The following is a 57671-nucleotide window of genomic DNA, read 5'->3' on the forward strand; positions in this document are numbered from 1 at the left end:
CGCCTCAACGAGCCGCGCTATGCGTCGCTGCCGAACATCATGAAGGCGAAGAAGAAGCCGCTCGACAAGAAGTCGCCGGCCGATTTCGGCGTCGACACCGCCCCGCGCCTCAAGGTTTTGAAGACCGAAGAGCCGTCTGGCCGCAAGGCCGGCATCAAGGTCGGTAGCGTTGACGAACTCGTCGGCGCCCTGAAGACCGCTGGCATCATCTGAGTTCGAACCGGAAGATCTAGGAGTTTTACAACATGACCATTCTTCTTCTGGCAGAACATGACGGCACCACCGTTTCCGACCAGACCGCCAAGGCCTTGACTGCTGCAACCCAGATTGGTGGCGATGTCCACGTTCTGGTTGCCGGCTCCGGCGCCACGACTGTGGCCGACCAGGCTGCAAAGCTTTCGGGTGTCTCGAAAGTGCTGCTCGCCGACGACACGTCGCTGGCCAATGCACTGGCCGAGCCGCTGGGCGCCCTGATCGTATCGCTGGCGCCCTCCTATGACGTGATCATCGCGCCTGCCACGACCTCTGCCAAGAACGTGCTGCCGCGCGTTGCAGCCTTGCTCGACGTCGCCCAGATATCGGAAATCACCGAGGTCGTTTCGCTTGATACGTTCAAGCGCCCGATCTATGCTGGCAATGCCATCCAGACCGTTCAGTCGAGCGATGCCAAGAAGGTTATCACCGTGCGCACGGCATCCTTTGCCGCAGCGGGCGAAGGCGGCTCGGCCGCGGTGGAAGCGGTCTCGGCAGCGAGCAATCCTGGCGTCTCGTCCTTCGTTTCGGATGCGCTCGCCTCGTCGGAACGTCCGGAACTGACCTCCGCCAAGGTGATCATCTCGGGTGGCCGTGCTCTCGGCTCTGCGGAAAAGTTCAGCGAGGTCATCCTTCCGGTGGCCGACAAGCTGGGTGCCGCCGTCGGCGCATCCCGCGCAGCCGTCGACGCGGGTTACGCTCCGAACGACTGGCAGGTCGGCCAGACCGGCAAGGTCGTTGCGCCGCAGCTTTATATCGCGGTCGGCATTTCGGGTGCGATCCAGCATCTTGCCGGCATGAAGGACAGCAAGGTTATCGTCGCGATCAACAAGGACGAGGAAGCGCCGATCTTCCAGGTCGCCGATTACGGTCTTGTTGGCGATCTCTTCGACATCCTGCCCGAATTGCAGAGAACTCTGGCTTGACGTGTTCGGTACAACTGATCCCATGACGCCGAAATTGAATTCCGGCGTTATGGGACAGACATATCATCACGGCGTAATCGCTCACCCGTCCTGATCAACGCCAACCACCAGTTTCTTGTCATTTGGTATCGATGATGGGCCGTTGGGCGCCTGCAATAGTTCCGGCTTTGGTTCGCACAATACGGCGCTATCCCAATCTCGGCACGCCGAGTTCGGAAGGCGAGGTGACCGCCTTCATCGCCCGCGCCCAGCTCTTCAACCGTTCCGGAGTGAATTTGTCGTAGTACGCCTGGTTCTTCCGACCAATTCCGTGTTCGCCACTATAGCTGCCGCCGAAGTCATTAACGGCTTTCTCGTAGATCCAGCTGCGGAGATTGCCTTCCAGATCCGGATTCAAGGCCGCCTCGCTCCCATGGGGCGCAACGAGGCTCAGATGCACCCCTCCATCTCCCACGTGACCGAAATCGCACATGATGACACCGGGAAAGCGGATTGGCAGTTCGGTTGTTACCGTATCGCAGAATTTCATGACGTCACCCCGCTGAAATGCGAGATCGCATGAAACGAGCCTCCCGCTCTGTTTCAGGCCTTCGGGAATGGAATGCCGGAGCATCCACAGTTGCTGCGATGGGCCAAAGAGCGCATCGGCGAGAAGGTCCGGCTGCGTGTCCCAAATTTCCGCAAGAGCCGTTTCCAATACCTTGTCGAGCGATTGCTCACCGTCACGCGGTTCCCATGTTCGCGTCAGTTCGACAAGCAGCACGTAGTTCGGCACCTGACCACCCACGAACGGGTTCTTCAGTCTCGGGATGCTTTGCAGGGTCAGCCGGATCGCATTGCCCGACATGGCTTCGAACGTCGACAGATATTCCCCGACGCGCCCCTCGATCTCCCGCAGCAGCGGCAATATTGCCGAGGGAGTTGAAGGAACCAGCAGCGCAGCCGCATTCTGCCTCGGAATACGCTCGGCATTGAGGACGCATTCCGTGATGATGCCGAAGGCTCCAGACGTACCGATAAAGAGCTGTTTCCAGTCCACGCCGGTATTGTTCTTTCGCAGCGAACTCCCGAGCGTGACGATGGAGCCTTCCGGATCGGCCAGCACGACCGTAATGCCAAGAACATTACGGCGGACATCGCCGTAGCGGAGAAAGCGCGCGCCTCCGGCATTCGTCGACAACATGCCCCCAAGCCGGGGATTTGCCCCCAAATCGATCGGAAAGAATAACCCATCCGGTTCGAGTGCCGCATTCAGGTCGGACAGGAGAATTCCGGCGTCTGCGCGTACCGACCTGTTGTCGATATCCAGACGCAGGTTCCTCGACAGCCGATCGAGACTCAAGACGGCCTGCGTGCCACTGGCGTCCGGCGTGGAGCCGGAAACAACGCCAGTATTGCCGGCTTGCGGGACAATCGGAATCTCATTGCGGACGCAATAAGAAACTGCTGCCGACACTTCGGCGGTGCTGGTCGGCCTTAATACAAAGGCCGCAACCCCACGGTCAAATCTTGCGCCTTCCTCATAGGCCGCGGCGTCGGCCCCCACCTGCACACCCTCGTCTGACAGGATTGAGCGCAACGCGGCGATATGTTCGTTGAAAGGTGACAATGCCTTATCCTCGCGCGTCAACGCCATGTCTTGTTAAGAGACCGGTTTCAAAAGAGCTTCGCCGAAGGCGGAAAAGCCCGAGCGAACAACCATGATGCGTGTTGCGATCGTCGTGCGCCCAGCGCGCCGGTTCACAAGAGGGATGCTCATTCATGGTCGAGCGTTTCGTCATTCAAACCGCCTCGATAGCGATGGCAATTCCCTGACCGACACCGATGCACATCGTGGCAAGCGCATATTTGCTGCGCCGTTGGGACAGTTCGAGTGCGGCAGTGCCTGCAAGGCGTGCTCCAGACATTCCGAGCGGATGTCCGAGTGCGATCGCGCCGCCATTGGGATTCACGCGCGGATCGTCGTCGGCAATGCCGAGTTCACGCAGGGTCGCCAAACCTTGGGATGCGAATGCTTCGTTGAGCTCGATAACATCAAACTGTTCCTGCCGCATGCCAAGACGAGCCAGGAGCTTCTTGCAGGCGGGTGCTGGCCCGATGCCCATAATCCGTGGTGGCACACCTGCCGTCGCACCGCCGAGAATACGAGCGATGGGGGTTAAGCCATATTTTTCTACAGCGCATTGGGATGCAAGGAGAATAGCGGCGGCTCCATCGTTGACGCCTGACGCATTCCCCGCCGTCACAGTGCCGTCCGGCCGGACGATGGGTTTGAGTTTGGCCAGAACATCTGTCGTCGTGGCACGTGGGTGCTCGTCCGTATCGACGACAAGAGCAGGCCCCTTCTTCTGGGGAATGCTCACTGGCGTGATTTCCCGAGCGAAGCGGCCGCGCGCCTGAGCATCGGCTGCCTTATTTTGTGAGCGCATAGCGAACGCGTCCTGATCGTCGCGACTGACCTTGAAGTCGTCGGCGACATTCTCTGCCGTTTGCGGCATGGAATCGACACCATACTGCTTTTGCATGAGCTCGTTCACGAACCGCCATCCGATGGTCGTGTCATGTATTTCCATCGATCTGGAAAATGATGTCTCTGCCTTCGGCAGAACGAAAGGTGCCCTGCTCATGCTTTCGACACCACCCGTTATCACGAGGTCGGCCTCTCCGGAGATTATGGCGCGTGCGCCCGTGATGGTCGCGTCCATGCCCGAACCACATAGGCGGTTGATCGTCGTACCGGGGACGTTCACGGGAAGCCCAGCCAGTAAGGCCGACATCCGCGCAACATTGCGATTATCCTCGCCGGCCTGGTTGGCGCACCCGAATATGATCTCGTCAATGGCCTCGTAGTCGAGACCGGGATGTTGCGCCATCAGCGCCTTAAGCGGAACCGCTCCCAGATCATCGGCTCGAACCGAAGACAGGGAACCGCCGAAGCGACCAATCGGTGTGCGAATATAGGCGCAGATATAGGCCTGGGGCATCTGGATCTCCGAAAGATAACTGGGTTTCAATCGAGCAAGCCGGGATTTCCGCGCCGGCCGCCGCCGGCGACGATCGCGAGATCGCGGCTCAAGGTTTCACGCGGCTGCTGCTTGGCCCAGAAAAGCGGACCACCGAGATGTTTCGGAAAGCCGTAACCGTTGGTCAGGACCAGATCGATGTCCGAGGCCCTGCTGGCGATACCGTCCTCGAGGACCAGAAGCGCCTCGTTGACAATTGCGCAAAGTGCTCGCGTCTGAATGGCTGCAGGATCGAGTGAGTGGGCGGCGACGCCGGCCAGCGCCCGCGCTTCTGCAAGAAAATCCTCGACCGTGGGGTCCGGCAGCCGTTTGCCGTTTTCGTAACGATACCAGCCGCTTCCGGTTTTTCGACCAAGCCGATTGGCCGCGACAAGCCACTCGAGGACCGGGACATCCCGGCTCTTGTCACCGGTGGCGTCCTGCTTGCGTTTGCGGTTTGCCCACGCGATATCGAGGCCGGAAAGGTCCGAAACGCTAAACGGCCCCATGGCAAAGCCGAGAGCTTCGATTGCGTCATCCACATTGTCCGGGCTCGCGCCCTCGATCAGCATGGTTTCGCATTGTGCGCGATAGGCGTTATAGATGCGGTTGCCGATAAATCCTTCGCCAACTCCCGAGACCACCGCGACTTTTCGAAGGCGCTTTGCCAGTGCAGTACTCGTTCGCAGGACCTGCGGCGATGTCATGGTTCCGCGAACAATCTCGAGGAGTTTCATGATATGTGCGGGCGCAAAGAAATGAAGACCAACCACGGCTTCCGGCCGGGTTGTCGCCGTCGCAATTTCGTTGAGATCGAGATAGGAAGTGTTGCTTGCAAGGATTGCGCCAGATTTCGCGACCTGATCAAATTTCGCCATGAGATCTTTCTTGACAGCGAGATCCTCGAAGACGGCCTCCAGAAGCACGTCACAATCAGCGAGATCCTCGACGCTTGGGACCAGAAGAAGCTCCGCGGGATCAGCGGCTTTTTGCAGAAAGGCCTTTATGCGATCTTCGGCGCTTGCAAGAGCTTCGGTCTTCAGGTCGGTGAGCTTGACGGCATAGCCGGCGCCAAGGAAAGCCGCCGAGATCCCGCAACCCATGGTGCCCGCGCCGACTATGCCGATTGTCGTCACCGGCAGGGGATCGACATTGTCCAGACCATCGATCCGCGAAGCCTGACGTTGCGCAAAGAATAAATGCCGAAGGGCAGCGGATTCCTCGGAGTCGCGCAGGCGCAGGAAGGCATTTCTGGCGCTAGCGGCAGCCTCGTCGAACGACGAGGTCACGGCCTTGGTGACCGCCTCCACCTGATCATGAACAAAGGGTCTGCCGCGACCACGTTTCAAAACCCGCTCGACGGCAACCCCGAAGGTTTCCTCGTCGAAGGAGGCGATTTCCCGATCGCGAACCTTTTTCTTTTCGGCCCCAAAAGCATATGCGAACGCAATCGCATCTTCGGGCAGCCTTGTCACAATGGCATCGATGAGACCAAGCGACCGGGCTTCCGCGGATTTGACTTGCCGGCAGGAGGCAATCATTTCCAAGGCGGTTACTGCGTCCGTCAATCGTGGCAGGCGGGCCGTACCGCCTGCTCCTGGAACAATGCCAAACGTGCCTTCCGGCAGTCCGACTGCTGCCTTTTCCGTGGCGATGCGGGCGTCGCAGGCGAGGGCTATTTCGTATCCCCCGCCAAGGGCTGCGCCATCGATAGCGGCAATGACGGGTTTACCGCATTGTTCGATTGCATCGATGACGTCGGGCAATGTCGGGCTGGTCAGAGGCCTTCCGAACTCCCTTAGATCGGCGCCTGCGATAAATGTTCCGTGCCCTCCCATCAAGACGATGGACTGGATGCGGCTATCCGATGAAAGTTTGCTTATTCCATCGATGATTGCAGAACGGAGATCTCGCGATAGCGCGTTGACCGGAGGATTATCGAGGGTCAACAAACCCACACCGTCTACCACATCAATGGTCACAAGATGGGTTTTGGGGCCGAGAGGATCGTTCGAGATCGTTTCAGTGGACATAGCAGATACTCGTCAGGGTTCATGCCAGGGAGAATCGCCTCATACGCAACCGAGTGGATACGCAAGGCAAGACAGCGTGGTGCGAGCCTCCTTAAGAGGCCGCTTTGATCATGTTCTTCGCGATCACGATCTGCTGGATTTGCGTTGTTCCTTCGTAGATCCGGAACAGCCGGGCATCCCGGTAAAACCGCTCGATGCCGTATTCGGCCATGTAGCCCGCGCCCCCGTGGATCTGAACCGCGCGATCCGCCACCCTGCCGACCATCTCGCTTGCAAACATCTTGCAACATGCCGCATCGGTCGTGACATCCTGACCACCATCGCGGCGACGCGCCGTTTCCATCACCATGCAGCGGGCTGCATATGCTTCCGTGCGACTGTCTGCGAGCATTGCCTGTATAAGCTGGAACTCGGCGATGGGCTGACCGAACTGTTTCCGATCGATCGCATATCGCAAACTATCTTCGATCAGGCGCTCTGCCATGGCGACACAGATGGCGGAAATGTGCAGTCTGCCGCGATCAAGCGTCTTCATCGCGGTGCGGAAACCTTCGTTCTCAACACCGCCCAAGAGGGCATCGAAGGGGACAAGGCAGTTTTCCAGGATCACATCCGATGTGTGCGATCCCTTTTGACCCATCTTCTTGTCGATGGGACCGAGAGAGAGGCCCGGTGTTCCTGCATCGACGAGGAAAGCGGAAACGCCACGTCCACCCGGCTTTGACATATCGGTCCTTGCGAACACGGTAAAGACGCCGGCGTGGGGTGCATTGGTGATAAATCGCTTTGTTCCGTTTATCACATAGCCATTTTCTGTTCGTCTTGCTGTGGTGCGAAGAGAAGCAGCATCCGATCCCGCCTCGGGCTCCGTCAATGCGAATGAGCTGATAAGCTCGCCGGTTGCCAAGCGCGGCAGATATTTCTGCTTCTGCTCAAAGGTGCCGTCGAGAATGATGCCGAGCGAACCGATGCCGTTGTTCGTGCCGATCATGGAGCGAAAGGCCGGCGACGTTTTGCCGAGCTCCAGCGCTATACGCACCTCCTCTTCCATATTCAGTCCGAGGCCGCCGTATTCCTCCGGGATCGTGAGCCCGAACAGGCCGAGTTCCGCGATTTCGGAGCGGATGCTGTGTGGGATGGCGTCCTCTTCGGCGACTTGCGCCTCCAGCGGGCGAAGACGCTCGCGTACGAACCGGGCGACGGTGTTGACGAGTTCGTTCAAAGTATCAGCATCGAGTGCCATGTTCATCCTCTCCAGCAGGTCGCAACGCATCGGAGAAGGATATATACTGTTCAGTCGGTAAGTAAATACATTTCTGTTCCAAGGCGCTCGCTGCTGGGTGGCTGGTCATGCGCAGCGATTGTCACTGCGCATGACCGGCGTCGCTTGGTTATCTCCGGGTCCGGTGTGTCTTCCTTGGGAGCGATGCCCATTCACTGGTTGACAATCAGTCCGATATATATACTGTTCCGTCGGAATGTAAGTTTTGCGGATTGCGTCAGGGTCGCGATTGCGAGGAGCGAAGGCTTACAGGCATCCCACAGACAAACTCCAAAAAGAGGGCCGCGTTTAGCGATGAGCATTGCATTGAAGGGCATCAAAGTACTCGACCTGTCGCGTGTCCTAGCCGGTCCGTGGGCCACCATGACACTGGGTGACTTGGGGGCTGATGTGCTGAAGGTTGAACAGCCTGGCTCTGGCGATGATACCCGGACGTGGATGCCGCCGTCGGTCGAAGGCATCTCGACGTACTATCTCGGTGCAAATCGCAACAAGAAGAGCGTTGCCATCGATATCGCCAAGCGGGAAGGGCGCGAATTGATTATCGAGTTAGCTAAAAGATGCGACATTTTGGTCGAGAACTTCCGGCCCGCTTCATTAAAGAAATTCAAGCTCACTTACGAGGATTTGAAAGAGATCAATCCCAGGCTGATCTTTTGTTCGATTTCCGGCTATGGGCGCGGCCATGAACTCGAGGATCGTCCCGGTTACGACTTCATCATTCAGGCCGAATCTGGGTTCATGTCGATCACAGGCGCCGCGGAAGGCGAGCCTATGCGCCTGGGGGTGGCGTTTGTCGACCTCATATCCGGAATGAATGCGGTTCAAGCGATCCTCGCGGCCTTGTTCATGAGGGAGCGCACTGGCGTTGGGCAATGGATCGATATCAGCTTGACGGACAGTGCGATGTTCATGCTCGCAAATGTGGCGTCGGGCCACCTCAACACGCAGAGAGAAGCGCAGCGCTACGGAAACGCACATCCGAGCATCGTACCATACCAGCTTTTTGATTGTGCCGATGGTCGCATTGCATTAGCCGTCGGCAACGACGAGCAGTTCCGACGCTTTTGTAAGGTTATCGGCAACGACGCGCTCGCCGCCGATGCCCGGTTCGCGACCAACAGGGGCCGAACCGAGCTGCGAGATCAGCTGCTTCCCATCATCGCCGACTGTCTCCACCACCGGACGCTCCAGGAGCTCATCACCGAACTGCGTTTAGCCGGAGTTCCGGCGGGCGAGCTTCGTACCGTAAGCCAAGCCTTTAGCAGCGCGGTTTCGGCCCTTCGCGAGACCGTGGTTTCCGTGCCATCTGAGAAACTCGGAACCTTCCGCTCGGTGAGAAACCCTCTGCGCATGTCTGAAAGCCCCTTTTCTGCTCCGACCGTGCCGCCGGATGTCGGTGAAAACACGCGTGATGTCCTAATGGCCGAACTGGATCTGTCCAGCGAACGGATTGATCAGTTGCAGTCCATCGGTGCGATCGCCTGCTGGCCGATCTCTGGAGGAAAGTAGTGCCAATGCCCGGACAAACTTCGCACAGCCGAAGTCAGCCGCCAATCATAGTGATGGCAGGTTGCGGATCGGTCCTTGCCGCCGCCCGCGCCGCTGATGAGCGTCGCAAAGGCGGCTTGCAGTCGGCCCACGCGTTGCATCGTTTGCAAAATATTTTTTCCCCCGGCATCCGCGTGCAGGATAGCTCGTTGGCCGGTCTTTCAGTTTTACAAATCGTCCGAAGGTGAACGAAGTATGCCCTCAGATACGCATGCAAACGAAATGAACGGTGCGGAAAGCCTCGTGCAAACACTGCTGAATTCCGGTGTCGACACGTGTTTCGCTAATCCGGGGACGAGCGAAATGCATTTCGTCGGTGCGCTTGACCGCATTCCCGGCATGCGCTGCGTTCTCGGTCTCCAGGAAAACGTCGTTACAGGCATGGCCGACGGCTACTATCGCATCGCGCGCAAGCCCGCCTGCACACTCCTGCACTGCGGTCCAGGGTTGGCAAACGGAATGGGAAACCTGCACAATGCCCGTCGCGCGCACGCTGGCATCGTCAACATTGTCGGCGACCAGGCGACATATCACCGACCCTATGATGCACCACTCACCGCGGACACCGAGGGCATGGCGCGTACAGTGTCGCATTGGGTGCGAACGAGTACTGATGCTGCTGAGGTCGGCCGGGACGCCGCGCTGGCGGTGCAGAATGCCCGAGCTCTCAGCGGGCAGATTTCCACCCTCATCCTCCCCGCTGACGCATCGTGGAACCGCGGCGGTGTTGTTGCCAATCCATTGCCGGTTCCCGCTTCTCCCGCGATCGATCCGCACGCGGTGGAAAATGTCGCTCGGGTTCTGCGCTCCAATCGCAATGTGCTCATCCTGCTGGCCGATCAGGCAACTCTGGCAACGTCGCAACGCCTCGCATGGCGGATCGCCGACGCCACCGGCGCGCATCTTCTGGCATCCTATAGCAACGGTCACATGCAGCGGGGCCGCGGCCGGCTTGCATTGGAGCGCGTGCCTTATGGTACGGACGCCGCTATAAAGACCCTCAGTCAGTATGACCATATTGTCTTGGTCAACGCAAAAGCGCCCGTCGGCTTCTTTGCATATCCGGAACAGCCGTCGATACAGTATTCGTCAAGCGCGCAGATCCATGTCCTTTCCCGTTCCGACCAGGATTCCGATGTCGCGCTGACCATGCTTGTCGAGGAACTTGGTGCTAGAGAAATTGCGATCCCGGATGCCGGATGCAGGCCAAATCCGGCGCGCGGCGCGACCACGCAGGAAAATCTGGCCGTGACGCTCGCCGCGTTGATGCCCGAGAATTCCATCATCTCAAACGAGAGCATTTCATATGGTAGAGACTTCTACAAACTGACGCATAACGCGCCTGCCCACGATTGGCTCAATCTGAGTGGCGGCGCAATCGGGGACGGCCTGCCTGTGGCGACCGGGGCGGCCGTGGCGGGTGGAGATCGCCGAGTCATCAGTCTGCAGGCCGATGGCTCTGCCATGTACTCGCTTCAATCCCTCTGGACACAGGCGAGAGAGAGACTTCCTTGCACAACGATTTTGCTCAACAACCGAAAATACAATATTCTGATCGGTGAGTACAAGAATGTCGGTGCTGTTCCGGGGCCGACGGCGATGGGGATGCTTGATCTCTCCAACCCCGATCTTGACTGGGTCCAACTGGCAAACGGCATGGGTGTTGAGGCGGCGCGTGCTACCACAATGGAAGAATGCGCAGACTTGATGCAGCAGAGTTTCAAACAAAAGGCGCCATTCCTCATCGACCTTATCATCTGAAAACCGGGCTAACCCTTTGCTCGCCCGCGGGCGAAGAGCTTCTAATTTAACATCGGAGATCGCAATGCTGGACAAGAAGCTATTTTACATTGATGGCCAGTGGGTTGCGCCACTCGAACCGCGAGAACTGCCGGTGGTCGATCCTTCCACAGAGGAGCCGGTCGCCTCAATCAGCATTGGCAGCGCCGGCGATGCTGATCGCGCCGTCGCTGCGGCAAAAAGTGCGTTCGAAAGCTGGTCGAAGACGAGTCCGGCAGAGCGTTTGAGTTTGGTCGAGCGACTGCTGGATATATACACAAGACGGGCCGAGGAGATGGCGCAGGCGATCAGCATCGAGATGGGTGCGCCAATCGACATGGCCCTCCAGAAACAGGTTGGCGCCGGCACCTGGCACATCTCGAACTTCATTACCGCGTTTAGGGACTTTCAGTTCATTCGGCCGTTGGGATCGCATGCGCCGAACGACCGTATACTAATGGACCCCATCGGCGTTGTCGGACTGATCACGCCTTGGAACTGGCCAATGAACCAGGTGACGCTGAAAGTCATCCCAGCGCTTTTGGCTGGTTGCACTATGGTTCATAAGCCATCGGAAATAGCGCCGCTTTCGTCGATGCTCTTCGCCGACTATATCGACCAGGCAGGTTTCCCAAAGGGTGTGTTCAATCTCGTGAACGGAGATGGCTTGGGCGTCGGCACGCGCCTCTCGTCGCACCCCGATGTGGAGATGATTAGCTTTACGGGTTCGACCCGGGCAGGCATCGCCATCTCGAAAACTGCGTCTGAAACCCTCAAGCGCGTGGTGTTGGAGCTCGGTGGCAAGGGAGCGAATCTGGTATTTGCCGATGCGGATCCGGAGGCGGTCAAGCGCGGTGTCCTTCATTGTTTCAACAATACCGGACAAAGCTGCAACGCCCCCACGCGGATGCTGGTCGAACGATCGATTTATGACCACGCTGTCGCCGAGGCCGAGGCCGTTGCCAACACGGTCGTGGTCGATTCCGGTCACAAGCCGGGCACACATATCGGGCCGCTCGCCTCCGAGGCCCAGTTCCAGAAGGTTCAGGAGATGATTCAAAAGGGAATTGACGAGGGTGCCCGCCTTGTCGCCGGAGGGCTTGGCCGTCCGGATGGACAGGATCGAGGATATTTCGTACGCCCGACCATCTTTGCCGATGCGGACAATCAGATGGCCATTGCTCGCGAAGAGATTTTTGGCCCGGTCCTCACCATCATCCCCTTCGATACCGAAGAGGAGGCCATCGAGATCGCCAACGACACGCCTTACGGTCTGTCGAACTATGTTCAATCCAGTGACGGAGAAAAGCGCAACCGCGTCGCATCGCGCCTGCGGGCTGGAATGATCGAGATGAATGGTAATCCGCGCGGCGCCGGTTCTCCCTTCGGGGGTGTGAAGGCGTCCGGTCGCGCCCGCGAGGGCGGTGTCTGGGGAATCGAAGAGTTTCTGGAAGCTAAAGCCGTTTCGGGCTGGGCGGCGCCGTAAACCACACGACGGGTGATTGGCGAGGGCTCACTTTGCCAGTAACGAGATCACGCCGCGTTCGATAATTGAACGCGGCGTTCGTTTTGCATCGTCTACGAAGACGAAATACTACTCGATCTTGTCTTCCAGTCCCGCAGGGGCGAGCTTCACAAGCATCCGGTCTAATGCTAACATCGGCCGTTCCGCCTTTTCAGCGACGTCTTTTCTTGCTAGGGCCCCTCGTATAGCTGTCCCACCCAGGTATCCAAACAAACGTGGAGGGAATCGGCGGGCTTTCCCATTAACCAACCCATTCTCGGTCCACCGCTCTTTGCGATCCAATGCCAGCCCGGCAAGAATTCGTCCACCAATGCGGCTTGGGTTCACCCCGTTGCCACTCCATCCAAACCCGTAAAGGATGTTGGGAGAGGATTGCAAACGTCCAAGCAACGGCAGGCCATTGTAGCTGCGATCGATCGGGCCGGACCAGCTTTTGTCGATCACTACATCGCGCAGCATTGGATAGATCCGGTTGAAGTCAGAAATCGTGTTGGCTATGTCGCGGTCGAACCGGAGTTTTTGCGACAGCGAGTTTCCCGAATAAAGGACGCTACCGCCACCCTGTCCGAAAATAATGCGCCCGTCCCGGGTCGTCCTGTAATAATTTACCAGGCTCTGGGAGTCGGCGATACTTTCGCCGCCTGTCCAGCCAATCTTTTCCAGCAAACCTGGGATCTTCTCTGTAGCGATGACGCTGCTGGCTATGTTGAACAGGTACGGCGATAATTCGCTGACTTCAGTCGTCCATGCATTCGTTGCTAGGATGACCTTGTCACATACGATCCTCGCTTTTCTCGTCTGAAGAACAGAGGGGGATGTCCTCGCGAAATGCAAGACCGGGCTGTCCTCATAGATTGCAACCCCCAGCTGGCGCGCAACACGCGCCAGGCCGGCGACCAGTTTTCCAGGGTGAACCGTGCCCGAACGGCGTTCGAGGACGCCCGCGACATGGATGCTGGAGCCCGTTCGCCGCGCAACGTCTTCCTGTTCCAACACGTGGAATATTCTGTCCCGCCCGAGTTTCCGGCAGAGGTCAACGATGCCGTTCCACGAACCAGCATGTTTTGCCAGCGTCGCCGCCCAGATCCAGCCTGCCTCGGTGAAGTCGGCATCGATATCGTTGTCACGCAGGAACTCGCCGATCGCCGAAACGGATTCCGTTGTCTGATCCGCCAACCAAAGCGCATCATCAGTTCCACACATGGTTCTGAGACTGGCGAGTTTCGGCCACCAAGTCATAAGAAATCCGCCATTCAATCCGGACGCGCCGTGGCCGACCTGGTCTTTTTCGAACACGGCCACGCGTGCGTTTGGCTCAAGTTGCTTGATAAAAATGCTCGTCCAAAGACCAACAAAACCACCACCGATCACCGCAATGTCAAATTTTAAATCACCCGCAGCGATCGGATAGTTTTCAACATTTTCTCTTACATCATGCAGCCATTGTGAGTGCGCCATCGTATCCATCACTGATATATTGCCGTGGTGCCGGCTTCTGAAGATCCGCCACGAACATTTGCTTGAACTAACTTGTGCAGAAAAGCGGCCTCATCCGATTGCGATTGCCGTCGTAGGGCAGGCATAACAGCACGAAAGCATGTCGAGACATCGTCTTGTGACCGAGAGCATATCCGGCGAAATCTCAGTCGCTTTCAATGTTCTATGCCTTTGCTCCAGGCGTTTCCGAAGCAAAACCGCGACGCACTTTTGCTGGAAATTATCTGGAACGCGCCGTGCGATATCAGAACACGAACGATATTAATTGATGACAAAAATTACTGTTAGTGATAATTTTTTGCATGCATCATGAGATTTTTTCAGTAACCCATGACCGATCACAACAAACGTCTTCCATCAATGAGTTCGCTTTCAGCCCTGGAAGCAGTGGCTCGGCACAAAAGCATAACCCGTGCGGCGCAAGAACTTGGCAGAACGCCAAGTGCGCTGAGCCACCAGCTACGTTTTCTTGAAGAGGAGTTGGGATCGCCATTAACGGTGCGGGACGGAAAACGGATTGAGTTGACCCTCTTTGGTGCACGTTATGCAAATGAAGTGCGCAAGGCGTTCTCGGTGTTGTCCGGAGCGGCCGGCATCGCGGGTGACATAGGTCACCAAGGTCGGTTGACAATCAGCTCGACAACCGGATTCGGTACGTACTGGCTTTGCAAGAACCTCTACAGTTTCAGAGCTACATTCCCGCATGTGATGCTGACTTTAAGGGTACCGCCGACATTGACTGACGTCAGCGATCCCGACGTCGATGTGTTCATTGTGCACGGCAGAGCCGGAACGTGGCCTAACCATTGGTCCGAGCTTCTTTCAGAAACCCATTACGTGCCAATCTGCAGCCCTTCGTTTCTAAACGAAAGGGGAGGAAAAATTACGGTCGACGATTTGGGCAGTATTCCGCTGATCCATCTGAATGGCACTCAAGACTGGGCGCTTTGGTGTTCTTCCAGGGGGGTAGAAATGCCTCTGCCTGAGACAGGGATTTTTTTCGAAAATATCGCATTTTCTTTAACTGCGGCGACAAGCGGCCTCGGGGTTGCGCTCGGCGTCGATATCTTCTCGCGTCCAGCTCTCACGGAAGGCAAACTCGTCCAGGTCTTGCAGCATGAGGTCAAGGCGTCGGATTCATACTTCATCGTAACGAAATACGAGAAACGCGATCAGGCCATAGTCAAATTGTTCATCGACTGGCTGAAAAACACGTTCAATGCTTCGTATCATCAGGACTAGCCTTCATGCTGTTTGCTTATGCTAGGGTGAGTTGCCGCTTGGCCGCCCAAGCGAATTCTTCCAAATAGGACTTGAGATTTCGGTGCGGAGGCGTGTTCGGCTTCCTTGGCGCTGAATACATGCGCGACGTGTCTAGGCAATATGGCGACGACCAGATCCCGGCTTTGGGGTTCGAGACATTTGTTGTGGCGACATCGATCCTCGCGCGGATGATATGACGATCGCGGCGGTCCCTTCGCAGATTAAAATCAAATGCGGTGTCGTCATCGGCTGACCGAGCGAAGTGCGCGAACACAGGGCACGCTTCGATGGTGACCGAGAATCGCCTCACATTTAGTTACCGACGGAACGGTATATAGTGTTGCCAACCGCTTTACGGCGAGCTAAAGATTGAAAATCGAATAACCCTCATCGTCGACTCTGGGAGCAGCGAGCGCCGCAATTCGATCGCGAAGGTGAATTTTTCTCAGCTATAAGCGGCAAATTTTGCAATTTACATTGCAATTTTTCATCGTTACCGTCCCGCAAATGGGAGCGTCAGACAGTGCAGCATTAGGGAGTGTGGAATGCCGCAGAATTCACCAACCAGCATGGCCTCGCGTTTGGACGCGGTTGGAATCAGCAAATGCTACGGCACGTTTCGAGCACTCACGGATATAAACGTGACAATTTCTCCCGGTGAGTTTCTGACCCTCCTGGGGCCGTCCGGCTCGGGGAAAACGACCTTTCTCATGTCTCTGGCGGGCTTTGCTGCACCGACAAGTGGAGAAATACTTGAGAATGGGGAGGAGATTACGCATCGATCCCCCGATCAGCGTAATTTCGGAATGGTTTTCCAGGGGTATGCCCTTTTCCCGCACATGTCGGTTCTGGAGAACGTCATCTTCCCACTTAAGCTTCGCAAGATATCGAAAGATGAGCGAACACGGCGGGCCAAAGATATGCTCGACCGTGTCGGCCTCGCGGCTCATATCGCGAAACGACCTTCCGAGCTGTCGGGTGGGCAGCAACAGCGCGTCGCGCTCGCCCGGTCTCTCGTGTACCGGCCGCCAGTCCTGTTGCTGGACGAGCCGTTTTCGGCACTCGACAAGGCGCTGAAATCCGACTTGCAGTCCGAGCTCCGCTCTATTCATCGAGATCTTGGGACGACATGTGTTTTCGTCACCCATGATCAGAGCGAGGCCTTGGCGCTATCTGACAGAATAGCGATCTTCAATGAGGGATCGATCAGTCAAATCGGCGCGCCCAGAGAAATCTATCGCCATCCAAACAACCGCTTCGTTGCGAACTTTCTTGGACGCATCAATCTCATGCGGCTATCCGATGTGTCATTGCAGCAGGGTATGGCCACAGGCCTGCACGGTGGCGTCACGCTTCGCTGTCACACCGATAGGGCTGATGGCCGCCTGCGCGAGGCGACGCTCGCTGTTCGCCCGGAATATGTGCGGCTGGAGCAAGCATTCGACAGAGGGAACAGCCTGCCCGTAACGGTCACGGAGGTTGTGTATAACGGCTCTTGTCTGTCCATATCCGTATTAACTTCGGAGGGCACGAAGCTGCTAGTCGATGTACCCGACCAGGACAACGTGCCAAAACCGGGGGACCATGGTCACGTTAGCTGGGCCGCAGCGGACGGCGCACTTCTGCCCGACGGGCAAGAATAATACTGTTTGGAGCATCAGTATAACTGACTAAAGGAGGAAACAATGTCAGATCATTTTAAAATGGATGGACTGGAAATTCTCGCAATGCGCGCCGCCAAGGGGGAAATTCGCCGCCGCGATTTCGTCAAGGGCGCAGCACTGCTGATGGCTACGCCGCTGGCATTGCGCGCGACAACCGCGTTTGCGGCGGATAACCTCGTCGTGGCGAATTGGGGTGGCGACGCCCTGACGGCTTACAAGGATGCATTTGCCGACGTCTTTAACAAGACAGCCGGAATGGGGCTGACCATCGATGGCAGTGGGCCGACCGAAGGCGCGATCAAAGCTCAGATTGCGTCTGGAAAAGTGATATGGGACGTTATCGATACAGATCCCAACATCGGTATCGATTTCGGGAGAAAGGGAAACCTTGAGGCGATCGATTACAGTGTCGTGGACCGCTCGAAAGTTCATTCCCACACCGCTCACGAATTCGCCGTGGGCAATTTCTTCTACAGCTTCGTGTTGGCCTACGATTCCGAAAAATACGCGGAGCGGCCACCGGTGACACCAGCAGATTTCTGGAACGTCTCCGAGTTTCCAGGCAAGCGCACGATGTACAAATGGATGAATGGCATGGTCGAGGCAGCCTTGCTCGCCGATGGTGTTCCAAAGGACAAGCTCTACCCGCTGGATATAGATCGGGCGCTGAGCAAGATCGAGGAACTCAAGCCACATATTATCAGCTTCTGGGGGTCCGGTGCAGATAGCCAGCAGGCGCTTCTCGAAGGAGAGGCCTCGATGGGATATGTGTGGAGCACTCGCGCCGGGCTCATGGAGCGCGACACCGACGGCAAGATCAAGTCGTCATTCGATTCAGGTTTCCTGGCCTATGATGCCTGGATGGTTCTTAAGCAGAACCCGGCTGGCAAACAGGCAGCGATGCAGTTTATTGCGGCGGCGCAGGATCCGGAAGCGCAAGCAATCCTTTTCAAGCTCCTGGGCAATGGCCCGATCAATCCGGAGGCCGAGAAATTTATTCCTGCTGACCAGCAGAAGTTCAACCCTGGCTCTGCCGAGAATGTGGCAAAGCAAGTTCTACTTGATGCGGAATGGTACACTGACAACTACTCCGCCAGCCTGGAGAAATTCCTGGCAATGGTATCCGGCTGATTGAGGTAACGATCTATGTTGCCAAACTGGCGATTTTCGCTGTTGCTACTGCCGCTGCCACTTCTGGTGGCGGCAGTCTATATTGTTCCGTCTTTGCTTGTCGTTCGTTGGAGTTTCACCGAACCACAACTCGGCATAGATCAATATATTCGAATAGCGACCGATCCCGTCGTACAGACCGTATTGCTCCGGACACTGCGCATCTGTCTGTTTGCCGTCACCATTGCGGTCGTGCTCGCCTACATGCTCGCCTATCAAATGGTCTTTGGCAGCCCGATGATGCAAGCCATCACGACATATTTCATCATGGTGCCATTCTGGATCTCCGTCCTGGTACGCACCTTTGGCTGGCTTGTCCTGTTGCGCAACAACGGCTTGATCAACGAAACGCTGATGGGCGCCGGGATCATATCTGAACCACTTCCGCTTGTGAGGAATGAACTCGGTAGTTTGATTGGCATCATTCACTACCTGATCCCCTTCGCCGTGTTCCCGATCGCCTCTTCGCTTCGTCAAATCGACAAGTCGACGCTACGCGCAGCGTGCGCTCTGGGCGCATCGAGGTCGCGAATTTTCTGGCAGATAACGGTGCCGCTCTCCGCCAGCGGCATAATCGGCTCGGTAGTGATCACGGCTATTTTTACGCTTGGCTTCTTCATCACGCCAGCGATCCTGAGCGGTGGACGCAGTGTCATGGTTTCGGAGTACATCTATCTACAGTTGTTCCAGACGGTAAACTGGGGTTTGGCTTCGGCACTTAGCGTGGTGATCATTGTTGCGGTGGCAACGATCGCAATCGTGATGCGCCGTTTCCTGAAGCTTGGAACAGTCGGAGGCTGAATATGCGAATTTCAAAGGCCACCGATCAGCCGGGCTGGCTGAGCAAAGCGATCGCCATCCTCACGATGCTATTCCTGTCGCTGCCGCTGATCGCCATTGTTCCGGTGTCATTCACATCCAAACGATATTTGTCGATGCCGGATGGCATATGGTCTGTCCGTCATTATGCATCGCTGTTTACGAATCCAGTGTGGCTTGATTCCATCAAAACAAGCTTGATGATCGGGGTAATCGTTGCGATTATCTCAACGACGCTCGCGGTCCTGTTTGGTCTGGGGCTGTGGTACGTCCGGTCGAAACTAACCATCATCTTGTCGGCAATCGTGTTTGTCCCAATGCTGATGCCGCCCGTCGTTTCGGCAATCATCCTGTACTTCTTTGGAATCAAAGTCTCTGGACTTCTACCATTTATCGGCTTCGACAGCGTGGGTGGTGTGATTATCGCGCATGTCCTGCTGGCTACGCCATTTTCGCTCGTCAGCTTTTTGGTCGCTCTCTCTCGTGTCGACCGTAAACTCGACATGGCCGCACGGGCGCTGGGCGCGACGCTTTCACAGTCCATCATGTACATTATCCTTCCAAACACCAAGTTCGGAATCATCACGGCTGCCCTGATGGCATTCATCCTGTCATGGGAGGAAATCACGGTGACGCTTTTCATAACGAGCGCCAGTGTCGTGACGCTGCCTCGTGAAATGTGGAACGGAATGCGCGATAACGTTGACCCGGCAATCGCTGCCATTTCCTCCATACTGATCGTCTTCACCATCGGGGCAATTCTCGGTCGCGATCTTTTCGTCGCAGCAAGGACCTTTCGGTCGGGGAAACGACTCGCAAACACAAGGTAGAACAGCGCACAAGATGACAAAGCTTCTTTCATTCAATATAAAAACGCTGCAAGGTGGCGTCGAAGGACGACCAAGCCCGGATAGGTTGATCGAGGGCGACCCGGTAACGACGACCTGGCTAATGGAAGACCAGGCTGCACAGGCTGGTATCTGGGCGGCAACCGAAGGTGCTCAGAGAATGGAGCGCGGCGACACAACCTGGGAGTTGTTCACAATTCTGGACGGCGAGGTCGAGATTGCCGAAGACGGCGGAGCGCCGCAGCGCTTTGGACCTGGTGACACGGTAATTGTAAAACCGGGATTTCAAGGAATATGGCGGACCCTGCACCCAGTCAAGAAATCCTTTGTGACCCTGGAAATCCCTTCGTCTAGCCTTGGACGCTCAAACTCTTTAAAGGATGATGCTGCCGACCGCGTTTGAGACTGCGAGGCGTAGGTGCGTCAAGATCGCCAACTGGTAGCATCCTCTACCTAATTGTTCCGATGCTCTGCAGGATGTCGTGGATCGACAAGACCGCCTGCTCGATGTCCGAACGTGATGTGTGGATCGGTCCCCGGATGGCGGGAGGCGTGAAGCGCAGCCAGAGAACACCACCGTCTGCTGACGGCTGCTCCAGGGCGGCACCATGACAGGTGCAGCGACGCGTGACTCTACGAGTTGGTGTGCCCGGCTGACGTCGGCTGGAGCCAGCGTGCGACCTTGTGTGAGCTCGGCATCGATCCGGAGATCATTCGAGAACGGCAAAAGGCCGGGCGGCCGAGGTCGTGTCGACGCACGGTTTGACGGGAAGGCGAACGCCTCCGCGGCCAGTGCTCGACGAAGGCGAGCCGAGCGGCTTTCACTGATCCTCGGCAGTTCCACCCAGCGTTTGAGGATTCTGGGAGGGCGGATTACCTCACAAGCTTGAGTGCCTGAGCCAATCTGCGAACAACGAAGCGGATGAAGATAGCTGACGATCTCGCCGCGTTACCATGTAGACGCCACCGTCCGCATTTACCTTTGAGGGAAAAAGCTCAACCAGTTGGCCCAGGCGCACGAACTCGCTCGCCGTTCCAATCCATCCTAGCGCAATTCCCCCGCCGGCCAAGGCTGACTGCATCATCATCAGGTGATTGTCGAAGTGATCGCCTGCGAGGTTTACGGGGCGCTTTACGTTGTGGTGATCAAACCATTGATACCAGTCATACCAGGTTTTGTCGTCGGCCCTTGCATGCAGCAGAGCGTGCTTCAAAAGATCTTCTGGTTCCTTGATCGCGGCACTTCTCGCAAGATAGCTCGGACTGGCCACGGGAACGATTAGTTCCGCTATCAGAAGCTCGGCGTCGCAGCCTTCCCACGAACCTTTTCCAAAGCGAATTGATAGGTCGATTTCGTGGGAAAGGTCGGGGAGGCCTTGGTAGGCCGTCACCATGTTCAACACGATATCGGGATATACATCATGAAATTCCTTGAGCCTTGGAAGCAGCCAGAAGTTGGCGTAGGCGAGGTTGCAAGAGACCGTGACGGTGTTTGAGTCCCTCATTCTCTGAAGGGCCTCGCCTTCCGTCTGAATAATGTTCAGGCCCGATACCAAAGCCGCAACATAACGACGACCTTCATCCGTCAACGTGACGGGGCGGCTCTGCCTTTCGAACAAGCGTGCGGTGAGGAAATCTTCCGCTTGACCAACAAGGTGGCTGACGGCGGATTGGGTAACGTTCAACTCCTCGGCCGCCTTTGAGAAGCTGCCCAGCCTAGCGGTTGCCTCGACTGCCAACATGGCTCTCAGCGGTGGGATGTGCTTCCAGTACTTCATTAGCGCTGCTCATATCAGCATGAATGCTATCCGCATATGAAAAGCACATAACTCGGCTAGTCTCAAGTGATCACCTGCGTCCATCCGCTCTCAAATTGTCATAGCGGTACTTGAGGAAATCTAATGTTCTCGCTGCCTTTGTCATCCGAACAAATTAAAGTGGAAGTTCTAGGCTCGGTGCTCGTTGTAACGATGAACCGGCCTCCAGCCAACGCAATCGATACAGCGTTCTCAACCGAACTATTCAAGATCTTCAAGGCGTTCAACGAAAGCGATGAACTCCGGGTAGCGGTCCTCACCGGCGGCGAAAACAAACACCAAATCTTCTCCGCAGGCTGGGATCTGAAGGCAGTGGCTCGCGGCGAAGGTCGTGATCCTGAAAAGGGGTTCGACCTGGGGCCGGGGGGCATCGGTGGCTTGCCGGAATTTTTCGACCTAAAGAAGCCGGTTATCGCCGCCGTCAATGGCGCAGCGGTTGGCGGCGGTTTCGAACTCGCGCTGGGCGCTGATATCATCGTCGCCTCCGATGACGCATATTTCTCTCTTCCGGAGATGCAGCGCGGCTTTCTTCCCGATGGCGGCGCAATTCAGAAGCTTCATCATCGCATCCCGTTCAACGTCGCCATCGATCTAATGTTGACCGGCCGGCGTATGGGGGCCGAGGAGGCAAAGCACTGGGGAATGGTCCGGGATGTCGTGTCTCGCGACCAGATCCTCCCCCATGCCATAGAGATCGCGCAAAACATAGCTTCCGGCGCCCCGCTCGTGGCGGCGGCGTTGAAGGAATACATGCGCGCCGCGGCACATCTCTCCGTCGAGGAGTCTCATTCGCTCGTAAAGCGGGCATGGATCGGTAAGAGCGGCCTGCAAAGCTATGAGCGGATGCTTCAATCGGAAGATTTCGATGAAGGCGCTGTCGCGTTCTCGGAGAAGCGAAATTCCCAGTTCAAGGGCGCATGACGATGGACGCGATTGACCACGCAACATCCAATTCAGGCCTTTTGTCGAATCGGCTTACTCCGATGTTCGAGCCCCGCACCATCGCGGTCGCGGGTGCTTCGGAGCGTGATAAGTCGTTTGGTCTGAGGCTTGCGCAATCGGTTCTCAGCGCAGGCGATCACAACAAGATCAACTTCATTAATCCTCGCTACTCGACCATCCTCGGAAGACCATGCCATGCGGGCTTCAGTGAACTCGACGAAGCGCCGGATCTCGCTGTTCTCGGTGTTGGCGCTCAGAACCTGGAGCGATCGCTTGCCGACGCGATCAAGCGCGGCGCCCGATCGGCCGTAATCTTCGACGCATGTCAGGGTGAGACGGCGGCCGGTGGGTCCTTGTTGCAACGACTTCGCGACATGGCCCTGGAGGCGGATATTCCGGTTTGCGGCGGGTCTGGCATGGGCATCATCAACGTCCCGTCGGGTTGCGTTGCAAGCTTTTACGGAGCCGGCCACCTCAAACCTGGCGGCATCACGCTGATCGCCCACTCCGGCTCCGTCTTCACCACTCTTGCCATGAACGACCCGCGCTTCCGGTTCGACCTCATGGTGTCGTCCGGTCAGGAAATCGGCGCAACGATCGACGAATACATCGATTATGCCGTGACGAGGTCTTCGACCAAGGTGATCGCGGTGTTCATGGAGGCCGCGCGAGATCCGTCCCGATTCCTTTCGAGCCTGAAGCGCGCACGCGATATCGGCGTCCCAGTCGTCGTTTGCAAGGTCGGACGCACCGAGGAAAGCGCGCGAATGGCTCGCTCTCACACGGGAGCAATCGCGGGCTCGCGCTCTGCTTACGACGCTGCGTTTGAAGAGGCCGGCGCGATTACGGTCGATACCGTCGACCAGCTCATGAATGTCGCACTACTATGCTCGACCGGACGTTTTCCGGCGGCAGGCGGCGTTGGGCTTGTTACCGATTCCGGAGGCCTGCGTGAGCTTACGATGGACATTGCAGCTGAGGCGCAAGCTCCTCTCGCGCGCTTTTCCCCCGCAACGCAGGAGCTCTTGCGTGCTGCGCTTCCGGCTCAACTCGAGCCCTCGAATCCACTCGATTGCGCGGCTGACTTGACGGATGATTTTTCGCGCGTGTTCGTGGATGGGGTCAGTATTCTCGCTGATGCCGAAGAGGTCTCGATGATCGGCTTGGAAGCCGATCTAAGGGATGACTATGTGTACGAGGAAGGACTCCGTGAGCTGGCGGAAACGCTTGCGCAGCGGACGGACAAGCCCTGTTTCTTTTATACCAGTTTTGGTCGCACCAATAATCGCGCTCTCGGCGAAGCGCTCGCTGAAAAAGGCGTCCCTTGCATCAACGGCGCTGGCGAGATGCTGGCAGCGGTGAGCCGGCTGCAGGCCTGGGCGGACAGGCGTCGTTCTCAACGGGAGACGGCACCTGATTATGCGCCAAAGGCGGTAGTTGACGCGTGGCGAGAGCGGCTTCTGCAATCTACGCACATCGATGAGCACTTCGCTCTGGCCATGATGGATGGCTTTGGCGTGCCTGCGGCAGCGGGCGAGATCCATGAGGACTGGGAAGGGCTGAGGGCAGCAGCATCGAGGATCGGCTATCCCGTCGTCCTCAAGACGGCCGCCGTGGGTATCGACCACAAGAGCGACGAGGGCGGCGTCTTTCTGAACCTTCGCGATGAAGGCGCACTGGAGGCAGCATACACTCGGATCAACTCACTGTTGGGAACGCGCGTAATCGTTCAACGGATGGCTTCGAAAGGGGTCGAACTTGCCTTCGGCTACATTCATGATCCGGACTTCGGACCGATCGTGATGGTCTCGGCCGGCGGGGTTCTCATGGAGTATTTCTCCGGTCGGCAGTTTGCGCTTGCTCCGGTCAATGAAAGCCGCGCTCTCGAAATGATCGAGCGATTGCCGATAGCGCGACTTCTCGATGGCGTGAGAGGAGCGCAACCGAGCGACAAGCGATCTGCTGCGCGAGCATTCTCTGCCTTCTCCGTCATGTGCGCCTCCATGGGTGATGTTCTCGAAGAAGTCGACGTGAACCCGGTCATCGTTTCGGAGACCGGCGCTCTGGCTGTTGACGGCCTTGTCGTAGTCAAAGATTCGGGGGATCAGCATCAATGAAAGCTGCGATCGTTGGTGGTGGCGTCATAGGAGGTGGGTGGGCAGCCCGGTTCCTCCTGAACGGATGGGATGTATCGCTTTACGACAAAGGCGGTCGTTCGCTGGAGCGGGTCGAGCAGGTGGTTTCAAACGCCAGGGCAAGCTTGCCGCTCATTTACGAGGGGCAACTTCCTCCAGCGGGCAAGCTCCATGTTCACGATGATCTGAAAACGACCGTTTCGGATGCGGACTGGGTTCAGGAATCGGTCCCGGAACGGCTGGATATCAAATCGGCCGTGCTGCGCGAAATTTGTGAAAGCGCGAGACCTGAGGCCGTGATTGGCTCCTCCACATCCGGCTTTATGCCGTCGACTCTTGCCGAGACGCTGCCTGGCCGCGAGAGGTTCCTCGTCGCTCATCCCTTCAATCCTGTCTATCTGCTGCCGCTGGTCGAACTGGTGCCGTCGAAGTGGACCGCCGCGGCCACGGTCGAGATGGCTTCGGAGATCCTGTCGGGCATTGGCATGAAGCCGCTCACTCTCCGTCGCGAGATCGACGGCTTTATCGCCAATCGTCTGCAGGAGGCGATGTGGCGCGAATCCCTCTGGCTGATCCATGACGGGATCGCGACGACGACCGAGATCGACGACGCGCTGCGATACGGGTTCGGACTCCGCGGCGCGCAAATGGGCCAGTTCGATACCTATCGCGCCGCAGGGGGCGAGGGTGGCATGGCTCATTTCCTCTCGCAGTTCGGTCCGGCGCTCAAAGAACCCGTATCGCACCTCATGGATGTGCCGGACCTGGATGCCGAACTGATCGGCACGATCTCCCAGCAATCCGACGAGCAATCCGGGCATCTGACGATCGCGGAACTGGAGCAGCTTCGGGACCGGAATCTGGTGGGCATCATACGCGCCCTCAAGGACACGCAAACAGGGGCGGGCCAAACGGCCTTTGCCCATGACACTCGGCTGAAACAAGGGGCGGACGAGCTTACCAAAGGGAGCCACGCATGACGGAAAATTTTGACGCCATCATCATCGGGGGAGGTCACAACGGTCTCGTGTGTGGCGCATACCTGGCCAGAAACGGACTGAAGGTCAAAGTCCTTGAGCGCAGGCATATCGTCGGCGGAGCGGCTGTCACCGAGGAATTCCATCCTGGCTACCGCGCCTCGACCTTCTCCTACCTCATGAGCCTGTTGCATCCCAAGGTAATCAGGGAACTGGAACTCAAGAAACACGGCCTTGAAGTCCTGCCGTGCTCCGACATGTATTCGCCGCTCGATGACGACTACATCGTCTTTTCTGACGACGTCAAAAAAACCCAAAAGCAGTTCGGCCGCTTCAACAAGCACGATGCCGGCATTTACCCCGAATTCGATAAATATATCGGCGAGGCCGCCAACGTTGTCCGCCAGTTACTCTTCGACGTCCCCCCGGACCCGTCGAAGACGGATTTCAAATCCCTCAAGGAGCTTGCCGGTTTCGCCTGGAAATACCGCAAGATCGGCAACAAGCTGTATCGCCTGATCGACCTTCTCACCATGAGCGCCGAGGATTTCCTCCGCCAGTGGTTCGACGACACCCGTATCCGGGCAGTGCTCGCCTACTACGCCTCCATCGGCACCTTCGTCAGCCCGCGCACGCCCGGCTCGGCCTACGTCATCATCCATCACATCATGGGCGAGCATGAAGGCGCCGGCGGCTGGGGCTTCATCAAGGGCGGCATGGGTGCGATCACCCAGGCGATCGCCTCCTACGGCCGGACCGTCGGAATGGACGTCGAGGTCGATGCCGAAGTAGACAAGATCATAGTCGAAGACGGTCGGGCCGTCGGCGTGGCGCTGAAGAACGGTCGCGAATACCGCGCGAAGGTCGTCGCCTCCAATGCCGCGGCGCCTGTCACGTTCCTCAAGCTGATCGACGAAAAGGAGCTGCCCGCAGAATTCGTCCGTGACATCCGCAACTACCGGACCAGATCCTCGGCCTTCAAGATGAACGTCGCCTGCGAACGGCTCCCTCAATACAAGGGCCTCCAGAAGGCCCTGGACGACGGCGCGCTCGGCAGCTTCACCTATCCGACCTACATCCATATTGCGCCCGATATCGAGTATCTAGACAAGGCCTATACGGACGCCAAGGATGGCTGGTATTCGACGGAACCCTTCATCACCCCGGTATCGCCGACGATCGTCGACAAAACGCTGGCTCCTCCCGGAAAGCACGTCCTGAACCTCTTCGGCGGCCATGCGGCTTCTGAGCTGAAGGGGTCGACCTGGGCCGCCGAGAAAGACAACCTCGTCAAGAACACGCTCAACACGATGGATCGGTTCGCGCCGGGCTTTTCCAACGACATCATCGCCATGGACGTCCTCACCCCGGACGAAATCGAAAAGCGCGTCGCACTGCCGTCGGGTCACATCTTCCACGGCGAACTGGCGCCCGACCAGCTGTTCTTCAAGCGCCCGGTCAAGAACTACGCAAACTACCGCTCTCCCCTTAAGGGGCTCTATCAGTGCGGATCAAGCGCGCATCCGGGCGGCGGTGTGTCGGGCATTCCCGGCCACAACGCCGCGCGCGAAATCCTGAAAGACAACGGCAAGAAAATGCGCTGAGCGCAAACTATGAGGAAATGATATGGGCATGCTACGCCAGACACCCTATTACCATAAGCACAAGGCTCTCAACGCCGAGTTCGTGGACCGTATCGGCTATGCCGCCGCACTCCACTTCGGCTCCGTCGAGCTGGAGCACAAGGCAGCGCGGGAAGACGTCGGCTTGTTCGATGTCTATTCCCAGTATTTCCTGGAGGTTTCCGGGGAGGACTCCCTCACCATGCTGCAGAAGCTGACGGTGAACGACATCGCGAAGATTCCCGCGTACGGCGTCGTCTATACGTCGATGTGCAATGCGGACGGCGGAATGATCGACGACCTCCTGGTCTATCGCATGGCGGATGACGTGTTTCGCCTTTGCCCCACACCCTCCCGCATGGTAATCATCGAGGACTGGCTGCGACAGCATGCCTCTGACTTCCAGGTAACGATTGTCAACTACGGCGCGCGATTCGCCTACATCTCCGTGCAGGGTCCGAAGTCGCGCGAACTGATCTCCCGCCTGACTGACGCCGACATTTCGGCGTCGGCGCTGAAATATTTCCGCTTCACATTCGGGGATGTGGCCGGCGTTCCGAACGTCATGATCTCTCGTACAGGGTATTCCGGGGAACTGGGATTCGAGCTCTTCTATCCCACGGAGTATGCCGAGCATGTTTTCGACAAGCTGATGGAAGCCGGGAAGGATCTCGGCGTCAGGCCCTGCGGCCTTGCCTCGCTGGCGACGCTCCGCATGGAGAAGAAGTTCCCCCTCTACGGACTGGACCTCTCCCCTGACAATACCCCTGTCGAAGCCGGCCTCGAATGGACGGTTCGCCTCAAGAAGGGTGATTTCATGGGCCGGGAGGTCATCGCGCGCCAAATGCAGGAGGGCACCAGCCGGCGCTTGGTCCTGCTCGAGGTTGGCGACATCGACACGCCGGTTCGGATCGGCGACAAAATCCTCGTCGATGGCGAAAGCGTCGGAGCCGTTACCTCGGTCGCGAAGGGGTTCAGCGTCGGCAAGTGCCTGGCGCAGGGCTACATCGACGCGAAATTCTACGTTGATGGCGCTGCAGCATCGATCTCCGGCGAACAGGGTCAATGGCAAGCCGTCCTTCGCACAGAGGCCGTCTGGGATTCCAAACGCGAGCGGACCACTGCGTGAGCAGGCTTGGGAAGGATAGCGTTCCCTAACAATACTTTGTCAAATGGGAGATCTGCGGGTCACGGCATGAGATCCATTCATAATTGTATGAGCAGATCTCCCATTTAAGAACGGCAGAAAACCTATAAGGTTTGGTTGCTTGGATGTTTTGGGATTGGTCTTTCGGATTAAGGTGCGCCTTATCCGACAAGGAGGGGCGTTGAAAGCACTTCCAGCAACCAAAGCTAGTTTCTGGGAATGGTCTCGCGGCGTCGCCGATGTGTTCGGGCGGGGTATAATCGGCACAGCCGGCCTTCACCTTTCCCAAATCGGCGAAATTGAACCCCGAGGAGGCGCCGCGGCTGGTGAAGCCGCTTATGGAACACGCCAAAGAAGCCGACCATCGGCATCTCTAGGCGTGACGAGCGCAAGGGGACTGATGAGGCCTATTCCATGACGAATAATCTTTCAGGTTCAGAGACCTTCTATAAAGATGAGGAGACCAGCCTGCGCCAACAGCTATCGGCGGCTCTTCGTCTCGCCGTTCGTAACGATTGGCACGAAGCTGTTGCCAATCATTTCAGTCTGGCGATATCGGCTGACGGCAAGCAATTTCTGATGAATCCTCGATGGCGCCATTTCTCGCGGGTCAGAGCCTCCGATCTTTTGCTTTTGGACGCCGACGATGACACGACTATGCAGGATGACAATGCGCCCGATCCCACGGCTTGGGCTATCCATGGCCGGATCCACGCAAGCCGGCCGGATGCGCGTTGCATCCTTCACGTCCACCCTCCTTACGGCACAACATTAGCCTGCCTTGCAGATCCAGAGATCAAGCCAATTGATCAGAACACCGCGCGTTTTTTCAACCGCACCGCAATCGACCTTGAGTTTGGGGGTATCGCTGATGATTCCGACGAAGCGAATCGCTTAGCGCGCAAGCTTGGCAACAAGCGATGCATGATTATGGGAAATCATGGTGTCCTGGTCACCGCTCCAACCGTTGCAGAGGCATATGACGAGCTCTACTTCCTCGAAAAAGCTTGTAAGACGCTCGTATTCGCGTACTCGACCGGGAAGCCGTTGAATGTAATGAGCGACGAGCTTGCGGAGAAGACCGCTCAGGGATGGGACGAGTATCGCGATCAATCGTTCGCACACTTTGCGGAGATGGTCCGAATCCTCGATCAAGAGGAGCCGGATTACGCGCACTAAGAGGTATGAGACGGCTATGCGGATAAAACCGCAATGAAATCTTCTCATCTAAGTATGAGGGTTTCCCGTATATGAACCCGGCAGAAATCCTGTAATGTTGGGGTATAAGGGTGAGGAGAAGGTGAGCTCAGGTAATAATCGCAAGCAAATGCGCTGAGCCACCGAACGTAGACAGCTGAAGCACATACTTTGGATAGAGACTGGCGGACACGGCACCGGCAGGCGCGAAGCCGTGCCATTTGCGGGCTGAAGGTGAACGACCTTCATCGCGCCGTACGTCGAGGAGTATGGCCTGCCGAGTGCCGTCGACCTTCTCAACGATCAGGTCGGTTCGCCGGACGCCGTGCCCCCGACGCTGTAATTCGCTGACGAGTTTCGTCACGAGGCCGGCGACATACCGATTGATGGTCTCGGCCGCGCCGATCGGCTCGGCAAAAGCCTTGCTGACCTCGACAATGTCAGGCGTGCGGATAGGATCGATGGGCTCGGCCATCTGTCCATACATCTGATCGAGCCGGCGTCCGATCTCCGGTCCGAAGCGAAGGGCGAGGGGCGCGCGCGCCGTCGCCGCCAATTGGCCAATGGTCTGGAAGCCAAGCGTCCTCAGATCGCCAACGACCTCGCCGGGGAGGCGTAGCAGGGAAATCGGCAAGCGATCGACGGCGCGCGCCGTCGCGCCCGCCGGCACGATTACGGTCTCGCGCGCGATCGCACGGGCGCAAGCGTGGGCCGCGCCCCAGGTGTCGGCGATGGCAATGCGGGCGGTGAGGGATCGGCCACGAAACCGGTTCACGGTCGCGGTCAACATGCTCTCTTCCCCGCCCTGCAGGTGGTCGGCGCCTTCGGTATCCATCACGATCCCGTCGGGAAGGTCCATGGCGACAACAGGCGAATATTGTGTCAGCGCCCAAAGCGTGATGCGTTCCAGTGCTGCGGCGTCGGCCGCCGGATCGGCGTCGACGAGCATCAGGTCACGAAAGAGCGCCTGGGCTTTTGCCGCCGGCATCCCGACCTTCACGCCGACTTTCCGTGCCGCCGTATCGGCCGCCGCGACCCAGCGCCGGGAACCGCTTCGCGCGATGACGGCGATCGGCTGTTCAGCGGGCAGCGACGGATCGGCCCGTCTGATCCTGTCGGTCGGCAGGTCCGGTAGATAGATCGATACGACCCGAGGCATCACAGGCTCCAACAATATACTCAGCGCACTCGCCCGCTTTCACGCGCATCAATTCCAGCAGCCAATTCGCCCGTCCCACGGTGGCGACCGGCAAGTCCTCGGAGGGGAGGACGCTCACCCGCCATCGAGTGGTCGAGGCGGTCGGCTGACCATAGTCGGAGGCCTCCGTCGGCCGCCGCCAGCGCCGGACGACCATTGCCATCGCCCCCGTCTTTTCGGCGGCGAGCTGCAATCGGCGGCTTGCCACCATCGGCAATCGTACAAGCTCGGCGACGACGGCGCCGAGCCCGCCATAGGCAAGCGCCTCCTCGGCATTCGCGAGGACATCTTCCTCTTTGTCGCTCTCGACGAAATAGACGCGGTCGGGATGAAGCCCCGCCTGCGCGAGCGCCGGGAAAAACAGGTCCGGCCGCGTCAGGCACCAGACGATCGGTCCCGTCGTTCGAGCCGCGATGCCGGCAACGAACAGCGCAGCGGCCGCGCCGTCGACCGCTCCAGCACCACCACCTGAGAATTCGTGAAGCGCGCCATAGGCGAGACCTCCACCCGGAAGCGCGGCGTCGATCTCCGCCACCTGAAACGGCAACGAACCAGCCCTTCGCGAGGCAGGGCTCTCCATCGAGGCGACGCGCTCTCTCAGCTCGGTTATCACCCTGTTTCGGGCAGCATTCATCGTTCACGGACTCCGAAGCGTTCGTGTTGGCGGGCGACGTCATGTCGTTCAGGTATTTGTTCTGTATTTGTTCCTCGTGGCAAAAAGAGTCAAGCCACCCGAAAATAGGAAAATTGTCTCACATTTTTGCCCGTGCGGGATTTTTGCTTGCGAATCATCGACATGGGTTTGGCGACAGCGCGCCAGCCGACTTCAAAAAAACTTATGCGGTTCGCCATCGGGCAGCGCTGGCGATTGTTCCTCGTATGTTCACATGATAGCTTGGCCCGATCAGACCGGATCGGAGACCGGAATTGTCCCGCCTGTTCGCAATATCACGGCCTATTGAGGAGATCGTCGCGCATTTCGGCGTCAATGTTTCCTCGGTGACGAGTGTTCCCCCGGAGACCGTCGAGGGCGCTCCCGGCCTGATCGTGCTCGAAAAGGATGGTCTCCGCCTCCTGAAATCCGTGACCTGGGGCTTTCCCCGTCAAACCGGCGAGATGCGCCATAACGGCGAACCGCCGGGGCGCATAGGGCTCGTCGCCGACCTCACCAATCCGCTCTGGGATCAACTTGTCATCGATGCCAGGTATAGGTGCCTGATAGCGCTAACACACTTCGCCAATCCTGACGGGGTCAAGGGATCGAAGACGAGAACATGGTTCTCGTTTCATCGCCAGCCGCTGGTCGCCTGGGCCGGCTTCTGTCGCAACACGCCGCAGTTCGGGCCGGTCTTTGCAGCCATGACTATGGCGGCGAACGAGAAGATCAGACCGTTGAATGAACGGATGCCCGTCCTGCTGAAGCCGGAGGAGTACGAGCGCTGGCTTCATGGATCGATCGAGGATGTCATCGCGTTCCAGTTCCGCGAGCCTCCCGCGTCAGATGAGTTTACCGTGCTGCAGACGCGCGATCGCTGGCAAAGCGGCACGCCGCCATCCAAGGCTTCACGCCGTCGGGATGACGTGTTTATCTGAACCTATCCGCCAGGCGAAAGGTTGATCGAATGTGCAACTTATACACCGTCCGCGTGACGGCCGCGGAGGTGGCCGCTCATTTCGGCGTGCCGAACCCGATGCAATCCAACGCCCCTGATGAGGTCTATCCTGGGATGCCCGGCCTGGTCGTCACCGAGAACGAGGGTGTTCGCGATCTTCGCTCGATGACCTGGGGTTTTCCGCTCCGGCTGAAAACCATGAAACCGGACGCCAAGCCGAAGCCGGTCAACAACGTTCGGGAACTCACCAAGGGCATGTGGGTCGGCCTCGCGCGAAAACCGCAGTGGCGATGCCTGATCCCCGTCACGCATTTTGCGGAAGCGGAAGGCGAGAAGGGCAAGATGACGCGGACCTGGTTCAGCATGCGCAACGAACCGATCTTCGCGTGGGCGGGTCTATGGCGCGTCAGCGACGAGTGGGGACCGGTCTATTCTGGCGTCATGACCGACGCCAACGCGGCGGTCGCGCCGGTTCACGACCGCATGCCGGTCCTGCTGCATCGCGACGATTACCAGCAATGGCTTCATGGCACCTTCGATGACGTGCTTGCGTTTCAAAAGCGGGTCTTCCCGCCTAACCTCATCGAGGTGGAGCGGACCACGGATCTCTGGGTGAAGAAGAAGAAACCGGGGCCGGAGAATGCTGTTCTGCTTTAGCGCTGGCCCCGGCATGGCTGGATCGGCGAACAGAATTCATGGTAGGCTGTTGCCGCGAAGGCGTGGGATGTGGCGCTCGCCTCACCCGATTCCGAGATGGTGTTGATGAAGCGACATGCTCCTGAGCAAACGCCAATCCGGGACGACCCGAACTTCACGCATCTGCACCGCGCCTGCCTATTGTGGGTCTATTACCTTCGCGCGGAAAGCGAAGTGAAGAAGCAGGCCTTCCTGTACGAAGCCGCAAAACACCTCATGCAGCTGCAGCCTTGCGGTGACGAAGGTGAACAGGTCTACGTCCAGGTGTGGGAGGCTATGCGGCGCCGCGAGATGGGTAGAGCCTATGTCGAGACAAAGGTTGGGTACAACTTTGTCCAAGCGACGGACGAAGGCGGTTTTCACACTTCGAGGGTGATCACTTATAAGCAGGGCAGTGAAGATGATAATAATATCAGATAGTTAGTTCCATAATAAGTGTTATGCGATATGTTATAACGTTATGAAATATGCTTTACCGCGACGGCTCGAATTGATCAGCTGCCCTACTTGGACTACGCTTCTCGCCGACAAAAGACTCTCCAGGAGTACCAATATGAAAGAGGCCAACAAGGATCTCCCGCGCGCACCGCGAGACTGGTGGGAGAAGACTCTCTTCGCCTTGATACTGGTTCTGCCCTCGACGATCTATCCATTCGCCAAGGCCTTCAGTACGACGGTGACACCCCTCGGCACCTCGCTCGTGGTCGCCGGCACGCTTATCGGTCTTCTCCTGTTGTCGATCTTCAGGCATGTAGGGCCAACCTTCGTGGAAAAGCGTGAGGCAGCGTATCAAAACCGTCATGCAGCCGAGATCTATTCGATCCCGGTGACCTTCGACACGGAGCCGGCATTCGTGCCGGGCTTCTCCAGGCTGAGGGCGACGCGCGCCGACAACAGCCAGACCGTTGGCGCCTGGAAGCTGCGTTTCGATCACGGCCGCCAGGCGGCGTGACGGCTGTCATGGAAGAAGAGACACCTCCGAACGCTGAAGCAAAGACCTTCGTATCCGACAAAGCGATTGCCGCCTATCTGGATGATGCCTTCAGAATTGGAGATGCCGGCAAAGTCGCCGATGCGCTCGGCGTCGTCGCGCGCGCCAAAGGCATGGCGGCCGTAGCGGAGCAAGCCGGCCTGCCGCGCGAGCAGCTTGAGAAATCACTTCGCCCGGACGGCGACCTGACGATCAGTACGATGCTCGGCATACTGCCGGTGCTTGGAGTTAAGTGGACAGTACGGCACGATGCGGGCCACACGTCTGACGAGGTCTGATTTCCGTACGCAAACCTGCTGCCGGGACCGTGCCTTATTTCACGGGCGCGCAAATTGCTCACGTCGCGCCACCCGCCCGCTTTGACAAACTATTTGACTATCCGACACAAAAGCGCTCCCTCACGGATCGGCGCTTCTGGGCACTGTCTTATTGGGAGCTGAGGAGCGCGACGCAAAATCAGTTTCCAAATTGGGAATTTTACACTTGTTTCCAATTTGGGAACGCGCTAAATAGGAGCAAGCGTGAACGTTATCGCGAAGTCCGCTTTGGTCAATTTCTGGAATGGTCTGCCGAAAGGAGCCCCAAGAGAAACCGCTGAAGCAGCGATGACGGAATGGTATGCCACCGCATCAAAAGCAAGCTGGAACAATTTCAGCGAGCTGAAGAAAACCTTCAACTCGGCCGACATCGTCGCCGGCAACAAGGTGATCTTCGACGTGGGCGGCAACAAATATCGCATTGTGGGGTTGGTCGCGTTTCGGACGAAGCGGATTTACGTTCTGTTTGTCGGGACGCATGCCGAGTACGACGCAATTGACGTCTTGAAGCTCTGACCTGAAAGGAAGTCGATATGTTGAATTTAAAAGCCTTTCGAACCCTTCAGAGTGAAGACGAGTACCAGGCCGCATTGAAGGAAGTCCGGCCTTACTTCGAAAATGAACCCGACGAAGGCTCTGAAGAAGCGGCTCATTTTGACGCGCTCGTCCTTCTGATCGAACAGTATGAAGGCAAAAACTACCCGATCCCGGCAGCGAGCCCCGTCGAGGTGGTCAAGTCGGTGATGGCTGCTAACAACTACACGCGCGCGGATCTGGTAGCCGTTATTGGCTCCAAAGCACGGGCCGCCGATCTTCTGAATGGTAAGCGGGAAATCAATCTCGAGCAGATCCGCAAGCTCAGCAAGGAATGGAACATTCCGGCTGGCTCGTTGATCGGCGATGTCGCCGCCTAGCGGCGGTGCTTCTTGCACCAATCGCCACCCAGGGGAAGATCTATTTCGCTGGCATGCAAATTAGCGGCCGGAGTTCCTGAACGATAACGCCGGCCTTCGGCGAAAGCATCGCGCCGATCCAGTTATCCGAAAACACCCCTGCCCCATCCGCCGCCGAAAGCCAGATCACCTCGTTTGTGTCGAGCTCGATTTTCACCTCGCTTCCGATCGGGCTGCCGACGACCGCCTGAACGTAGTGGCGCTTGATCGGGTGAACCGTCCCCTGAGAATCCGTCAGCCGGTTTTCGCGATAGTCCAGCCGGATCACCCCCTCCTCCACAGCCGCCGCGCAATCGGCGGCACGCTCGCAACGAAGGACCGAGGAGAAAGTGCAGGACCAGGTAAAGCCGCTGCGCCACATCGGATTGTCCGCCGCCCAGGATGAGGACGCCACCAGCAGCAGCGCCGAAATCAGCAGGTAATTCAAGGTTCCTCATCCCCCTCATGCCAATGTCGCGTTCGGAACGGAACGCGTGGGGATGATTATAAAATATAGTTTACGAAGTGCGCAACAGCGCCGTCAGAAAGACGGAGGAGCGAGGGGTCGATCGTCGCCATCACGGGATTTCACACCCATCATCAGTTCCTGAAGAGGGATTTTGAGATTCGTGCTGATCCGCGTGATTACCTGCAATGATGGATTTGCGGTCCCCTTGAGAATCCCGAAATAGTAGGGATTGGTCATCTCGCAGAGGACCGCCATCTCCTTTTTGGTCAGGCCGCGCTTCTCGCGCTCTCGCTCCATGACCGCGGCCATGTTTCGCAGGATCATCGTCCCGAGGTCCGTGTCGACCTTCTTACGCTTGCTCGTCATCGTCGGATAAACTATAATTTACTCGTTACAGTGTTTGATGAGAAAGTTGCCGATGCTCGCCAAAGCCATGACTGCTCACGTCATCGTCGGAATGTTTCTGACGGCCGCGACGCTTCCCGCACCTGCTGCTGCAAGCCAATGGGGATGCGAGGTTCTGTTGTGCGCCTCGTCCTCCAATCCCTCCTGGAGGGGCGTGCCCGCCTGCCACCCGCCGATGACCCGCCTCATTTCCGCGATGAAGAAGCCCGGATTCGACTGGCCGACCTGCCCCGAGGCGGGCACGGGTTCGCCGGGCCACGAGAGATACGCGGAGTGCCCGGAGGGATATCAGGTCGGAAGCAGGAGGGACCGCGACGGTTTCGCCCGCGAGGGCGATCTGTGCGTCAAGACAGTCAACATTTGCCAGGGCAAAACGCACGGTCTCTACAGTTCTGATCGGCAGCGGAGCTGCATACAAACGGTCTCCATATCCCGACCGCTCAGGTCAGATCCTTATTACTTCGACATCAAGAATGACACGTCAGGGCAAACCGAGCGGCATTGGTTCGGGCTCAACAGATAGACGGTTTTCCACGGTTAAGGAAGGTTTAAATCCATGCGCACCGTCAACCGGCATACTCTTTTAGGCCACGTCGGCAACATCATACCGCTGAAAAGTGTGCTGAAAGTGAACGTCGCCACAAATCGCGAATGGCAGGCCGACGGGGAAAGAAAAAGTGCCACCGACTGGGTGCAGATAACGATCCTCGATAAGAAACAAGCCCAATGGATCGAAGAAAACGTTGGTCAGGGCGATCTCGTCTATATCGAGTCGCGCGTATCCAACAGCAGCTACGAGAGGGATGGCGAGCAGGTCTATGCGACCGACGTCATCGCGCAGATCTTCAACCTGGTCTCGAAGAGCAAAGCCCATAGCCAGGCATAGCCGGTGTTTCGAGTGTTGCGTCGGGCGAGCCTTCGGCGGGCACGCATTGCCGGACGGGCCGTTATGTGGGGCGTTTCCGTGGGCGAGAGGGAGGGGATGGTGGCCAGGCCTCGTGTCTGCAGTGGACGGCTTCCCCTGAAGCGAGCCAATCCCGCTCTTCTGGGATGGCAACCTGGTCCGGTTCAGGGCTCCGACGATCAACCCGCGGGGGGTCCGTTAGCAAGCTACGGCCGCTTCGGCTTGCGCCTTCGCGGTGATCGCGCCCTGCCCCGGACCAAACATGGTGCCATCGAGCGGGAATTGGCCCGCTCCCGGATGGAGCCTCATCATGTCGCACGATCTCTCCCTTGCACAATCCCATGCCTTTCATCTCGCTCGCACCCTCATGGTTCCGGTGACCCTGTTCAGATCGGCCGGCGAATACGGCGTGCTGCCGAGCGAGGAGCTCGACGATGCAGATGTCGACGTGATCCACGAGATCGATCCCTTCGACTTCGGCCCGGCTCATTGAGCCCGGGCCTTCCCCACTTCGGATGCCGCATCCATGCGGTGTCCGCAAGGGAAGCTGCGCCGCAGCGGGGCTCGGCGCCCCTCGCCCCGATTTCCGCGCCCTTGCAGCCCCCGCTTGGTGCGGCGGGGCCGGATTTGCCGCGCAAAAAGTGTGGACGAGAAAGGAAAGGAGCGGCCGCTGATGCGGCCGGATTGGCATGAAAAGAGAGAAAATCGAGGAACTGAAGGACAAGGTGAATTGCGGCGCGCTGCTGGAGCGTGCCGGATTTGCCGTCGACGTGAAGGAAAGCACGCGCCGGGCGGTCAAGTTTCGCCGCGGCGGCGAAATCGTCATCGTGACCCATGAGGGAAGGGGCTGGTTCGATCCCCTCAGTGACGACAAAGGGGACATCTTCGCCTTGGTGCGACGCCTCGATCATGTCGGTTTCGTCGAAGGTCTCGAGAGCGTCGCTTCCCTGGTAGGGTTTCAGACGAGCGACCCGATCTGGGAAAAGACGCCGCGCGAATGCCATGTAGCCACAAGCCTTGCGGACAGATGGTCGGCGCGACGTGTTCCGTGGCGCGGCTCTGCGACCTGGCGCTATCTCTCCGGCTCCCGCTTCCTGCCGTCGAATGTGCTGCGCAGGGTGATCGCCGACAACCGGCTTCGAGAAGGCCCGTATGGAAGCATGTGGGCAGCTCACACGGACGATGCCGGGATCGTCTGCGGTTGGGAGGAGCGCGGCCCGGAATGGCGCGGTTTTTCGACGGGTGGATCGAAGACCCTGTTTCGTCTTGGCGGGCCGGATTCCTTGCGCATGTGCGTCACGGAAGCGGCGATCGACGCCATGAGCCTTGCGGCGTTCGAAGGGTTGCGCGACGGATCGCTCTACCTCAGCACCGGCGGCGGCTGGTCTCCGCTGACGGACGCCGCCTTGCGCGTTCTGGCGGGCCGGCCGGGTGCCATGATGGTCGCAGCGACCGACGCGAACGATCAGGGGGAGACCTTTGCAGAGCGTCTGCGCGTGCTTGCCGAGAATGCCGGTTGCGGGTGGCAGCGGCTGCGGCCGGCGGCAGACGACTGGAACGAGGCGCTGCAGGAAAAGGTAAAGGTGGAAAAGGAGAAAAGGGAGGAATGGAAAAAAGGGAGGCCTGCCGCATGCGCGTCGCCCGCGTCAAGGGAGGCTTCGCCCGGCAGAGCCGGCCCTTGACCCGGACGATCGCGATGCCGGCGGCGCGGGAGGGGTAACGAAGGACTGAAGACGAAGGCAGGGTCGAGAAGGCTGCGCCGCTTCGGTTCGACAACCCCGAAGGAGCCGTACATGACCACCGCACCCGCAATCCGCAAGGTTTTCCAGGGCGTCGCCGAGCGCCATCAGATGTACCGCATGTTCGACCGTCATGCCGGGCGCACGAAGCGCTGCGCCGACGACGCGATAACCCTCTATGCCGGGGAATGGTTCGAGATCGGCGAGGCCGAGCACGACTATATGTTCGCCGTGGAACCGCCCCTCTGGATCCGCGGCTCGATGTTCGCGCTCCGCCAGTTCTTGACGGGCTCGGTGACATCAGTCTTCTTCGCGCTGCGCATCGACGATGCCATCCGCTACTTCCACGGCTATTGCGACCTTTCGGACGACGCATCTGTCGAGCGCATGCGCCTCGCCATCATCGAGCGCGAAAGTCGGCCGGTGCGGGCGATGACGCGGGAGGAACGTCTCGAACACATCTGGAGCAGCACCGCGGAGCTTTATCGCGGCTATGCTGGCGACCGGTGGCCCTATGCGTCACGCGGGCAGCGGACTGTGCTCTTCTTCGGCGGCAAGCTGGGCAGCGTGCCGAGATTGCTCGACGCCATGACCGATGAGGAGATCGCCGCCAAACTTCCGGTGCATCTGCGCTACCTGCCCGACGCGGCTGCGGCGTGAGGGAGGTGGACATGACTGACTATCATTCTCCCACGGTTGTCGTTCCGCCAATACCCCTGTCCGACATGACCGCGCTCGAACTGATGCTCCTGTCCCTGATTTTTGATGAAAGCATAGAATATGGAGCGTCATACTATCATATCTGGTGCGGTCCGAGCGATGTCGTGACCGTGGATGCCGAGGATCTGCGCGGTGCACTTGCAGAATCGCGAGAGATCGACAGCCCGCTCAATGATCTTGTCGGCTCGCTGTTGGAAAAACACGATGCCATTGAGGAAGATCGACCGGACGATATCGACCTCGACCTGACAGAGCCGGGCATGGGTTGGCCGGAGATATTCCAGGCGATCGTCCGTCGTTCTCCTTCGCTTGAGGAGATCCTCGTCACCACGGCATTTACATGCACAAAAATGCGACCGGATGGCTTTGGAGGCAGCATCACGCGGATCACCGCCGAAGCGATTCAGTCCTCTTCAACGCTGGACATGCTTTCAGCAATGCGTGCCGCTTCGACATCGGTTGGCGTTGGCGACAGCGGCCATGAAACCCGCCGGCGTCTGGAGGCCATAGCGGGAAATGCCGGCTGGGACAGTTTCACGCTTCTGCTGCTGATCGCCCGGCGGCTAGTCAGCACCGGTTCCGCGCAGGACCTCATCCGTCATCTCGAGGAGGTCGCAGCGTCCGCTCACCCCGCCGAATAGGCGTTCGTATCCCGCATCTGAAACCATCGACCAGCCCGGCCATCGCGCCGGGCTTTCCATTTTCGGAAGGACCAAACCATGGACGATCTTGAAACCACCATCGTCATCACGCCGGCGATCCCGTTAGGCGACATGACGCCGATCGAACGGCTCGTTCTCTCCCATGTCTTCGACGCGGGGGAAACCGACGAAGGATTGCTTCTTTACAGCGACCGGGGCGCAGCCAGTCGCCTTCGCATTCCGGGGGACGAGCTCACCAACGCCTATTTCACGTCTCGCCATGTTCCGCATACCGACATCATCCGGGTCATAGCGCGGTCCTGGAGGTGCTGGTGCGAAGAGGATGAACCGGGAGAGATGGTCGACGTCGACATGACCGACACATCCTGGGAGTTCATCCTGCAAGATATCGTCGCGCGCTCGACGACCTTGAGCGAAATCAGGGTGCTGGAATGGTATCGCCACCCCTCGCAGAGCCCTGAAAGCTTCGGCGCGAACATCATGCTGATCACCGCGAACGAGGTGGCCGGCAGAAGCAGCGACGATTTTTTCGAGGACATGCGCGCTGAGACCGAGACCCAGCGACCGGCCGAGGGCGTCAGGCGATCGCCCGGCGTTCCCGACCTTGCCGGCGCCGACCCGGCCGTCAAGCGAATGCGCGACGTCATCGATCTGCAAAGGGATGGCAAGTTCCCGAGCGAGAATTTCATTCTCGATCTGCGCGGTTACAATTCGCTGACCAGGATAAGCCGGTTCATCGAATCCTTCGGGGCGCCCGTCCCCGTGGTCTCGGCGGATGAGCGCAGGGTGGAGACCGCGCTTTATTGCTGGGAAGCGATGCTGGATTTCAACGGCCGCTTCATGGCCGCCCGGCCGATCGTGCCGAGCGTATATGCGATGCTCGAAGTCTGGGCCGTGGTCGGCTCGATGCGCATGCGCCATTGGGCAATGCTGGCGGCGGCTCTCGCCCTCAAGGTTCACGACCATCTGCGCGAGCAGCTGATCGGCCCGCCGACGCCGTTCGACCACGACTTCGTGCCGGCCGTCATCGAGGTCCTAAGCTGGACGGACAACGGCCCCAAGCTTCCCGGCTCGACCGAGGAGGCGGCTGTCAAGGTTCTCGCTAAGCTCGTGGATTATCGGGAGAAGGGTCGATGAGCTACCGTGTTTCATGGGATATCGACGTCGATGATGCCGCATCGCCGATCGACGCGGCTCGCAAGGCGCACGAAATCGTTCGCCGTCCCGCCACATCCGCCAATGTCTATGATGTCGAGGGGCCGGACGGTGTCGTCACCGTCGTTGATCTGGAGGAGATCGGAGGCCCGCGGATTGCAAAACCTTCGCCTCTCCTCCTTCACGCGCTTGATCGCGCGGAGCGCTTCATCGCCGGTTTCGAGGGCGATGAGGTGCAGGAGGGCATCGATCAGCTGCTTGCCGATATCCGCACCGCCCTTAAGGGGCGGACCGATCGCCAGATCGTCGACGAGACGAACGCGCTTGCCCGCTACATCATGGCCGAGCTCGTGGGCACCGGCTACCAGGTGCCGGACGGCTGGAAATTCTACGAAGAACGCGATCCACGAAGCCGCAAGGCCTGGATGCACGCGGTCGCCATCATGGAGATGATGACGTTCACCGACGCCGATGATGCTCTGTCGAGCCTCGATCCGGCGGATGCCGATGCGCAGAGCCAGTTCCCCGTCGAAGACTGGCAGTACGAGGTTGCCAACGGCGACACTCGACGCGGCTACGAGGACTGGCTCGCGGCAAAGCGCGACGAGTGAACCTCGGCCATTCAGTCCGACAGCCGATTTCCCCCCCCAAACCCTCAAGGAGCATTTCCATGCCCAGCGTTTACCACGCCGATAACTTTGCCGGCCGCGTCAACTATGCCGCGACGGTCATTTCCCGGAAGGGCGGCCATACCCGTCATTTCGATACCTGCTTCGAGATGGACGACGCCACGGAGGTTGCGGTGGCCGTTTACCGGCGCTCGCTCAAGAACCCGAAACTGGCCGCCAACATCTGGAGCTATATCGCCAGGGAAACCGTGATGAGAGATGTCGAGGAATTGAAGGACGTCAAGACCCGCGACCTGCCCGCACGCGCCGCGCAGTCACGGGCACGCGCGAAAGCCGTCTCCGAAAGGATTCTGGAGGAGCGCAGGCGGAAGCAGGCATCGGCCTAGTCATTCCTCGGACGTCGCCCGCCGGCCCGTGAAAAGAAAAAGAAAAGGGAAAAGGAAAGAAGAAACGCCTTTCCCGCATGCGCGTCCGGCCCGTCAAGGGCGGGCGTTGCCGCTGAAGCGGCCCTTGACCGGCCGCCCGCGATGCGGGCTGCGGGCCGTGTAACAAAAGGTCTGAAGAAAAGTAGGACATCGCTCCGCCTCGGACCCGAACCCTCCTCCCACCGCCCACGCTTTCCCCCGCCGGAACCTTGTCCCCGCGGGACGACTGCGCGCGACCGCTCACAAGGAGATCTCGATGAGCAACAACGATCCTTTCACGCTCGACATGTTCGGCAATACCGCGCTCACGTCCGGTCTTGGCCTGGGGCTTGGCCTCGGCACCTCCGCCTTCAGTGGCCACGATCCCTTCGCCGCCAACGACGACGATCCCGAACCGACGCCGCCCGCCCCTGCCCCGGCTTTGCCGATCGCCGCAGCACGCAAGCCCGAACCGCGCAAACAGGGCGCGCGCAGCAACTTCTATCTCGACGAAGAAGGCCGTGGACTTGCCGCGGGCTGGAAGGAACGGGCCAAGGCGAACGTCACCGCCATCCTGATCGCCGGTGAGATCGAGAAGCAGGACCGGCCGGCGATGCGGGAGGAGCAGCAGAGATTGATCCGCTTCACCGGCTTCGGCGCATCGGAGCTTGCCAATGGCATGTTCCGCCGGCCGGGCGAGATCGAGTTTCGCGACGGCTGGACCGATCTTGGCGGTCTGCTGGAGGCGGCGGTCAACGAGGCCGACTATGCCTCGCTCGCCCGCTGCACCCAATATGCGCATTACACCCCCGAATTCATCGTCAAGGTGATCTGGGCCGGGCTTCAGCGCCTCGGCTGGCGCGGCGGGCGCGTGCTGGAGCCGGGCATCGGCACGGGGCTGTTCCCCGCGCTGATGCCGCAGGCCTATCGCTCCACCAGCCATGTCACCGGCATCGAACTCGATCCGGTCACGGCGCGCATCGTGCGCCTGCTGCAGCCGAAGGCACGCATCGTCAATGGCGATTTTGCGCGTACCGATCTCGGCGTCGTCTATGACCTCGCCATCGGCAATCCGCCGTTCTCCGACCGGACCGTTCGCTCAGACCATCACTATCGCCCCCTTGGCTTGCGGCTGCACGACTACTTCATCGCCCGCGCGATCGACCTTCTGAAACCCGGAGGCCTCGCCGCCTTCGTCACCAGCAGCGGCACGATGGACAAGGCCGATGCGACGGCGCGCGAACATATCGCCAAATCGGCCAACCTTGTCGCGGCCATCCGCCTGCCCGAGGGCAGCTTCCGCCGCGATGCCGGCACGGACACCGTCGTCGACGTCCTGTTTTTCCGCAAGCGCAAGATCGCCGAGGCGCAGGGCGACACGTCCTGGCTCGATCTTGAGGAGGTCCGCCCGGCCACCGAAGACGAGGGCACCATCCGCGTGAACCGCTGGTTCGCGAACAATCCGGGCTTCGTTCTCGGCGAACACGCGCTGACCTCCGGTCCGTTCGGCGAAACCTATACCTGCCGGGCGCGGGCGGACGAGGATCTCGCCGACCTGCTGAATGCCGCTGTCAGCCTTCTTCCGGAAAACCTCTACGACGGCGAGCCCACCGAGATCGATCTCGACCTTGAGGAGGAGCTGGCCGAGATCGTCGACCTGCGGCCCGGCAACGCCAATGTGCGCGAAGGCAGCTACTTCGTCGACAACAGGCAGGGCCTGATGCAGATCGTAGACGGGCAGCCCGTGGCGATCAAGGTCCGGAAGGGCCGCACCGGTGACGGTCTCTCCGAAAAGCACGTCCGGATCATCCAGAAGCTGATCCCGGTCCGCGATGCGGTGCGCGAAGTGCTGAAGGCGCAGGAGGCTGACCGGCCGTGGCGCGATCTTCAGGTCCAGCTGCGCATCGCCTGGTCGACCTTCGTCCGAGACTTCGGACCGATCAACCACACGACCGTCAGCATCACCGAGGATGCAGAATCCGGCGAGACCCGCGAAACGCACCGGCAACCGAACCTCCAGCCATTCCGCGACGATCCCGATTGCTGGCTTGTCGCCTCTATCGAGGACTACGATCTCGACACAGACACGGCCAAGCCCGGTCCGATCTTCTCGCAACGGGTCATCGCGCCCCCTGCCCCGCCTGTCGTGACCAATGCCGGCGACGCCCTTGCCGTCGTGCTCAACGAGCGCGGCCGCGTCGACCTCGACCATATCGCCGAGCTTCTGCATTGCGACGGCGACAAGGTTGTCGACCAGCTCGGTGACATCGTCTTCCAGGACCCTGCTGATGGATCGTGGCAGACGGCCGACGCCTATCTCTCCGGCCCGGTCCGCACCAAGCTCGCCGCCGCCGAGGCGGCCGCGGCGCTCGATCCGATCTTCGAGCGGAACGTGCGCGCGCTGCAGGCAGTGCAGCCGACCCCTCTCCGTCCCTCCGACATCACCGCGCGTCTTGGCGCACCGTGGATTCCAGCCGCCGATGTCGTCGCCTTCGTCAAGGCGAAGATGGATGCGGACATCAAGATCCACCATATGCCGGAACTCGGCTCGTGGACGGTCGAGGCCCGGCAGCTTGCCTACCGCGCTGCGGGCACATCGGAATGGGGAACCAGCCGCCGGCATGCTGGCGAGTTGTTGTCCGACGCCCTCAATAGCCGGGTGCCGCAGATCTTCGACACCATCAAGGAGGTCGGCGGCGAACGGCGCGTCCTGAACGTCGTCGATACCGAAGCTGCGCGCGAGAAGCTGCAGAAGATCAAGAGCGAGTTCGAGCGCTGGGTCTGGATCGACGCGGACCGCACCGACCGGCTGGCCGGCGTCTACAACGAGCGCTTCAACAACCTCGCGCCGCGCAAGTTCGACGGCTCGCATCTCCAACTGCCGGGCGCCTCCGCGGCGTTCACGCTTTACGCTCACCAGAAGCGCGGCATCTGGCGCATTATCGCTGATGGTGCGACCTATCTCGCCCACGCCGTCGGCGCCGGCAAGACGATGACCATGGCCGCGGCGATCATGGAACAGCGGCGGCTCGGCCTGATCGCCAAGGCGATGCTCGTCGTTCCCGGCCATTGCCTGGCGCAGGCCGCGCGCGAGTTCCTCGCCCTCTATCCCAACGCCCGCATCCTTGTCGCCGACGAGACCAACTTCACCAAGGACAAGCGCGCGCGTTTCCTCAGCCGGGCGGCCACCGCCACCTGGGATGCGATCATCATCACGCACTCCGCCTTCAAATTTATCGGCGTGCCCTCGGCCTTCGAGCAACAGATGATCCAGGACGAACTGCAGCTGTTCGAGGATCTGCTGACCAGGGTGGAGCCCGAGGACCGCGTGTCGCGCAAGCGGCTGGAACGGCTGAAGGAGGGACTCGAAGAGCGGCTGCTGGCGCTTTCCACCCGCAAGGACGATCTCCTGACCATCTCGGAAATCGGCGTCGACCAGATTGTCGTCGACGAGGCGCAGGAATTCCGCAAGCTCTCCTTCGCCACCAACATGTCGACGCTGAAGGGGATCGATCCGAACGGCTCGCAACGCGCCTGGGATTTGTTCGTAAAATCCCGCTTCCTCGAAAAGAAGAATCCCGGACGCGCGCTCGTGCTCGCCTCCGGCACGCCGATCACCAACACGCTCGGCGAGATGTTTTCCGTCCAGCGCTTGCTCGGCCACGACGCTCTCCACGAACGCGGCCTGCATGAATTTGATGCCTGGGCCTCCTGCTTTGGCGAGACGGTCACCGAACTGGAGATCCAGCCATCCGGCAAATACAAGCCGGTCAGTCGCTTTGCCAGCTTCGTGAACGTCCCGGAGTTGATTTCGATGTTCCGCTCGTTCGCGGACGTGGTGATGCCCGCCGACCTTCGCGAATATGTCCGGGTGCCGGCAATCTCCACCGGCGGGCGGCAGATCGTCACCGCCAAGCCGACCTCGGCATTCAAGATGTACCAGCAGATCCTTGACGGCCGCATCAAACAGATCGAGATGCGTGAGGGGCCGGCGCAGCCCGGCGACGACATCCTCCTCTCGGTCATCACCGATGGCCGTCATGCGGCGATCGACCTGCGGCTGGTCATGCCGGCCAATGACAACGAGCCGGACAACAAGCTCAATCTCCTCGTCCAGAACGCCTTCCGCATCTGGCAGGAGACGGCGGACCAAGTGTTCCTGCGCCCGGACGGCAAGCAGTACGACTTGCCGGGCGCCGCGCAGATGATCTTTTCCGATCTCGGGACGATCAACGTCGAGAAGACGCGCGGCTTCTCCGCCTATCGATGGATCCGCGACGAACTGATCCGGCTCGGCGTTCCCGCAGGCGAGATTGCCTATATGCAGGACTTTAAAAAGTCCGAGGCGAAGCAACGCCTGTTCGGGGACGTTCGTGCGGGCCGGGTGCGCTTCCTGATCGGCTCCTCCGACACGATGGGCACCGGGGTCAATGCCCAGCTCCGGCTCAAGGCGCTCCACCATCTCGATGTGCCGTGGTTGCCGTCGCAGATCGAACAGCGCGAAGGCCGCATCGTCCGGCAGGGAAACCAGCATGATATCGTCGATATCTTCGCCTATGCCACTCAGGGATCGCTCGACGCCTCGATGTGGCAGAACAACGAGCGCAAGGCACGCTTCATTGCCGCCGCACTGTCCGGCGATACCTCGATTCGACGCCTCGAAGATCTCGGTGAGGGCCAGGCCAACCAGTTTGCCATGGCCAAGGCCATTGCTTCCGGCGACGAGCGCCTGATGAAGAAGGCGGGCCTGGAGGCCGATATCGCTCGCCTCGAGCGCCTGCGCGCCGCCCATGACGACGACCTCTTCTCGGTTCGCCGGCGGCTGCGGGAAGCCGAGCGTGATATCGAAGTCGCGTCGCGCCGGATCGACGAGATCGGCAAGGACATCGCGCGGCTCGTGCCCACCGCCGGCGAGGCCTTCACGATGACCGTCCTCGGCGAACAGCATGATGAGCGCAAGGATGCCGGGCGCGCGGTGATGAAGGAGATCCTCACGCTGGTCCAGTTGCAACAGGAGGGCGAGGCGCAGATCGGGTCGATCGGCGGCTTCGACGTCGTGTATGACGGTGAGCGCTTTGGCAAGGATCGCTACCACTATCGTACGGTCCTGCAACGCACGGGCGCCGATTACGAGATCGACCTGCCCGTCACGGTGACGCCGCTCGGCGCGATCTCCCGTCTCGAACATGCGCTCGATGATTTCGAAGGCGAGCGTTATCGCCAGCGCCAGCATCTCGAAGACGCCAAGCGGCGGCTCGCCTCCTACCGCGCGCATGAGACCGGAACCTTCGCCTTTGCCGACGAGCTTGCCGCCAAGCGTCGGGAACTGGAGGAGGTGGAAGAAGCATTGGCTGCCGAAGCCCGCGCCACCGCCGAGCCGATCCCGCAAGCGGCATGAAGTCGGCGGCTATCATAATGGAAGCAACGCAGCGGCCGCATAGCTGCGTTGCACAATAAATGTTTTCCAACTGGTCAGGAAACGGGCATTATGCTCGCAGTTGATGCACATGGCGGTCTTTCTCCTCCCAGTACCGCCGCATCAGCTGTTCCCCTCTGGAGGTTTTGATCTCCACACTTCAATGGGCCGCGGTTTCGTAGGCCCATTTTTTTGCCCATGTTCCGGCCGGTCACATACGAGCCGCGGCTCGCCGCGCGATCTCGACAGTTGCGTCGTATCCGATCCCGTTCGTGCGGATCGTCGCCGGCGATCCGATGAACTGCTCCATTTCGGCCGCTGTCACTTTCTGGCAGGCGATCACCTCCGGATCGACGCCCGCTGGCGGCTGTGCCGCGCCGTCCGATGCCCAGGCAGGTGCCGCCATCGCGAGCGCCATTATCGTCATTCCCGTAATTGTCCGCACGTTCCCTCCCTCGGCTCAATTCGTCCGGCTGCGATGCTTGCTGCCAATCCGGGCGAGAACATGGTCAGCGGAAGAGGGAAGAAAGGGGAAAAAAGGGGGGAGGAAACCCGATCGCAGATCGGTCCTCCCGCCGCCGCTGTCGCTCAACCGCCGCCTGCGCATCCCGGCAACTCGGCCTTCGCAGGGCCGTCGGCCCCGCTAGTCCGTCGCCGCAGGGACGCTCGCCCGCAGTTGCGTCGGTCCGGCCGCCCCGCGGTCCGGGAGGTGTCTTCGGAAAAAAGAAGACACGAGAAGGACCGGCAACAGGGCCGCGTCCGTACCCCGGAAAGGAACATCCCATGCAAATCATGAAGGTCGATCCGCGCGCTCTGTTGGACAACCCGAACACGGCCCGTCGCACGAAGTCCTCGCCCCAGGCCGACGCTCTGATGACCGCGACCATCAAGGCGGTCGGTATTATCCAGCCTCCGATCGTCTTTGCCGGGCCGGACGGTGGAAACGGTCTCATGATCGAGAACGGCCACCGCCGCAGGGACGGTGCCATTGCCGCCGGTCTTGCCGAAATCGAGGTCCTGGTCAAGGAAGCCGCCAACGATAACGGTGCCATGAGCAGCATGGTCGAGAACTACGCGCGCGAAGACCTGAACGCGGTCGACCAGTGGCGTGGTATCGAGCGCCTTGTCGCGGAAGGTTGGAACGAGGAAGCTATCGCCATGGCGCTGGCACTGCCTGTCCGCCAGGTCCGCAAGCTGCGGCTGCTCGCCAATGTCCTGCCCGCCATGCTCGATCAGATGACGCTCGGCGATATGCCCAACGAACAGCAGTTGCGCTTCATCGCCGCTGCGAGCATCGAGGAGCAGGGCGAGGTCTGGAAGGCCAACAGGCCGAAGAAGGGCGAGCGGGCGCATTGGCCGTACATCGCCAGCGCGCTCAATAAGCGTCGCATGTTCGCGCGCGACGCCAGCTTCGGTGACGATCTCGCCGCGGCCTACGGTATCGAATGGGCCGAAGACCTGTTTGCGCAGGGCAACGAGGACAACCGATACACCACCAATGTCGAGGCCTACCTTGGCGCACAGCACGAGTGGATGACAAACAATCTGCCGAAGCGCGGCGCGATTGTCGAAGTCAACACCTATGGCGAGCCGGAACTTCCGAAGAAGGCGGAGCAGATTTACACCAAACCGCAGAAGTCGGACCACACCGCCATGTATCTCGACCGCACCGGCAAGGTGCAGACGGTGCATTATCGGATGCCGGACGAGAAGAAGAAGGCGAAGGGCAAGGCCGGTAACGCCACCTCTGGCGAGGACGGGGCAGTCGAGGAGGTTATCGTCTCCAGGCCGCGGCCGGACGTGACGCAAGATGGTTTCAAGATCATCGGCGACTTCCGCACGGATGCGCTCCGCGAGGCGCTCGGCCGTGCGCCTATCGAGGACGACACGCTGACGGCGTTGCTCATCCTCGCCTTCGCCGGAACCAATGTCACGGTGCATTCGCCTTCCTCCGGCGACATGACCGGAACCAGGCGCTTCAATCGGCATGCCGCGATGCTGCTCGATGCCGACGGCAAGCTCTCCTTCGACATGGACACGCTTCGCGTCGCCGCTCGCTCGGCGCTCATCGACATCCTGTCGTGCCGCCGCGGCCACACCAACAGCGGCGTGGTCGCGCGTATCGCCGGCGATACGATCGGCGGGGACGGATTCATCGCGAACATGGCCACCGAGGCATTCCTGGAATGCTTGTCGCGCCCGTCGCTCGAGGCGTCCTGCGCCGCAGTTTCGGTTCGTCCGCGTCAGCGTGTCCGCGAGACGCGTGCCGACCTCGTCGAGCACTACAAGGAGGGGCTGTTCGTCCACCCGGCCGCTCGCTTCGCGCCGGAACCGGCCGAGCTTGCCGACATCCTCAAGGCGCGAGACGCGGCCGTGAAGGATGACGAACAGCCGGAGGACGGTCCGTCCGAAGGTGATGGCGATCGTGATGGCGCGGCCGCCATCACCGGTGATGCCCCAGCCGAGGTCACCGGCGGCGACAAGTCGGAAGCCGGTGGCGACGCCCAAGGCGATGAGACCATCATCGAGGGTGACACCGCCTACTCGGTCGCCGCCGAATAGGCCTCCCCTTCATTCCAGTTCGCCACATCCGCCGCCGGGGTCGACCGGCGGCGGATCTTTGTTCAGCACCCGATCCTAGGAGAATGCCATGAATGCGGACCTGATCATCTCGCTCGCGCCCATCGGCTCCGTCGTCGAATGGTCCGACGGAAACCCACGTCCCCCCGAACACCATGTTGCTACGCTCTATCACTGGATGCGCAACAACGGCGCCGGCCTGCTCGTCCGCAAGTGCGGCGAGGACGGGCCGGATCACCCCGGCGTCTCGCCCTTCTTCATGCTCCGCTGCGAGGATGACCTTCGCACCTTTTCGGTTGGCCTTCCCTATCGTTTCCGGATCGCCTCCCGCCCGATGATCGGATCGGTTCGGATCTTCGAGAGGGACGACCCCGCCGCCCTGATGCTCCATCTCGCCCATGACCGGGACGCCGCGCGCGCCTGGCTTGCCGAGAACACCGCGTTTTCCGGTGCATTCACGGTCGAAGTCACTGCCGACGAGCTGGCGGCCGACCATGTGGAAGGGAGGACAGCGGCATGAACGCGATCGATCGCCCCAACTCGGCAAATCCCACCCCCGAAATCCGGGGGGTGGAGTTTGGCCGAAGCAACGAGGGATTTGCGGACGCCCGGCTCGGCGACCTTCTGCTGGCAATGTTGCCACGCGCCAACGGCGGCTGGTTCCTCGCCAGCGCCTGGCGTGTCGCTCGGCCTCTCTCCGAACTGAAACGCGCCGATTTTTATGGCCATGACGGCGACCTTGCCGATGAGGCGGCGTTTCGGGCGCGTGTCCTGGAGACGGCCGAACATCAGCGGGAGCTGTCCGCCCTTCAGCGCGTTCAGACCCGGATGGTGTGCAGCACGCCATGGGGAGCGTCGCAACTCGCGACGATCTACGCCGAGGGCATCGTCGCGCACATGACCGCCGGCCATGGAGGATTCCGCCTCTCCACCGAGCGAAACGAGAGCGTCGTTCCGTCTCTTCGGATCGGCTCCGGATGGTACGAGGAAGATGACGCCTGGGCGATCGTCGCCCTCACCTTCCCCGACCTCTTCACGACCTACGAGCGCAGGCTCGCCGATCGCATCATCAGGGACAAATGGCCTGATGAATGGGAGGCGATCTACGGACGGCCGCTCCAACCGGGCGAGTCCGTTGGCCGGGACCGCCGCGATTTCGAGCGCCGGCATGCCGGCGCCTGGATTGTCGCATCGGCGATCTCCTCCGGACACCATCCGGGAATGGTGGAAGTGGTGGCCAACCTTGGCGGTCAAAGGGGCGTCGCCGTCATGGAGCGGCGGTTTCTCGTGCCAAAGCCCGAATACGACAGACGCGGTCCATTCGGCTTCGTCATCGATGAGGGGCGTCATGCCCCCTATGACGGCCCATCGTCCTTCATCGGATGGCGGAGGAAAGCATCATGAACTCGCTTTCCGAAAGGCGCGCGCTCCTGTTGCGAATGGAGGAGGCGCGCCGGCAGACCCAGCATCAGCTCGACCTCATCGATCGGCAGATCATCCGCCGGATGACAGCTGTCATCCCGCAACTGCATCCGCGGCGCAATTCGTATCGGCACGGCAAGGCCCCGGAGCCCGCAACCTTCCTCGCCCGCTACCGTGCAAACCTCGCTGCGATCACGGCCGAGCGGCAGCAGGAAATTGATGCGCTGTCACGTAAGCTCGCGCGGCAAGACCGGGCGATTTCCGATTTGCGTGAACGGCATGGGGCCGCGTCATGGTCATGACGGGGAGGTCCAAACCCAAACCCGGTCCCGATCATCCGCTGGTCGAGCACTGGGATGACGAACGCGGGATCGGCAACGGCATCATCGTCACCCTGCTTCCGGGCCATTTCTTCTACGACGACTGTGGCGTCATGGGGTTCGACACGGTGCGCGAGGCGCGCGACGCGATCCGCGAGGTCGCGGCACGCTCACCGATCCGTGGAGGTCAGTCATGATCTTCTCATGTGATCGATGCGGCGAGACCTGGCCGGACCATCCCGTCACCCGCGTCCCCTGCCCTACTTGCAACGCTCGCGCGGGGGCGTGGTGTCGCCGGCCGTCCGGACATCGCGCCGCCGAGCTGCATGTCGACCGCGAGCATGCCGCGCTCGCGAGCGGCGTCCTGCGAAAGTGCCCTGGCCCTGTTGCCGGTCGTGCGCCGAAGATGGCCGGGCAGCTTATTCTCGATCTATAGGCGGCGACCCTCAAGGCCGCCGTCGATCCACACCATCATCTGCAATCAAGGAGGCGAAGATGCCAGACTTCATCATAGAGACGTCATACCATCTGCCGGTGTATCGCCGGCGGCCCTACAGCGCCGAGACAATGGAGCAGGCGTGCATTTTCGCGCTTGGCGACGAAGGGTGGGGAGACGCACGCGAATCTGTCGACGACTCCGGCGAGACCTATGTCAGCGGCATCTGGCAAGGCAAGACCGTCTATGATGGCCCGGAGTTGGCTGTTCCCGACGAGTTTCGTGAAGCAGTCGAGCGAAAGGCCGAGCTGTTCGAGGAGCTCGTCGCACTCCTGCGCGAGCCGGCGCAGCCGATGGGCATATCGGAGCACGATTTCAGGAACTGGTTGCCCCGTGCCGTGGCGATCCTGGCGAAAGCCGATGCGATCGGCAGGGATGCTGCGACCTCCCCATGAGCCGTCTGTCAAGTCCGTCGGGATGATGACGATCAGGCGCACGACGTTCCAGCCATCGTTGACGATAGGACGGTGGCCCCGGCGTCGCGATACGATAGCAGGACCGGCAGGCACTCGGTGAGTTCGGACCGGAGGGTCGCGCGCGTCGATGATCGGCGCGGGCGGCTTCATGGTAGAGGCGTTTGCGGCCATCGAATTCCGTTCGGTTCCGGAAACGAGCCAACCCCTTGCCGAAGCACCCTTCGGTTCTGCACGGCCGTAATCCGGCGGCCGGTCGTTTCAAGGCCGCTTCGCGCCGCGTTGCGGCCGGTTCACCCTCTCCTCGCAAGGCGATCCCGCGTCCCGCGCAGGGTCATCGACCCCGCTTGTCCGCAAGCCCGCCTCGCTCCTTCAGGCGCCCCGGACCTGTGAAAGCGCCCGTCTTACCGCCGGCTTTTCTCGACCGCACCGAAGGGCGCTCCGGCAAGGGGCCGGTCCGAGCCTTCGGAGGAAACCGAAAAGGAAATCGAACATGGCCAAGTCCGCAACCACTCGTCAGCCCGCCCGCGTCGTCCAGCTCCGCAAGGGAGCGACCCTCGAAATGGTCCGCCTCACTTGCCCGGACGCCGCCCAGGCAATGCGGATCGCGGAAAGCTTCGGGACCGCCGTCGTCGACGGCGACGGCATCCGCGACACGCACGAGCGGCTCATCATCGAGGCCGCCGACAGCCTCTCCGAAGGCCTTGCCGAGCGGGCGATGCAGATCCACCTCCAGCGCATCGTCGGTGCTTTCGTGGGATCGGCACACGGGGCGGGGCAGTTCTACTCCCGCGCCGTGACGGAAGCCCGCGACGCGACGGCCAAGGCGGCAAACGACTCGCGCGATGACGATCGCGACGGCATCGTCGGCTACGACAGCTCCGCCCAGCGCAAGCGGGAATTCGCAGCCGACATGGGCATCCAGGCGTTCTCGCTCCGCATGGCAGCCGAGGGCGTCATCGCTGCCTACGAGAACATCGTCGGCGAAGCGTGGAAGCCCTTCGATCGTCCGGTCGAAAATCCCGGCCAGACGCTCGACCGCAAGGCTGCCGCCGCGCAGATGGACGCGCTCGGCTAAGCGATCAGGCGGGGCTTCGGCCCCGCCACTTCTGTTCCATTGCGCGCTCTGGAAGGTGAAGCCGCAACCGGCGAGAGGTCGCCTTCTTGCGATGGTTTGCTCTGGCCGTTGTTGTCGCGCGAAGGGATTGCTAACGACGCGACGTGTCATTGCTTATTGATTTATAACATATCGAGGAGATTGGTGATGGGCATCAAGAGGCTAACCGATCATTGGAGTTGGGGGCTGGTGAGCAGCTCCGCCGTCCTGCTCATTTTCTTCGGTTTTGTGGTCCTGCACGATCTGTTCAACACCCAGCCGATCGGCGGGACAATTCGGGAAAGCGGGATCAAGGTAGACCCATTCGATCTCTTCTTTTCCTGCGCGGCCGCTGTGGTTCTCGTGGCGAACATTGTTTGGGACTACCGCCACAGGAACGACCACGACGTCTGATCCTTTAGTCGGAGGAGGCCCTTCGACTGAACCGCAGCGACGATCCTTGGAGGTTACTTCTTCCAGGGTTTCAGGAATGGGATTGCCGGCACGCGCCGGAACAGTCCCGGGAAATGCAGTGCGTCGTCGTGTTCGCAGAGCACGATCACCTTGAACAGCTTGCCCACTTCGCTCGCAGGCAGCAGCCGGTCGGTCTGCTCCTGCGACAGATGGAGAGCGAAGGGGCTGTCGCTGTGATCTTCGAAGAGCAGTTCCACCCCTTCTTTCCCGCGAGCAGCGGACCACGGACCGACCGAGATGATGACGCTGTCGGCACCCTCCATGTCCCTGAGCCATGCCCGTCGGATTGCAGGAATGAGCAAGCGCGCAGCGCCAGCGTTCCAGGTGAGATAAGCAAGACCGCGGGCCGCAAAGTCCGATGACCAATAGTTGGTGGACAGGATCGCCTGTCCGTCGTTCTCGATCTCCAGCATTCCGCTAACCTCGTTTCACCCTATGGACCGTTGTCGAATACAGCCGCCATACCGGCGGCGGACAAGCCGTTGACAAGCTCGTCAGTCGCGGCGTTCGCGATGGCGCGAACCTCCTCGCCAACCTTCATGAGCGCGACCTGCGCCTCCTTCCTCTCCAAAATGACCTGCTCATAGAGCCTGTCGCTGATCTCTCCCTCGCGCGCCTCTCCGAAAAATGCGAAGAAAACGTCGCCCGGCCGGATCGCGCAATGGTCATTCGCAAAGGTTTCGAGGGTCCGAGCGCGCTCGTCTTGTCGCACCATTGCGCGGTAGCGGTTCAACAGGTCGGTCGGATCTTCGTCGTGGGTCATGGCGAAGACGATAGTCTCCGGAACGTCGCCGGGGCCGAGATGCGCCATGCCTTGCGCAAGCGATGCCAGCGCGACGGTTCGGGCCTTACAGCCAAAACGCATGAACATGGACTCGCGATCGACGATATCGCCGTTATCCGCAACTGCGAGTCGCGTTGGAGGGATGAAGGCGGCGATTGCCGTCGCCGTCGTACTTTGCGTGGCTTTCAATGTTCAAACTCCGGAAATGCGCTTCGGTCGCTCCAACAGATGCTGGATACGCTCGGTGGAGTTGCCCCTTAAAAACCGGACAGGATCAGGTTTCGGTTTGACGGTTTAAGAACTCACGAGGCGAGCGATACCCCAATGCCTTATGTGGGTGAAGGGCATTGTAGTGTTCGAACCATGAAGGCAGTTGCGCGATAACGGTTATTGCGTCCGGCAATGGGTTCACCGAGACGTAATCGCGCTTGAAGGTTTTGACAAAGGCTTCGGCCATTCCGTTGGACTGGGGGCTGCGAACGGGCGTCGAGCACGGCTCCATGCCGATATCGATGAGCAGCGACCTTGTATCCTTTGCGATGAAACAGGAGCCGTTGTCCGTCAGCCATTCGATTGGCTTTGGAAGGGTGTTGACGAGACCAAAGCGGTTCTCGACAGCGGTGATGACAAGGTCCTGGACGTCCTCGCTCTTGATGCCCGCGGTTGTTGCGACATGGGCGATGGCCTCACGATCACAGCAATCGAGAGCGAAGGCAACGCGCACCTTTTCCTTGTTGTCACAGCCGATTTCGAAGCCGTCTGAACACCAACGCAGGTTCGACTGCTCGACAGCAACACGGCCGTCATGGCGGCGCGTGTCGATCGCACCGGTGTGGCGCTGAAGGAGCATGCCGTGGACCTTCATCACCCGGTAGACGCGCTTGGCATTCGGCCATGGTCGGTCTTCGTTGCGGGCTTTACGGCGCAGGATCGCGTGAACCCGGCGATATCCGTAGGTCGGCATGTCGTCGATGATCGTCTTGATCTCATCCACCAGTTCCTGATCGGCGAGCGGCGGCCGCCCTCTGGCTCTGGAAGGACGTTGCTTCACACGTTGCGCGATGTTGGATCGGGCGATACCCAAGGTCTCGCAAACCGCCGTCATCGCGAACCGTCCTTCGGCAACGAGAGCGAGCGCAACAGGTGTTTTTTTGACCCTGATGCTATCTCAAGCGCTTCTTTGAGGATTTCGCCTTCCATCGTCTTTTTGCCGAGGAGGCGCTGAAGCTCTTTCACCTGGTTCTGAAGTGCCCTGTATTCGGATGCCGGCACCACCTCTTCCTGCGATGCGGTTGCCGTCAGCGCACCTTGCACCGCAAGTTTGCGCCAGGCGAACAACTGGTTCGGCTGAATGCCATGCCGTCGCGCAACGATGCTGACCGTGACGTCAGGCTCGTAGGTCTCCTGGACTATCGCAAGCTTCTCCGCTGTCGACCAGCGACGGCGGCGCTCAGGGCCGGACAGCACTTCAATCTTAGGCATATGACTGGTCATAATGGGCACACTACTCCTAACACTTAACAAGTGGGAGATCGTGTCCGGGGATTTAGGGGGCTACTACACTCGGTGGCAAGGGGAAGTTTGTTTAGATCCACGCCCGACGGCGACATTACGTTCTGAGAATATCTGACTGGTTGCATAATGCAAGCACCTTGGTTGCCGTCCAACATACTTTGAACGCAGGCGCTCCGTCTTTCGAAGTGACCCAGCCGCGATCGCGACTATCGTGCCCGGGAAGCGTGCGATCGAAGGGCGGGCCGACACCTCGCGACCTGTCCGGCTTCGGTCCTGCCGGGGTCGGGCGTCCGCGCAAGGGCTTGCGCCCTCCTCCACTCCGTTCCGGCGCTCCGCGTGCGCCGTACCCCCTGATGACCCCGGCCCCTGGACCGCCGTGACAGGTCGCGATTGGCGCGACCTCTGAAACGGAGGTTGAGAAAATGAAGAAAAGGCAGGAAAGCCAGCGCCCGGACATCTACACGCGCATTACCGGCAAGATTGTTGACGATCTCGAAAAGGGTGTCCGGCCCTGGATGCGACCCTGGCATGCTGCCAACACCGATGGACGGATCACCAGGCCGCTTCGCCACAATGGCCTTCCTTACAGCGGAATGAACGTGCTGCTCTTGTGGTCCGAAGGCATGGCGCGAGGCTTCGCGTCGCCTATGTGGATGACGTTCAAGCAGGCCCTGCAGCTGGGGGCGGCGGTGCGCGAGGGCGAGACAGGCACGACCGTCGTCTTCGCCAGCCGGTTTTCCAAGACGGAAGCGGATGGCGCTGGCGGCGAGGTGGAGCGGGAGATCCCGTTTCTCAAGGCGTATTCCGTCTTCAACGTCGAACAGATCGATCGGCTGCCGGACGATTATTATCTTCCGGGAGCGCCGGTCCGTG

General features: G+C 59.8%; 54 protein-coding genes and 3 pseudogenes (1 of these 57 running past the window's edge). 43 read left to right on the forward strand and 14 right to left on the reverse strand.

Translation table 11 applies throughout. From position 1 onward, the window contains the following. Positions 1–213 (forward strand): annotated as a pseudogene (locus J2X50_RS16710) (electron transfer flavoprotein subunit beta/FixA family protein); the annotation flags it as partial. Between the two features lie 32 nt (positions 214–245). Continuing rightward, positions 246–1178, forward strand: a complete 933-nt coding sequence (locus J2X50_RS16715; RefSeq protein ID WP_306041287.1) for an electron transfer flavoprotein subunit alpha/FixB family protein — start codon at positions 246–248, stop codon at positions 1176–1178. Between the two features lie 187 nt (positions 1179–1365). On the opposite strand, the gene J2X50_RS16720 is transcribed toward J2X50_RS16715, so the two are convergent. From J2X50_RS16720 to J2X50_RS16735, 4 genes are all read right to left on the reverse strand, one after another. Then, the gene (locus J2X50_RS16720) at positions 1366–2787 is read right to left on the reverse strand and encodes an FAD-binding oxidoreductase (RefSeq protein WP_429096685.1); all 1422 of its coding nucleotides are present in this window, start codon (positions 2785–2787) and stop codon (positions 1366–1368) included. A gap of 172 nt (positions 2788–2959) precedes the next feature. Beyond that, on the reverse strand, positions 2960–4162 hold the full coding sequence (gene pcaF, locus J2X50_RS16725; protein ID WP_306041290.1) for a 3-oxoadipyl-CoA thiolase: 1203 nt from the start codon (positions 4160–4162) through the stop codon (positions 2960–2962). Between the two features lie 26 nt (positions 4163–4188). Next, entirely contained in the window at positions 4189–6213 is a 2025-nt protein-coding gene (locus tag J2X50_RS16730) for a 3-hydroxyacyl-CoA dehydrogenase NAD-binding domain-containing protein (RefSeq protein ID WP_306041291.1), read from the reverse strand. Between the two features lie 91 nt (positions 6214–6304). Next, entirely contained in the window at positions 6305–7456 is a 1152-nt protein-coding gene (locus tag J2X50_RS16735; protein WP_306041293.1) for an acyl-CoA dehydrogenase family protein, read from the reverse strand. A gap of 333 nt (positions 7457–7789) precedes the next feature. Between J2X50_RS16735 and J2X50_RS16740 the strand changes: the two genes are divergently transcribed. From J2X50_RS16740 to J2X50_RS16750, 3 genes are all read left to right on the forward strand, one after another. Next, positions 7790–9007: a CaiB/BaiF CoA transferase family protein gene (locus tag J2X50_RS16740; protein ID WP_306041295.1), complete on the forward strand. Its 1218-nt coding sequence runs from the start codon at positions 7790–7792 to the stop codon at positions 9005–9007. A gap of 261 nt (positions 9008–9268) precedes the next feature. After that, the gene (locus tag J2X50_RS16745; protein WP_306041336.1) at positions 9269–10807 is read left to right on the forward strand and encodes an acetolactate synthase large subunit; all 1539 of its coding nucleotides are present in this window, start codon (positions 9269–9271) and stop codon (positions 10805–10807) included. Positions 10808–10871: 64 nt separating this feature from the next. Further along, positions 10872–12311, forward strand: a complete 1440-nt coding sequence (locus J2X50_RS16750; protein ID WP_306041299.1) for an aldehyde dehydrogenase family protein — start codon at positions 10872–10874, stop codon at positions 12309–12311. Between the two features lie 108 nt (positions 12312–12419). On the opposite strand, the gene J2X50_RS16755 is transcribed toward J2X50_RS16750, so the two are convergent. After that, a complete protein-coding gene (locus J2X50_RS16755) occupies positions 12420–13817 on the reverse strand; it encodes an NAD(P)/FAD-dependent oxidoreductase (RefSeq protein WP_306041337.1) in 1398 nt (465 codons plus the stop codon). Between the two features lie 360 nt (positions 13818–14177). Between J2X50_RS16755 and J2X50_RS16760 the strand changes: the two genes are divergently transcribed. From J2X50_RS16760 to J2X50_RS16785, 6 genes are all read left to right on the forward strand, one after another. Then, positions 14178–15089: a LysR substrate-binding domain-containing protein gene (locus J2X50_RS16760; RefSeq protein WP_191192690.1), complete on the forward strand. Its 912-nt coding sequence runs from the start codon at positions 14178–14180 to the stop codon at positions 15087–15089. Positions 15090–15655: 566 nt separating this feature from the next. Beyond that, positions 15656–16753: an ABC transporter ATP-binding protein gene (locus tag J2X50_RS16765; RefSeq protein WP_306041304.1), complete on the forward strand. Its 1098-nt coding sequence runs from the start codon at positions 15656–15658 to the stop codon at positions 16751–16753. A gap of 42 nt (positions 16754–16795) precedes the next feature. After that, on the forward strand, positions 16796–17905 hold the full coding sequence (locus J2X50_RS16770) for an ABC transporter substrate-binding protein (protein ID WP_306041306.1): 1110 nt from the start codon (positions 16796–16798) through the stop codon (positions 17903–17905). A gap of 15 nt (positions 17906–17920) precedes the next feature. Then, entirely contained in the window at positions 17921–18745 is an 825-nt protein-coding gene (locus J2X50_RS16775) for an ABC transporter permease (protein WP_191192688.1), read from the forward strand. Between the two features lie 2 nt (positions 18746–18747). Then, on the forward strand, positions 18748–19593 hold the full coding sequence (locus J2X50_RS16780) for an ABC transporter permease (RefSeq protein ID WP_191192687.1): 846 nt from the start codon (positions 18748–18750) through the stop codon (positions 19591–19593). Positions 19594–19606: 13 nt separating this feature from the next. Further along, positions 19607–20014: a cupin domain-containing protein gene (locus J2X50_RS16785; protein ID WP_191192686.1), complete on the forward strand. Its 408-nt coding sequence runs from the start codon at positions 19607–19609 to the stop codon at positions 20012–20014. A 475-nt stretch (positions 20015–20489) separates the two neighbouring features. On the opposite strand, the gene J2X50_RS16790 is transcribed toward J2X50_RS16785, so the two are convergent. Then, entirely contained in the window at positions 20490–21389 is a 900-nt protein-coding gene (locus J2X50_RS16790; protein ID WP_306041314.1) for a LysR substrate-binding domain-containing protein, read from the reverse strand. 123 nt (positions 21390–21512) lie between these two features. Between J2X50_RS16790 and J2X50_RS16795 the strand changes: the two genes are divergently transcribed. The 6 genes from J2X50_RS16795 to J2X50_RS16820 all read left to right on the forward strand — a co-directional run bounded on the left by J2X50_RS16795 (position 21513) and on the right by J2X50_RS16820 (position 29430). Further along, the gene (locus tag J2X50_RS16795) at positions 21513–22349 is read left to right on the forward strand and encodes an enoyl-CoA hydratase-related protein (RefSeq protein ID WP_306041316.1); all 837 of its coding nucleotides are present in this window, start codon (positions 21513–21515) and stop codon (positions 22347–22349) included. A gap of 2 nt (positions 22350–22351) precedes the next feature. Next, positions 22352–24487, forward strand: a complete 2136-nt coding sequence (locus J2X50_RS16800; RefSeq protein WP_306041318.1) for an acetate--CoA ligase family protein — start codon at positions 22352–22354, stop codon at positions 24485–24487. Beyond that, positions 24484–25485 carry a 3-hydroxyacyl-CoA dehydrogenase NAD-binding domain-containing protein gene (locus J2X50_RS16805; protein WP_306041319.1) on the forward strand — a complete coding sequence of 334 codons (1002 nt, stop codon included), beginning with the start codon at positions 24484–24486 and terminating at the stop codon, positions 25483–25485. The genes J2X50_RS16800 and J2X50_RS16805 overlap by 4 nt, the downstream gene beginning before the upstream one ends. Further along, positions 25482–27086 carry a phytoene desaturase family protein gene (locus tag J2X50_RS16810; RefSeq protein WP_306041321.1) on the forward strand — a complete coding sequence of 535 codons (1605 nt, stop codon included), beginning with the start codon at positions 25482–25484 and terminating at the stop codon, positions 27084–27086. Before J2X50_RS16805 ends, J2X50_RS16810 begins: the two co-directional genes overlap by 4 nt. Before the next feature lie 28 nt (positions 27087–27114). Beyond that, positions 27115–28233: a glycine cleavage system aminomethyltransferase GcvT gene (gcvT, locus tag J2X50_RS16815; RefSeq protein ID WP_306041323.1), complete on the forward strand. Its 1119-nt coding sequence runs from the start codon at positions 27115–27117 to the stop codon at positions 28231–28233. A gap of 432 nt (positions 28234–28665) precedes the next feature. Then, positions 28666–29430, forward strand: coding sequence for a class II aldolase/adducin family protein (locus J2X50_RS16820; RefSeq protein WP_306041325.1), 765 nt, complete (start codon positions 28666–28668; stop codon positions 29428–29430). A gap of 286 nt (positions 29431–29716) precedes the next feature. On the opposite strand, the pseudogene J2X50_RS16825 reads toward J2X50_RS16820, so the two are convergent. After that, positions 29717–30607, reverse strand: a pseudogene (locus tag J2X50_RS16825) (Y-family DNA polymerase); the annotation flags it as partial. Continuing rightward, on the reverse strand, positions 30528–31280 hold the full coding sequence (locus tag J2X50_RS16830; protein ID WP_306041133.1) for an ImuA family protein: 753 nt from the start codon (positions 31278–31280) through the stop codon (positions 30528–30530). The gene J2X50_RS16830 and the pseudogene J2X50_RS16825, both read right to left, overlap by 80 nt. Before the next feature lie 293 nt (positions 31281–31573). Here J2X50_RS16830 and J2X50_RS16835 point away from each other — a divergent pair, with 293 nt between their 5' ends. The 7 genes from J2X50_RS16835 (at position 31574) to J2X50_RS16865 (ending at position 35177) form a co-directional block, all read left to right on the forward strand. Beyond that, complete coding sequence (locus tag J2X50_RS16835; protein ID WP_306041135.1) at positions 31574–32239, forward strand: SOS response-associated peptidase family protein; 666 nt, start codon at positions 31574–31576, stop codon at positions 32237–32239. A gap of 29 nt (positions 32240–32268) precedes the next feature. Continuing rightward, positions 32269–32916, forward strand: coding sequence for an SOS response-associated peptidase (locus tag J2X50_RS16840; RefSeq protein ID WP_306041138.1), 648 nt, complete (start codon positions 32269–32271; stop codon positions 32914–32916). A gap of 69 nt (positions 32917–32985) precedes the next feature. Continuing rightward, entirely contained in the window at positions 32986–33375 is a 390-nt protein-coding gene (locus tag J2X50_RS16845; RefSeq protein ID WP_306041140.1) for a hypothetical protein, read from the forward strand. Between the two features lie 133 nt (positions 33376–33508). Then, positions 33509–33907: a hypothetical protein gene (locus tag J2X50_RS16850; RefSeq protein ID WP_306041142.1), complete on the forward strand. Its 399-nt coding sequence runs from the start codon at positions 33509–33511 to the stop codon at positions 33905–33907. Positions 33908–33915: 8 nt separating this feature from the next. Continuing rightward, entirely contained in the window at positions 33916–34224 is a 309-nt protein-coding gene (locus J2X50_RS16855) for an addiction module antidote protein (RefSeq protein WP_306041144.1), read from the forward strand. 243 nt (positions 34225–34467) lie between these two features. Beyond that, on the forward strand, positions 34468–34779 hold the full coding sequence (locus J2X50_RS16860; RefSeq protein ID WP_306041146.1) for a type II toxin-antitoxin system HigB family toxin: 312 nt from the start codon (positions 34468–34470) through the stop codon (positions 34777–34779). Positions 34780–34796: 17 nt separating this feature from the next. After that, on the forward strand, positions 34797–35177 hold the full coding sequence (locus tag J2X50_RS16865) for a helix-turn-helix domain-containing protein (protein WP_306041148.1): 381 nt from the start codon (positions 34797–34799) through the stop codon (positions 35175–35177). Between the two features lie 40 nt (positions 35178–35217). On the opposite strand, the gene J2X50_RS16870 is transcribed toward J2X50_RS16865, so the two are convergent. After that, on the reverse strand, positions 35218–35643 hold the full coding sequence (locus tag J2X50_RS16870; protein WP_306041150.1) for a hypothetical protein: 426 nt from the start codon (positions 35641–35643) through the stop codon (positions 35218–35220). A 93-nt stretch (positions 35644–35736) separates the two neighbouring features. Next, complete coding sequence (locus tag J2X50_RS16875; protein WP_429096693.1) at positions 35737–36030, reverse strand: helix-turn-helix domain-containing protein; 294 nt, start codon at positions 36028–36030, stop codon at positions 35737–35739. Positions 36031–36082: 52 nt separating this feature from the next. Here J2X50_RS16875 and J2X50_RS16880 point away from each other — a divergent pair, with 52 nt between their 5' ends. The 10 genes and pseudogenes from J2X50_RS16880 to J2X50_RS16925 all read left to right on the forward strand — a co-directional run bounded on the left by J2X50_RS16880 (position 36083) and on the right by J2X50_RS16925 (position 47680). Next, positions 36083–36592: a hypothetical protein gene (locus J2X50_RS16880; RefSeq protein ID WP_306041154.1), complete on the forward strand. Its 510-nt coding sequence runs from the start codon at positions 36083–36085 to the stop codon at positions 36590–36592. 33 nt (positions 36593–36625) lie between these two features. Then, complete coding sequence (locus tag J2X50_RS16885) at positions 36626–36955, forward strand: single-stranded DNA-binding protein (protein ID WP_306041155.1); 330 nt, start codon at positions 36626–36628, stop codon at positions 36953–36955. Between the two features lie 328 nt (positions 36956–37283). Then, the gene (locus J2X50_RS16890; RefSeq protein ID WP_137934740.1) at positions 37284–37466 is read left to right on the forward strand and encodes a hypothetical protein; all 183 of its coding nucleotides are present in this window, start codon (positions 37284–37286) and stop codon (positions 37464–37466) included. Positions 37467–37662: 196 nt separating this feature from the next. Further along, positions 37663–38704 (forward strand): annotated as a pseudogene (locus tag J2X50_RS16895) (DUF3991 and toprim domain-containing protein). A gap of 62 nt (positions 38705–38766) precedes the next feature. Then, positions 38767–39372: a DUF1419 domain-containing protein gene (locus J2X50_RS16900; RefSeq protein ID WP_306041160.1), complete on the forward strand. Its 606-nt coding sequence runs from the start codon at positions 38767–38769 to the stop codon at positions 39370–39372. Between the two features lie 11 nt (positions 39373–39383). Further along, the gene (locus J2X50_RS16905) at positions 39384–40073 is read left to right on the forward strand and encodes a hypothetical protein (RefSeq protein ID WP_306041163.1); all 690 of its coding nucleotides are present in this window, start codon (positions 39384–39386) and stop codon (positions 40071–40073) included. Between the two features lie 78 nt (positions 40074–40151). Beyond that, entirely contained in the window at positions 40152–41231 is a 1080-nt protein-coding gene (locus J2X50_RS16910; protein WP_306041165.1) for a hypothetical protein, read from the forward strand. Further along, on the forward strand, positions 41228–41860 hold the full coding sequence (locus tag J2X50_RS16915; RefSeq protein ID WP_306041167.1) for a hypothetical protein: 633 nt from the start codon (positions 41228–41230) through the stop codon (positions 41858–41860). Before J2X50_RS16910 ends, J2X50_RS16915 begins: the two co-directional genes overlap by 4 nt. Before the next feature lie 59 nt (positions 41861–41919). Then, positions 41920–42264, forward strand: coding sequence for a hypothetical protein (locus J2X50_RS16920; RefSeq protein ID WP_306041169.1), 345 nt, complete (start codon positions 41920–41922; stop codon positions 42262–42264). A 295-nt stretch (positions 42265–42559) separates the two neighbouring features. After that, the gene (locus J2X50_RS16925; RefSeq protein WP_306041171.1) at positions 42560–47680 is read left to right on the forward strand and encodes an N-6 DNA methylase; all 5121 of its coding nucleotides are present in this window, start codon (positions 42560–42562) and stop codon (positions 47678–47680) included. Between the two features lie 229 nt (positions 47681–47909). Here the strand turns inward: J2X50_RS16925 and J2X50_RS16930 are convergent, their stop codons facing one another. Next, complete coding sequence (locus tag J2X50_RS16930; RefSeq protein ID WP_306041172.1) at positions 47910–48116, reverse strand: hypothetical protein; 207 nt, start codon at positions 48114–48116, stop codon at positions 47910–47912. Positions 48117–48481: 365 nt separating this feature from the next. Here J2X50_RS16930 and J2X50_RS16935 point away from each other — a divergent pair, with 365 nt between their 5' ends. From J2X50_RS16935 to J2X50_RS16970, 8 genes are all read left to right on the forward strand, one after another. Continuing rightward, positions 48482–50260, forward strand: a complete 1779-nt coding sequence (locus J2X50_RS16935) for a ParB N-terminal domain-containing protein (protein WP_306041174.1) — start codon at positions 48482–48484, stop codon at positions 50258–50260. A gap of 88 nt (positions 50261–50348) precedes the next feature. Continuing rightward, positions 50349–50798 carry a hypothetical protein gene (locus J2X50_RS16940; RefSeq protein ID WP_306041175.1) on the forward strand — a complete coding sequence of 150 codons (450 nt, stop codon included), beginning with the start codon at positions 50349–50351 and terminating at the stop codon, positions 50796–50798. Beyond that, entirely contained in the window at positions 50795–51682 is an 888-nt protein-coding gene (locus J2X50_RS16945) for a DUF7007 domain-containing protein (protein WP_306041176.1), read from the forward strand. Before J2X50_RS16940 ends, J2X50_RS16945 begins: the two co-directional genes overlap by 4 nt. Beyond that, positions 51679–52002, forward strand: coding sequence for a hypothetical protein (locus J2X50_RS16950; protein ID WP_306041178.1), 324 nt, complete (start codon positions 51679–51681; stop codon positions 52000–52002). The genes J2X50_RS16945 and J2X50_RS16950 overlap by 4 nt, the downstream gene beginning before the upstream one ends. Further along, positions 51993–52217: a hypothetical protein gene (locus J2X50_RS16955; RefSeq protein WP_429096698.1), complete on the forward strand. Its 225-nt coding sequence runs from the start codon at positions 51993–51995 to the stop codon at positions 52215–52217. The genes J2X50_RS16950 and J2X50_RS16955 overlap by 10 nt, the downstream gene beginning before the upstream one ends. A gap of 298 nt (positions 52218–52515) precedes the next feature. Further along, positions 52516–52911, forward strand: a complete 396-nt coding sequence (locus J2X50_RS16960; protein ID WP_306041182.1) for a hypothetical protein — start codon at positions 52516–52518, stop codon at positions 52909–52911. Between the two features lie 511 nt (positions 52912–53422). Further along, entirely contained in the window at positions 53423–54007 is a 585-nt protein-coding gene (locus J2X50_RS16965) for a hypothetical protein (RefSeq protein ID WP_306041184.1), read from the forward strand. Between the two features lie 186 nt (positions 54008–54193). Continuing rightward, positions 54194–54439, forward strand: a complete 246-nt coding sequence (locus J2X50_RS16970; RefSeq protein WP_306041186.1) for a hypothetical protein — start codon at positions 54194–54196, stop codon at positions 54437–54439. 53 nt (positions 54440–54492) lie between these two features. On the opposite strand, the gene J2X50_RS16975 is transcribed toward J2X50_RS16970, so the two are convergent. The 3 genes from J2X50_RS16975 to J2X50_RS16985 all read right to left on the reverse strand — a co-directional run bounded on the left by J2X50_RS16975 (position 54493) and on the right by J2X50_RS16985 (position 56777). Then, on the reverse strand, positions 54493–54912 hold the full coding sequence (locus J2X50_RS16975; protein WP_306041188.1) for a hypothetical protein: 420 nt from the start codon (positions 54910–54912) through the stop codon (positions 54493–54495). 20 nt (positions 54913–54932) lie between these two features. Further along, the gene (locus J2X50_RS16980; RefSeq protein ID WP_306041189.1) at positions 54933–55472 is read right to left on the reverse strand and encodes a hypothetical protein; all 540 of its coding nucleotides are present in this window, start codon (positions 55470–55472) and stop codon (positions 54933–54935) included. Between the two features lie 85 nt (positions 55473–55557). Then, positions 55558–56777 (reverse strand): IS3 family transposase gene (locus tag J2X50_RS16985; protein ID WP_306041191.1). Its coding sequence is split into 2 segments (ribosomal slippage): positions 55558–56438 and positions 56438–56777, totalling 1221 coding nucleotides; the frame shifts between segments, so codons are not numbered across the junction. Between the two features lie 443 nt (positions 56778–57220). Between J2X50_RS16985 and J2X50_RS16990 the strand changes: the two genes are divergently transcribed. Then, positions 57221–57671, forward strand: the start of a protein-coding gene (locus tag J2X50_RS16990) for an ArdC family protein (protein ID WP_306041192.1). It continues 476 nt past the right edge of the window; 451 of the gene's 927 nt are visible here — the first part of the coding sequence; the start codon lies at positions 57221–57223; the stop codon falls past the right edge of the window.

This window comes from Aminobacter sp. BE322 (genome assembly GCF_050433525.1).
GTDB lineage: Bacteria > Pseudomonadota > Alphaproteobacteria > Rhizobiales > Rhizobiaceae > Aminobacter.

Excerpts from the sequence above, each read along its gene's own strand:
- J2X50_RS16810 (WP_306041321.1), top strand. The coding sequence starts at position 25,482 with ATGACGGAAAATTTTGACGCCATCATCATCGGGGGAGGTCACAACGGT.
- gcvT (WP_306041323.1), top strand. The coding sequence starts at position 27,115 with ATGCTACGCCAGACACCCTATTACCATAAGCACAAGGCTCTCAACGCC.
- J2X50_RS16790 (WP_306041314.1), bottom strand. The coding sequence starts at position 21,389 with ATGAAGTACTGGAAGCACATCCCACCGCTGAGAGCCATGTTGGCAGTC.
- J2X50_RS16920 (WP_306041169.1), top strand. The coding sequence starts at position 41,920 with ATGCCCAGCGTTTACCACGCCGATAACTTTGCCGGCCGCGTCAACTAT.
- J2X50_RS16840 (WP_306041138.1), top strand. The coding sequence starts at position 32,269 with ATGTGCAACTTATACACCGTCCGCGTGACGGCCGCGGAGGTGGCCGCT.
- J2X50_RS16730 (WP_306041291.1), bottom strand. The coding sequence starts at position 6,213 with ATGTCCACTGAAACGATCTCGAACGATCCTCTCGGCCCCAAAACCCAT.
- J2X50_RS16960 (WP_306041182.1), top strand. The coding sequence starts at position 52,516 with ATGCCAGACTTCATCATAGAGACGTCATACCATCTGCCGGTGTATCGC.
- J2X50_RS16750 (WP_306041299.1), top strand. The coding sequence starts at position 10,872 with ATGCTGGACAAGAAGCTATTTTACATTGATGGCCAGTGGGTTGCGCCA.
- J2X50_RS16890 (WP_137934740.1), top strand. The coding sequence starts at position 37,284 with ATGTCGCACGATCTCTCCCTTGCACAATCCCATGCCTTTCATCTCGCT.
- J2X50_RS16945 (WP_306041176.1), top strand. The coding sequence starts at position 50,795 with ATGAACGCGATCGATCGCCCCAACTCGGCAAATCCCACCCCCGAAATC.
- J2X50_RS16965 (WP_306041184.1), top strand. The coding sequence starts at position 53,423 with ATGGCCAAGTCCGCAACCACTCGTCAGCCCGCCCGCGTCGTCCAGCTC.
- J2X50_RS16765 (WP_306041304.1), top strand. The coding sequence starts at position 15,656 with ATGCCGCAGAATTCACCAACCAGCATGGCCTCGCGTTTGGACGCGGTT.
- J2X50_RS16935 (WP_306041174.1), top strand. The coding sequence starts at position 48,482 with ATGCAAATCATGAAGGTCGATCCGCGCGCTCTGTTGGACAACCCGAAC.
- J2X50_RS16940 (WP_306041175.1), top strand. The coding sequence starts at position 50,349 with ATGAATGCGGACCTGATCATCTCGCTCGCGCCCATCGGCTCCGTCGTC.
- J2X50_RS16975 (WP_306041188.1), bottom strand. The coding sequence starts at position 54,912 with ATGCTGGAGATCGAGAACGACGGACAGGCGATCCTGTCCACCAACTAT.
- J2X50_RS16900 (WP_306041160.1), top strand. The coding sequence starts at position 38,767 with ATGACCACCGCACCCGCAATCCGCAAGGTTTTCCAGGGCGTCGCCGAG.
- J2X50_RS16755 (WP_306041337.1), bottom strand. The coding sequence starts at position 13,817 with ATGGATACGATGGCGCACTCACAATGGCTGCATGATGTAAGAGAAAAT.
- J2X50_RS16930 (WP_306041172.1), bottom strand. The coding sequence starts at position 48,116 with ATGGCGCTCGCGATGGCGGCACCTGCCTGGGCATCGGACGGCGCGGCA.
- J2X50_RS16880 (WP_306041154.1), top strand. The coding sequence starts at position 36,083 with ATGCTCGCCAAAGCCATGACTGCTCACGTCATCGTCGGAATGTTTCTG.
- pcaF (WP_306041290.1), bottom strand. The coding sequence starts at position 4,162 with ATGCCCCAGGCCTATATCTGCGCCTATATTCGCACACCGATTGGTCGC.
- J2X50_RS16775 (WP_191192688.1), top strand. The coding sequence starts at position 17,921 with ATGTTGCCAAACTGGCGATTTTCGCTGTTGCTACTGCCGCTGCCACTT.
- J2X50_RS16855 (WP_306041144.1), top strand. The coding sequence starts at position 33,916 with ATGGAAGAAGAGACACCTCCGAACGCTGAAGCAAAGACCTTCGTATCC.
- J2X50_RS16780 (WP_191192687.1), top strand. The coding sequence starts at position 18,748 with ATGCGAATTTCAAAGGCCACCGATCAGCCGGGCTGGCTGAGCAAAGCG.
- J2X50_RS16970 (WP_306041186.1), top strand. The coding sequence starts at position 54,194 with ATGGGCATCAAGAGGCTAACCGATCATTGGAGTTGGGGGCTGGTGAGC.
- J2X50_RS16885 (WP_306041155.1), top strand. The coding sequence starts at position 36,626 with ATGCGCACCGTCAACCGGCATACTCTTTTAGGCCACGTCGGCAACATC.
- J2X50_RS16850 (WP_306041142.1), top strand. The coding sequence starts at position 33,509 with ATGAAAGAGGCCAACAAGGATCTCCCGCGCGCACCGCGAGACTGGTGG.
- J2X50_RS16915 (WP_306041167.1), top strand. The coding sequence starts at position 41,228 with ATGAGCTACCGTGTTTCATGGGATATCGACGTCGATGATGCCGCATCG.
- J2X50_RS16830 (WP_306041133.1), bottom strand. The coding sequence starts at position 31,280 with ATGAATGCTGCCCGAAACAGGGTGATAACCGAGCTGAGAGAGCGCGTC.
- J2X50_RS16910 (WP_306041165.1), top strand. The coding sequence starts at position 40,152 with ATGGACGATCTTGAAACCACCATCGTCATCACGCCGGCGATCCCGTTA.
- J2X50_RS16795 (WP_306041316.1), top strand. The coding sequence starts at position 21,513 with ATGTTCTCGCTGCCTTTGTCATCCGAACAAATTAAAGTGGAAGTTCTA.
- J2X50_RS16760 (WP_191192690.1), top strand. The coding sequence starts at position 14,178 with ATGACCGATCACAACAAACGTCTTCCATCAATGAGTTCGCTTTCAGCC.
- J2X50_RS16865 (WP_306041148.1), top strand. The coding sequence starts at position 34,797 with ATGTTGAATTTAAAAGCCTTTCGAACCCTTCAGAGTGAAGACGAGTAC.
- J2X50_RS16820 (WP_306041325.1), top strand. The coding sequence starts at position 28,666 with ATGACGAATAATCTTTCAGGTTCAGAGACCTTCTATAAAGATGAGGAG.
- J2X50_RS16740 (WP_306041295.1), top strand. The coding sequence starts at position 7,790 with ATGAGCATTGCATTGAAGGGCATCAAAGTACTCGACCTGTCGCGTGTC.
- J2X50_RS16925 (WP_306041171.1), top strand. The coding sequence starts at position 42,560 with ATGAGCAACAACGATCCTTTCACGCTCGACATGTTCGGCAATACCGCG.
- J2X50_RS16715 (WP_306041287.1), top strand. The coding sequence starts at position 246 with ATGACCATTCTTCTTCTGGCAGAACATGACGGCACCACCGTTTCCGAC.
- J2X50_RS16905 (WP_306041163.1), top strand. The coding sequence starts at position 39,384 with ATGACTGACTATCATTCTCCCACGGTTGTCGTTCCGCCAATACCCCTG.
- J2X50_RS16785 (WP_191192686.1), top strand. The coding sequence starts at position 19,607 with ATGACAAAGCTTCTTTCATTCAATATAAAAACGCTGCAAGGTGGCGTC.
- J2X50_RS16950 (WP_306041178.1), top strand. The coding sequence starts at position 51,679 with ATGAACTCGCTTTCCGAAAGGCGCGCGCTCCTGTTGCGAATGGAGGAG.
- J2X50_RS16875 (WP_429096693.1), bottom strand. The coding sequence starts at position 36,030 with ATGACGAGCAAGCGTAAGAAGGTCGACACGGACCTCGGGACGATGATC.
- J2X50_RS16805 (WP_306041319.1), top strand. The coding sequence starts at position 24,484 with ATGAAAGCTGCGATCGTTGGTGGTGGCGTCATAGGAGGTGGGTGGGCA.
- J2X50_RS16745 (WP_306041336.1), top strand. The coding sequence starts at position 9,269 with ATGAACGGTGCGGAAAGCCTCGTGCAAACACTGCTGAATTCCGGTGTC.
- J2X50_RS16955 (WP_429096698.1), top strand. The coding sequence starts at position 51,993 with ATGGTCATGACGGGGAGGTCCAAACCCAAACCCGGTCCCGATCATCCG.
- J2X50_RS16800 (WP_306041318.1), top strand. The coding sequence starts at position 22,352 with ATGGACGCGATTGACCACGCAACATCCAATTCAGGCCTTTTGTCGAAT.
- J2X50_RS16735 (WP_306041293.1), bottom strand. The coding sequence starts at position 7,456 with ATGGCACTCGATGCTGATACTTTGAACGAACTCGTCAACACCGTCGCC.
- J2X50_RS16770 (WP_306041306.1), top strand. The coding sequence starts at position 16,796 with ATGTCAGATCATTTTAAAATGGATGGACTGGAAATTCTCGCAATGCGC.